The organism is Pseudomonas sp. NBRC 111143, from assembly GCF_001320965.1.
Taxonomy (GTDB): domain Bacteria; phylum Pseudomonadota; class Gammaproteobacteria; order Pseudomonadales; family Pseudomonadaceae; genus Aquipseudomonas; species Aquipseudomonas machongensis.
This window is the reverse complement of record NZ_BCBT01000008.1, coordinates 57,672-113,700: the sequence shown is the minus strand read 5'-3', so window position 1 is coordinate 113,700 and position 56,029 is coordinate 57,672. Positions and strand designations below refer to the sequence as shown.

Here is a 56,029-nt window from a genome sequence, read left to right as displayed (position 1 = left end):
TGGGCGATGCCGAGGCCGGCGAGGGCGCCGAACAGCAGGGTTTCGGCATTGTTGGCGGTCATGCGCAGGCGTGCCGGGCGGTACAGGCGCACCTGGCCGTCGACGGCGAAGCGCCAGGCGAACGGTGGTGCCAGGCCATCCCAGTCCAGGCCGTCGTGCTGCGGCAGTTCGCTGGGACAGGTGGGCACGCCTCTGGCGGCCAGGTACGCGGGGCTGGCGCAGGCGATGCGCACCATGTAGGCCAACGGAGTGGCGACCAGACGTGTGTCGGCCAGAGTGCCTGCGCGCAGCACCAGGTCGACCTCGCCCAGGTGGCTGCCGTGCATGTCGACGAAACTGTCGATCAGGCGCAGTTGCACATCGAGCCCGGGGTAAGCCACCAGGAAGTCGGCGATCGCTGGCGCCAGGTGGCGGCGGCCGAAGGCTGCAGGGGCATCCATGCGGATCAGGCCTTCCGGGGCATTGCTCAGGGATACCGCTTCGGCCCGTGCCAGGCGCAGTTCCTCGATGATGCGCCGGGCGCGCTCGGCGAAGGCATTGCCTGCCGGAGTCGGGCGCACGGCATGGGTGCTGCGCACGAACAGGCGGCTGCCCACGGCGTTTTCCAGGTTGTCGATGCGTCGGGCGACTGCCGAAGGCGTCAAGGGGTGACGGCGCGCGGCCGCCGAGAAGCTGCCGGTTTCGAGTACATCGAGAAACAGACTCAGTTGTTCGGTGAGGATATCTGGACTCATGACCCTTCCCATGCTTGTGCGTAAAACGCAAAGCCATTGTGCGCTGCTGTGCGTTTCCCTGCCAGCCTCCACTGGGTAGCATGCCTGGATTGAGAATGCAGTCGAATGAGGCACTGATGATCGAGTGGTTGATGTACATCGTTTTGGGCGCGGCGCTGGGCACCATGGGCGGCCTGTTCGGGATCGGCGGTGGGTTGATTGCGATTCCTGCACTGGGAGTGCTGTTCGGTCTCGACCAGCAGCTGGCCCAGGGTACGGCGTTGGTGATGGTGGTGCCCAACGTGCTGCTGGCGCTGTGGCGCTATCATCAGCGCAACCGCATCGAGCTGCGCCATGCCGTGCCGCTTTCGCTGTGCAGCTTTATCTTTGCCTGGCTGGGCTCGATCTGGGCGGTAGGGCTCGATGCACACTCCATGCGCCTGGGCTTCGTCGCGTTCCTGGTGGCGCTAGCGGTGTGGAACGTGGCGCGCATGTTCATGAAAGCCAGCCCGCCGAGCAGCCAGCTGCGTTATCCCTGGCCGTGGCTGGGTGTGCTGGGCTGCTTCGCCGGTAGCATGGGCGGGCTGTTCGGCGTTGGCGGCGCGGTAGTGGCCACGCCGATCCTGACCAGCGTATTCGGCACCACCCAGGTGGTGGCTCAGGGCCTGTCGCTGGCGCTTGCGGCGCCGAGCACCATGGTGACGCTGCTCACCTATGGCGTTCATGGCAGCGTTGACTGGCATGTCGGTATTCCGCTGGCGATAGGCGGTTTGCTCAGCATCAGCTGGGGCGTGAAGCTGGCTCATGCGCTGCCTGAGAAAGTGCTGCGTACGCTGTTCTGCGTGTTTCTGATCGTCTGTGCGGTGATGCTGGGCCTGGAGCTCTGACAACCTTTACCTGAAGCCGTCGATCACGTAGTCGGCCATGCAGTCGGTGATCGGCGAATGGCTTTGCGCATTGCGCACCAGCATCACATTGGCCATCGGCAACTGCGGCAGACCCTGGTCTTCGCCGAGAATGCACAGCGAGTCGCCGATCAGGCTCTGCAACTGGGCCGTAACCGCCAAACCCGCGCCGACGATGGCAAAGATCGCAGCCAGGCTCGGACTTGTGTAGGCGATGCGGTAATCGATCCCCTGATGTTCGAGGGCGTTGCAGGCCCAGGAGCGGCAGAAACAGTCGGTGTTGAACATCGCCAGGGGTATCGGGCGCTGTTCGTGGGGGCAGAAACCCTTGGCGGCGGCCCATACCAGGCGTTCCTGGCGCAGCAGTTGGCCCACCTCGGCACCTGGCTCGCGGGTGATGATCGTCAGGTCAAGGTCCTGGCGCAGCATCAATTGCTTCGATGGCTCGCAATGCACCTCCACCTGGATCAGTGGATAGCTGCTGGCGAAGCTGGTGAGTATCGCCGGCAGAAAGCGCATGGCGTAGTCGTCCGGTGTACCGATGCGCACTACGCCGACCATGTGTGGCATGCGCAAGGTGTTGAACACCTCGCCGTGCAGCTTGAGGATGCGCCGGGCATAACCGAGCAGCACCTGGCCCTCGGCGGTCAGGCGCACCTGGCGTCCGTCGCGCTCGAACAACTGGCGCTGGAGGATGTCTTCCTCCAGGCGTTTCATCTGCATGCTCACGGCCGACTGGGTTCGGTTGACGACCTCCCCGGCACGGGTGAAACCACCTTGTTCGGCGATGGCAACGAAGGTGCGCAAGACGTCGGCGTCGAGGCTCTGGTAGGTGGACATTGCATCAATCCTCCAGATGCAAGACATAAGAAACATTCGTTGGATTGATCCTAAGCTCGGCGCGAGACTGAAGCCACTCACACGGAGGGCTTCACGATGAAAGGTCATGTCGGTTTTACCCACACTTCCTTCTCCTTGGGCCAACTGCTTGCACAGGCGCTTGAGCGACTGTTGCGCTGGCAGCAGCTGTACCGCCAGCGTCGGCAATTGGCCAGCCTCAGCGACGATGCGCTGCACGATCTGGGGTTGAGTCGGGCAGATACCCTGCAGGAGGTGGAGCGTCCGTTCTGGGACGATCCATTGCGCAAGTGAAGGCGTCGCTGCGGGGCATCGCCGCCCCGCTGCGTTACAGGCTGTAGTAGTAGCCGCGGCTGCGCAGGGCGACGATGCGTGGACGGCCATCGGCGTGGGGGCCGATCTTCTTGCGCAGGTTGCTGACGTGCATGTCCAGGCTGCGGTCATAGAGCGTCAGTTTGCGGCCCAGGCCGATCTGCGCCAGTTCCTGCTTGTCCAATGGCTCGCCGGGTTGGCGCAGCAGGGCTTCGAGGATGCGGCTCTCGGAGAGTGTCAGGCTCATCTCGCGCTGATCGATGCTGACTACCCCGCGCACGGGGCTGAAGGCCAGGTCGCCGATCTCGATCTGGGTGCTGGGCGCCGCCGGATGACTGCGGCGCAGCACGGCACGCAAGCGAGCGGTCAGCTCACGCGGGTCGCAAGGTTTGGCCAGGTAATCGTCGGCACCCAGCTCCAGGCCCAGGATACGGTCCAGGGGTTCGCCACGGGCCGACAGCATCAATACCGGCAGTTCGGCGTGGTCGCTGCGCAGTTGCTTGAGCAGCTCCAGGCCGCTGCCATCGGGCAGCATCACATCCAGCACCACCGCCGCCGGGGCGTGGGCGGCCAAGGCCTGGCGCGCGCTCTCGCCGTCGTGGCAGGCGCGGACCGCAAAGCCCTCCTGAGTCAGCCAGCTACCGAGCAGCTCGCACAACTCCTGGTCATCATCAATCAGTAACAGCTCGCTCATGACTCACTCAATTCAACCATTGTCGGCGTCTTCTGTGTCCGCCGCTGGCTAAGATACCGCAGACTGCCGACAACAGTGCAACGACCGATCCGATCAGGAACCATTGCTGCTGGTCGGTGAGCAGGCGTAGTGGGCTGGTGGTCTGCAGTTTTTCCACCGTAGCCTGCAGGCGCTGATTGTCCTGGCGCAGGCGTTCGAGTTGGGTGCTTTCCCGGGCGCTGTCGGCATTTTGCAGCTGTTTGCTCAGTGCAGCGCGCTGTTTCTCGCTTTCCTCCAGACGTTGCTGCAGCTCGGTGATGCGCGCACCGGCTTCCAGCGACAGAGGCTGTTCGGCGAGGGCGAGGGGGGAGAGCAGCAACAGGCAGAAAAGCAGCAGGGACATCGGACCTTGGCGCATCGGTACTCCTGATTCTTGTTCGATTCAGAAGGTTGTCGGCAGTGGGTCGCAATAGATGAATCCGGGGATTGCCTGGGCCTGTTCGCGTGCAAGTCGTCGTGAAGGCTTGCCCGCGAACAGGCTCGATCAGGCTCAGGGCAGCACTTGCTTGAACGGTTTGACCACCACCTTCTCGTACACGCCTGCCGCGATGTACGGGTCGGCGTCGGCCCAGGCCTGTGCGGCGGCAAGGGAGTCGAATTCGGCGACGATCAGGCTACCGCTGAAGCCGGCAGCGCCGGGATCGTTACTGTCGATGGCCGGATGCGGGCCGGCCAGGACTACACGGCCTTCGGCCTTGAGCTGCTGCAGGCGCTCGATGTGCGCAGGGCGTGCAGCCAGGCGTTTTTCCAGGGAGTTTTCGACGTCGCTGGCGATGATGGCGTAGAGCATGTCAATCCTTGGGCTTAGGGGTGGAAGGGTCGGTGTCGTGCAGGTGGCGCGACAGGTACACGCCCTGGGCCACCAGGAAGATCACGGTGATGCCCAGGCTGCCGAAGACCTTGAAGTCGACCCAGAACTCCTGGAACGTGAAGGCGACGAACAGGTTGGCTGCGCCGCAGACCAGGAAGAACAGGATCCAGGCCAGGTTCAGGCGGGTCCAGATCGTTTCCGGGAGTGTCAGGGCATGGCCCATGATGCGTTTGATCAGTACCCGATCGCCGATGAAGTGGCTGCCGGCGAAGGCCAGCGCGAACAACCAGTTGACCACCGGCGCTTTCCACTTGAGGAAGGTTTCGCTGTGGAAGGCCAGGGTGAGGCCGCCGAACACAAGGCAGGCCACCAGCGTCAGCAACTGACCCTTTTCGAGCTTGCGATGGCGCAGGAACAGCGCGCCGTAGACCACCACGGAGCTGATGATGAGCATCGCCGTGGCACTGTAGATGCCGCCGAACTCGAAGCTTTGTCCGGCGAATTCGACCGGGCGCGGGTCCAGCTTGTAGACGATGAAGAACAGCAGCAGCGGGATGAAATCGATGAATTGTTTCACAATGGCAGCCAGAAGCGGGATGTGACGGCATAATAACAAACATCGATTCCGGCGAAAGCGCTCCTCCATGAATGTTGATCTGCACTGTCACAGCACGGCCTCCGACGGCGCCCTGTCGCCCACGGCACTGGTCGCACGCGCCCATGAGCACGGGGTGCGCACGCTGGCGCTGACCGATCACGATACCCTCGAAGGGCTCCCCGAGGCGCGCCAGGCCTGTCTTGACCTGGGCATGCAATGGGTCAGCGGGGTGGAGCTTTCCTGCACCTGGGGCGGTGCGACCATCCATGTGCTGGGTTACAACTTTCCCCTCGATGCGCCGCCACTGTTGGAGGCCATCGAGCAATTGCACCGTGGTCGCTGGCTGCGCGCCGAAGACATCGCCAGGCGCCTGGCGGGCAAGGGCATGCCCGATGCGCTCGAGGGCGCGCGCGCCGTGCAGCAGGAGCTGGGGGACAGCGGCAACGCGCCGGCGCGCCCGCACTTTGCCGAATTCCTGGTGCGTGCGGGGCATGTCAAGGACCGCGGCGAGGCGTTCCGCAAATGGCTGGGCGCCGGCAAGCTGGGGGACGTCAAGTTGCATTGGCCGACACTCGAGGAAACTGTCGCGACCCTTCGCCAGTCCAACGCTTGGGTGAGCCTGGCCCATCCCATGCACTATGAACTGACGCGTAGCAAGCGCAGACGCCTGATCGCCGACTATATTCAAGCGGGAGGGCAGGCGCTTGAAGTGGTCAATGGCATGATGCCGCCCGAGCAAGTGGGCACGATGTCCATCCTTACCCGTGAGTTCGGCCTGCTGGCAAGCGCTGGCAGTGACTTCCACGGCCCCGGCACCTGGGGCGAGATCGGTGCCTACCGGCCATTGCCCGAGGACCTGCCACCTCTGTGGCGCCGATTCAGCCATGAACAGCCTATGGCGGTATGAACAGGACGATTACGTGAGTCAATTCTTCCAGATTCATGCGGAGAACCCGCAAGCGCGCCTGATCAAGCAGGCCGTGGAGATCATCCGCAAGGGCGGGGTGGTGGTGTATCCGACCGACTCGGCATACGCCCTGGGTTGTCAGATCGGCGACAAGGCGGCGATCGAGCGGGTCCGGCGCCTGCGCGGCCTGAATAAAACGCACAATTTCACCTTGATGTGCTGCGACATGTCGCAGCTGGGGTTGTATGCCAAGGTCGATACCGGCACCTTCCGCCTGCTCAAGGCCCATATCCCCGGCCCGTACACCTTCATTCTCAACGGTACCCGCGAGGTGCCGCGCCTGTTGCTGCATGAAAAACGCCGTACCATCGGCCTGCGCGTGCCGGACCATGGCATCACCCTGGCACTGCTCGCGGAACTGGGCGAACCGTTGATGAGCGTCAGCCTGATCCTGCCCGGCGACGATGAGCCGATGACCGATCCCTACGAAATCCGCGAACGCCTGGAGCACCACGTCGATCTGGTCATCGACGGCGGCTTCGGCGATCTGAAGGCGTCCACCATCATCGACCTGTCCGGTGACGAGCCACAGCTGATCCGCGAAGGCTGCGGCGATCCCACACCCTTCCTGGTCAACGCGTGAACCAGGTGCAGGCCCCCGAGGCGCCGACGGTCGAAGCCGAGGCGCCGCAGCAACTGCAGTTGGCGCTGGTCTACGGTGAAGCCCTCACCGAAATGCCGGTTGATCTGTACATTCCCCCGGATGCCCTGGAAGTCTTCCTCGAAGCCTTCGAGGGCCCGCTGGACCTGCTGCTGTACCTGATCCGCAAGCAGAACATCGATATTCTCGACATCCCCGTGGCCGAGATCACCCGGCAATACATGGGCTACGTCGAGCTGATGAAGTCGGTGCGCCTGGAGCTGGCTGCCGAATACCTGGTGATGGCTGCCATGCTGGCCGAGATCAAGTCGCGCATGCTGCTGCCGCGCTCCAGTGAAATCGAGGAAGAAGAGGGCGATCCGCGCGCCGAGCTGATCCGCCGCCTGCAGGAGTACGAACGCTTCAAGGCGGCCGCCGAGGGTATCGACGAGCTGCCGCGGATCGGGCGCGAGGTGCTGGTGCCACAACTGGAGGCGCCGCAGGCCAAGGTGCGCAAGTTGCTACCCGACGTCGCGCTGGAAGAAATCCTACTGTCGATGGCCGAAGTCATGCGCCGCAACGACTTGTTCGAAAGCCACCAGATCACCCGCGAGACCTTGTCGACCCGCGAGCGCATGAGCGAGGTGCTCGAGCGTCTGAAGGGCGGAGGCTTCGTACCCTTCATCGAGCTGTTCAGCGTCGAGGAGGGCAAGCTTGGTGTGGTGGTCACCTTCATGGCGATTCTCGAGCTGGTGAAGGAATCGCTGATCGAACTGGTGCAGAATGAGCCTTTCACCCCGATCCATGTCCGTGCCCGGGCTGAGTGACAGTAAAGAGCGCCGATGAACCTGAACGAACCCCGCGACCTTGCGTCGTTGATCGAGGCCTTTTTGCTGGCCTCAGGCAAGCCACAGTCCCTGGAGCGTCTCTTCGAATTGTTCGAGGAGGCAGAGCGACCGGCGCCGGCCGTGTTCAAGAAGGCCCTGGAGGTGCTCGGCAAGTCGTGCAACGGTCGCGCCTTCGAGCTCAAGGAAGTGGCCAGCGGCTACCGTTTGCAGATTCGTGAGGACTTCGCACCCTGGGTCGGTCGCCTGTGGGAGGAGCGCCCGCAGCGCTATTCCCGGGCGCTGCTCGAGACCATGGCCTTGATTGCCTACCGTCAGCCGATCACCCGTGGCGAGATCGAAGATGTGCGTGGGGTGGCAGTCAACAGCAACATCATCAAGACCCTGATGGAACGCGAGTGGATCCGCATCGTCGGCTACCGCGAAGTGCCTGGCCGCCCGGCCATGTTCGCCACCACCAAGGCGTTTCTCGATCATTTCAATCTCAAGAGCCTCGATGAGTTGCCGCCCCTGGCCGAGTTGCGCGAGATGGAGCCAGAACCTGTGCTCGACGACCTGGACGATGCGCCGGTGCCCGCGCACCTGCAGGCGTTGGCCGATGCCAGCCTGGGCGAGGATGGGCCTGAAGACGAGAGTGAGCCGAAGGAGGAGACCAGCTTCCGCAGCTTGCTGGTGGAGCTGGATGCCATGGAAGAAGGGCTCAAGATCGACTTCGATGACTTACGCGAGGAAGAGGATGTGGTCGAGGACGAGGACAAGTCCTGATCTGCGCTGACCCTTTCACGAGCTAACCGCCGGGCAGAAAAACTTTCTCATCCCGATGCGCCAGCTCCCTGAACCGCGTACAATACGCGCCCCTTGGCGCATCCGCCGCCAAACCGCTTTCACTACACCGTACACCGGGAGGTGCCCAGATGAGTGACAAAGACCTGCAAGAAACCCAGATCACCCCACCGTCCGGCGAAAAGCTGCAGAAAGTGCTGGCACGTATCGGTGTCGGTTCGCGCCGTGACGTCGAAGCCTGGATCAGCCAAGGCCGCATCAAGGTCAATGGCGTCGAGGCTACCCTCGGCCAGCGCGTCGACCTGCACGATGCCATCGCTGTCGACGGCAAGCTGATCAAGCGCGAGGAAGCCGCCGAGGCGACCCGCCGCGTCATCATGTACAACAAGCCCGATGGCGAGATCTGCACCCGTGACGACCCTGAAGGCCGTCCGACCGTGTTCGACCGCCTGCCGCGCCCGAAAGAGGGCCGCTGGATCAACATCGGTCGTCTCGACATCAATACCACTGGCTTGCTGCTGTTCACCACCGACGGTGAACTGGCCAACCGCCTGATGCACCCCTCCTACGAGATGGACCGCGAGTACGCGGTGCGTGTCCGTGGCGAGGTCGACGACGAGATGATCGAACGCCTCAAGGCGGGCGTGATGCTCGAGGACGGCCCGGCCAAGTTCACCGATATCCAGAAGGCGCCGGGCGGTGAAGGCTTCAACCACTGGTACCACTGCGTGGTGATGGAAGGCCGCAACCGCGAAGTGCGTCGCCTGTGGGAGTCCCAGGGCATGGTGGTCAGCCGTCTGAAGCGTGTGCGCTTCGGCCCGGTGTTCCTCAACTCCGACCTGCCGATGGGGCGCTGGCGTGAAATGAGCCAGGGCGAGATCGACATCCTGGCCGCCGAAGTCGGGCTGCAGCCGGTGGCGCTGCCGACCCTCAACCTCAAGGCCAAGGACAAGCTCGAGCGCTTGCAGCGCAAGTCCACGCGCCCCATGGGTCGTGGCGAGCGCGTACGTGACTTGCGCCCAGCCAAGGATGCCGGCGAGCGTCAGCCGCGCGCGCCCAGCGAGCGTCCGGCGCGTCCGGCTCGTGAAGAAGCACCGCGCAAGGGTGGCCGTGGCAGCACCGTTGCCGAACGCCCTAGCGAGATGCGCAAGCGTCCTGCACGTGCCGAAGGCGACAAGCCGGTTGGCCGTGGTCGTGGCAAGCCGCGTGGGTGATCGCATCCTGCGGTGAAAAGGCCAGCCTTCGGGCTGGCTTTTTTGTGCCTGGTCGAAAACTGAGCGTCCTCAAGCCCCTGAGTGCGAAGCATTTTTCGTCACGCTGGAAAGTTTTTGAACCACCTTGTAACGAAATTTATACGAAGTCTGCCGGAATTGCCGTTCGGTTTCCTGCTTTGCAAGTTGGTGTAAACAGATCTTGCCGCATGCCGCGCTGTAGAGCCTTGCGCCGACCATTCGTGCTATTGCCCAAAGCCCCGCCTCGCGCTGATATGACGGGCATTGCCATGTGCACCAGCCCACCACTCCAGTCGGGCCTACACAACAACAAATGGAGGCGCCATGTACGCCGATCACTACGCCATTGATGGCCCTTGCCACAGGACCGCTGCGTTTTTTCCCGAGGAAACGACGCAACGCGTTGACGCCTGCGCGCTCGCAGGGGTATACAATGCGCCGCGTTTTACCTGTGACCCCCTCGCGTACCACGCATTCTCGCCGACTCCCGGCTGATCCGCCTCAGGCTCCGTGCCAGGCGCGACGCCAGGGTCCGGGAACCCAAGGTAACCACCTTGCCTCATTCCGCTGTGCCACGAGCGCGGCGGGTCCGATTCCGTCACAGATAAAAACAAGCAGGTGACTTCGTTCATGAGTGGACACAATTCGCAGTCGTCAGGCGAACTCAAGCGTGGCTTGAAGAACCGCCATATCCAGCTGATCGCCCTGGGCGGCGCCATTGGTACCGGCCTGTTCCTCGGTTCGGCCGGGGTGATGAAATCCGCCGGCCCCTCGATGATCCTTGGCTACGCCATCTGTGGCTTCATCGCCTTCATGATCATGCGCCAGCTCGGCGAGATGATCGTCGAAGAGCCTGTGGCCGGCTCCTTCAGCCATTTCGCTCACAAGTACTGGGGCGGCTTCGCGGGCTTCCTGTCGGGCTGGAACTGCTGGGTGCTGTACATCCTGGTGGGTATGTCGGAGCTCTCTGCGGTCGGCAAGTACGTCCACTACTGGTGGCCGGAGATCCCGACGTGGGTCACTGCAGCGGGCTTCTTCCTGCTGATCAACGCGATCAACCTGATGAACGTCAAGGTGTTCGGCGAGGCCGAGTTCTGGTTCGCGATCATCAAGGTGGCCGCCATCGTCGGCATGATCGCCTTGGGCGCGTATCTGCTCACCAGCGGCAGCGGCGGTCCGGACGCCTCGGTGACCAACCTGTGGAGCCATGGTGGCTTCTTCCCCAATGGCGTGAGCGGGTTGGTGATGGCGCTGGCGATCATCATGTTCTCCTTCGGTGGCCTGGAAATGCTCGGCTTCACTGCTGCCGAAGCCGACAAGCCCAAGACCGTGATTCCGAAGGCGATCAACCAGGTCATCTACCGCATCCTGATCTTCTATATCGGTGCCCTGGTGGTGCTGCTGTCGCTGACCCCGTGGGACAGCCTGGTGGCCAGCATCGATGCCTCCGGCGGCAGCTACGGCAGCAGCCCGTTCGTCCAGGTGTTCTCGCTGCTGGGCAGTGACGTGGCGGCGCATCTGCTGAACTTCGTGGTACTGACCGCGGCACTGTCGGTGTACAACAGCGGCACCTACTGCAATGCGCGCATGCTCTACGGCATGGCCGAGCAGGGCGATGCGCCGGCGGGCCTGGCGAAGATCGACCGTCGTGGCGTGCCGGTGCGGGCGATCCTGGCGTCGGCAGCGTTCACCCTGATTGCCGTACTGCTCAACTACTTCATGCCGCAGCATGCCCTGGAGTTGCTGATGTCGCTGGTGGTCGCGGCGCTGGTGATCAACTGGGCGATGATCAGCTACTCGCACCTGAAGTTCCGCCAGCACCTTGACCGTACCGGCCAGAAACCGCTGTTCAAGGCGCTGTGGTACCCGTACGGCAACTACCTGTGCCTGGCCTTCGTGGTGCTGATCCTGGGCATCATGCTGCAGATTCCGGGGATCCAGATTTCGGTCTATGCGATTCCGGTGTGGCTGGTGGTGATGTATGTGTTCTATGTGATCAAGAGCAAGCGCATGGCGCAGGCGGGTACTGCGGCGGGTAGCGTGGCCAAGTAAGCCGGTAGCTTGATTCGGGAAACCCGGTGCCAGGGGCTGGCGCCGGGTTTTTTGTTGTCTGATCGGGCCCTGTGGGAGCGGGCTTGCCCGCGAAAGCGCCCAACCAGGCAGCCGCTAAATCTGCTCCAACAACCACCCGCGAAACGCCCTGAGCGAGGGCAGCGCCTCGTTGCGCGGCGGATAGATCAGGTAGTAGCTGCGCTGGCTTGCAAACGCCTCGCCCGGGCTGAACAGCTCGCCCTTGGCCAGTTCTTCGGCCACCAGAATCCTTGGCACCAGGCCGATGCCGATCCCGGCGCGTACCGCCTGGATCAGATGCGATGTCAGCTCGAAGCTCGGCCCCAGGCGCATGGCGCGATGCGCCAGTTCATGATGGGAAAACCATTCGCCCCAGGCATGTGGATTGTTGGCGACATTGAGCAGCAGCTCTTCGCTTATCCGCGCTGGCGTCCATGTCTGCGCAGCACCCGCCGCCTGCGGCGGCAGGATCACCACCAGTTCCTCGGCATGCAACCGGTGGCAGATCAGGCCGGGCAGGTCGTGGCTGGCCACGCCGATGGCGGCATCGATCTCGCTGGTGTCGAAATTGATCGCCTCGATGCGTGAATGAATGTGCACCAGCATCCCGGGATGCGCGCTGTAGAACGCATTCAGGCGCGGCAGCAGCCATTTCGAACCGAAGGTGGGCAGTGTCGCCAGGCGCAGGGTACCGACCCCGGACTGGTAGGCGAGTGCCTGCAGCGTGGCACTGCGAATACGCCCAAGGGCTTCGCTCAACTCGCGCTGATACAGGCGCCCGACATCGGTCAATTGCACCTGGCGCCCTTCGCGGCGGAACAAGGTCAGGCCCAGTTGCTGCTCCAGCGCCTGGACCTGGCGGCTGACTGCGCTCTGGGTCAGCGACAGCTCGACGGCCGCGCGGGTATAGCTTTCATGCCGGGCGGCGGCCTCGAAGGCCAGCAGCAAGGACATCGATGGGGTCAGGTGGCGGTAATTCATTCATGAAACTCATCGATAGCGGCAGGATTATCCGTTTGCCCTCGGCTGGAAAGTACAGGAACATTGGCCTATTCGTCATCCGGCCCGGAGTTATTCATGCCGGATGAGCAACAGAGCGTCGCCTGCCGGTGATGCCAGACCGTGAACCTGCCCATACAAGAGGCCATCCTTCGATGATCGCCCAGTTGCCCGTCCGTGCGCCTGCCGCCGGTTACCCCGAATTCCTCGAAGCCCTAAGTGCCAGCGGCTTCCGCGGCCAGATCAGCGCCGACTACGGCACCCGTACGGTGCTGGCCACCGACAACTCGATCTATCAGCGCCTGCCCCAGGCGGCCGTCTTCCCGCTCGATGCCGACGACGTGGCGCGCGTCGCCACGCTGATGGCCGAGCCGCGTTTTCGGCAGATCAAGCTGACCCCGCGCGGCGGCGGTACGGGGACCAACGGCCAGTCGCTGACCGACGGCATCGTCGTCGACCTGTCGCGGCACATGAACACCATCCTCGAAATCAACACCCAGGAGCGTTGGGTGCGGGTGCAGGCTGGTGTGGTGAAGGATCAGCTCAACGCTGCGCTCAAGCCGCACGGGCTGTTCTTCGCCCCTGAGCTGTCGACCTCCAACCGCGCCACGGTCGGCGGCATGATCAACACCGATGCCAGTGGCCAGGGCAGTTGCACCTACGGCAAGACCCGTGACCACGTGCTCGAGCTGCACAGCGTGCTGCTCGGGGGCGAGCGACTGCACAGCCTCCCGATCGACGACGCTGCGCTGGAGCAGGCCTGCGCCGCACCTGGCCGGGTCGGCGAGGTCTATCGCATGGCGCGCGAGATCCAGCAGACCCAAGGCGAGCTGATCGAGACCACCTTCCCCAAGCTCAACCGTTGCCTGACCGGTTACGACCTGGCGCACCTGCGCGACGAGCAGGGCCTGTTCAACCTCAATAGCGTGCTGTGCGGCGCCGAAGGCTCGCTGGGCTATGTGGTCGAGGCCAAGCTCAACGTGCTGCCGATCCCGAAATACGCGGTGCTGGTCAACGTGCGCTACACCAGCTTCATGGACGCTCTGCGTGATGCCAATGCGTTGATGGCGCACAAGCCGCTGTCGATCGAGACCGTCGATTCCAAGGTGCTGATGCTGGCGATGAAGGATATCGTCTGGCACAGCGTCGCCGAATACTTCCCTGCCGACGCCGAGCGCCCGACCTTGGGTATCAACCTGGTCGAGTTCTGCGGCGACGAGCCGGACGAGGTCAATGCCCGCGTCGAGGCCTTCGTCGAACACCTGCGCAGCGATACCAGCGTCGAGCGGTTGGGCCACACCCTCGCCGAGGGCGCCGAGGCAGTGACGCGCGTCTACACCATGCGCAAGCGTTCGGTGGGGCTGCTCGGCAACGTCGAGGGCGAGGTGCGGCCGCAGCCGTTCGTGGAAGATACCGCGGTACCGCCGGAGCAGTTGGCCGACTACATCGCCGAATTCCGTGCGCTGCTCGATGGCCATGGCTTGGCCTATGGCATGTTCGGTCACGTCGATGCCGGGGTGCTGCACGTGCGTCCTGCGCTGGACATGAAAGACCCGGCCCAGGCCGCGTTGGTCAAGCCGATCTCCGATGCGGTGGCGGCGCTGACCAAGCGCTATGGCGGCTTGCTCTGGGGCGAGCATGGCAAGGGGCTGCGCTCGGAATACGTGCCGGAATACTTCGGTGAACTGTATCCGGCCCTGCAGCGGCTCAAGGGCGCATTCGACCCTTACAACCAGCTCAACCCGGGCAAGATCTGCACACCACCCGACAGCGCCGAGGGCCTGACGCCGGTCGATGGTGTCACCCTGCGTGGCGACCTGGACCGTAACATCGACGAGCGCGTGTGGCAGAGCTTTGGCAGCGCCGTGCACTGCAACGGCAACGGCGCCTGCTACAACTATGACCCCAACGACGCCATGTGCCCGTCGTGGAAGGCCACCCGCGAGCGTCGCCATTCACCCAAGGGGCGCGCCTCGCTGATCCGTGAATGGCTGCGCCTGCAGGGCGAGGCCAATATCGATGTGCTGGCCTCGGCCCAGCGCAAGGCGTCGTGGATCAAGGGCCTGCCCAAGCGCCTGGCCAACCTGCGGGCCCAGCGTCAGGGCCAGGAGGACTTTTCCCACGAGGTGTACGACGCCATGGCCGGCTGCCTGGCGTGCAAGTCGTGCGCGGGGCAGTGCCCGATCAAGGTCAACGTACCGGACTTCCGTTCACGTTTCCTCGAGCTCTACCACGGTCGCTACCAGCGCCCGCTGCGTGACTATCTGATCGGCTCGCTGGAGTTCACCATTCCGTACCTGGCCCATGCGCCGGGCTTGTATAACGCGGTGATGGGGTCGAAGTGGGTCAGCCGCCTGCTGGCCGACAAGGTCGGCATGGTCGACAGCCCATTGATCAGCCGCTTCAACTTCCAGTCCACCCTGACCCGCTGCCGTGTGGGTGTGGCCAGTGTGCCGGCGCTGCGCGAGCTGACCCCGGCCCAGCGCGAGCGCAGCATCGTGCTGGTGCAGGACGCTTTCACGCGGTACTTCGAGACGCCGCTGCTGGCTTCGTTCATCGAACTGGCCCACCGGCTGGGCTACAAGGTGTTCCTGGCGCCCTACAGCGCCAACGGCAAGCCGCTGCATGTGCAGGGCTTCCTCGGCGCCTTCGCCAAGGCAGCCATTCGCAATGGCCGGCAGCTCAAGGCCCTGGCTGATTGCGGTGTGCAGTTGGTGGGCCTGGATCCGGCGATGACCCTGGTCTATCGCCAGGAATACCAGAAGGTCGACGGCCTGGAGGGTTGTCCGGCAGTGCTGTTGCCGCAGGAGTGGCTGATGGATGCGTTGCCCGAACAGGCTGCAGGGAAGGGCGGCAGCTTCCGCCTGATGGCGCATTGCACGGAGAAGACCAACGTTCCGGCCAGCACCCGGCAGTGGGAGCAGGTGTTTGCGCGGATGGGGCTCAAGCTTGCCACCGAGGCCACCGGTTGCTGCGGGATGTCGGGCACCTACGGGCACGAGGCGCGTAATCAGCAGGCTTCGAAGACTATCTTCGAGCAGTCGTGGGCGACCAAGCTGGACAAGGAAGGCGAGGCGTTAGCGACGGGCTATTCGTGCCGTAGCCAGGTCAAGCGCATGGCCGAGAAACAGCTTCGCCATCCGTTGGAGGTGGTGTTGCAGTACCTGGTGCACTGATCTCACGGCCTCTTCGCGGGGGTGCCCGCGAAGAGGCCAGCGCAGCCTTCAGCCGTGCAGCTCTCGCCCCAGCCGTGCCTGGCGGTACAGATACAGGCTCAGCACCAGCCCGCAAACCGCCGCACCTGCGGCGAACAGAAAGATCGACCTGAAGCCGAAGCCTGAGGCCACCGCACCGACCAGCGGCCCGGTGATCCCCAGCGACAGATCGATGAACAGCGAATACGCACCGACCGCAGCCCCGCGGTTGGCTGCCGAAACCTGGTTCACGGCTTCCACTCCCAGTGCCGGGAAGACCAGCGAGAAGCCGAATCCGCTCAGCGCGGCGCCGACCAGGGCCAGCTCGGCGTTGGGTGCCAGCCATAGCATCAGCAGCCCCAGGGTTTCCACCGACAGGCAGGCGATGGCCACGCGAAAGCCGCCGATGCGGTTGATCAGATTGCCGAACAGCAGGCGTGCACAGATGAAGCTGGCGCCGAACAGGCTCAGGGTCAGCGCAGCGTTCGGCCAGTTGCGGCTGGCGTAGTAGAGGGTGATGAAGGTTGCGATGGTGCCGAAACCGATCGACCCCAGCGCCAGCCCCGAACCATGCGGGAATACCTTGCCCAGCACCTGCAGGAAGGGCAGGCGCTTGCCCGCCACCACCGGTGCTGCCTGCTTGGGCCAGGCCAGTGCAAGGCCCAGAACGCCCAGCAGGATGATGCTCACGCCCATGCTCCACAGCCCAAGGCCCTGGACCATCAGCACCCCTAGCGGCGCGCCGACGGCCAGCGCGCCATAACTGGCGATGCCGTTCCAGGAGATGACCTTGGCGGTGTGTTCGGCGCCGACGCGGCCGATGCCCCAGCCGATCGAGCCCGAGCCCACGAGGCTTTCCGCGCTGCCCAGCACCAGGCGCCCGATGAGCAGGCAAGTGAGGCTCAGCCAGGGCAAGTGGGTGAGGAAGCTGCAGGCCAGCATGAACACCCCGCTCAGGCCGCAGCCGAACAGGCCCCACATCACCGCCTTCTTGCTGCCGAGGTTGTCGATGATACGGCTGGCGGTCGGGCGGCTGAGCAGGGTTGCCAGGTACTGGACGCTGATCACCAGGCCCGCGAGTACGGCACTGAAACCCAGGTCGTTGTGCACATAGCCGGGCAGCACGGCGAGGGGGATGCCGATGTTCAGGTAGCCGATGAAGGTGAAGAGAACGATGGAGACGACTTGCAGGGTAACCGCAAGAGGACGCGGTGAGTCGGGCATGGGGGCCTTCAAGGTTCTGGACTGTGTGAAAACGTGATGACGGGGATGACCCGCAGGTCAGCCGTTTTCACACGGTCGGTGGGGATGCGCGGTTATTCCTGATCGGCGCTGGATTGATCGTCACTGTCCTGCGAAGCAGGTGCCGGCTCGGCGGCGTGGGCGGTGACGGTTTGCTCTTCGGGGTTCAGGCTTGGGAAGGGAAGATTCGGGATTTCATGCATCTCGTCGTTCCTCGCAAGTGTGAGTGAAAGGGCAGCGCTTGGCGCGTTGGAAGCTTTTGAAAAGCTGGGGCAGGATACAGCAGTCTGGATGACAGTTTGAGATTTTTCCCTCTCGCTTGTCGGTTTTGCGGGCGAATAGCGGACGGTGTGCGCCTCGGTTTTGCTGTGAATGCATTCGCGGCGGTCCAGCGCCCCGACAAGCTCGCACCTGCAGGTAGGTCACTATTCCTGTAGGTGCGGGCTTGTTGGAGCGTGGAGCCGCCGCGAAGAGAACGACGCGATCCAGCTGGCGTTACTTACGCCCTTCAGCCGTCTCAGCGACCTTGTCGGTGCGGGCACACATGATGAAGTCGTTGCGGTGCAGCCCTTTGATCGAGTGGCTCCACCAGGTCACGGTGACCTTGCCCCACTCGGTGAGCAGGCCGGGGTGATGCCCTTCGGCTTCGGCGATTTCGCCGACGGCGTTGGTGAAGGCCAGGGCGTGCTTGAAGTTCTTGAACAGGAACACGCGCTCCAGTTCCATGTGGCCGTCGCGCACTTCCACGCTCCAGTCCGGGATCTCGCGAATCAGTTCGGCCAGCTCTTGGTCGCTGACCTTCGGCGCGTCAGCACGGCAGGCTTCGCAGTGGGCTTGGTTCAAGGCATTCATGGAGGTTTTCCGCTTTCGAGTTGTTGTCGGCAAGACGGCTCAGGCCGCCTTGGGTGGGAATTTCGGCGCGTGCAGGCCCAACTGCATGGCGTGCTGGACCATGCCCATGATGTCCTCGTGGGCCAGATCGAACAGGCGCTTCATGTTCGGCAGGACGAAGTACACCGGCTGCAGGATATCGATACGGTAGGGCGTACGCATGGCTTCGATCGGATCGAAGGTTTGGTGTTCGGGTTCGCTGGACAGGCTGTAGACCGTCTCCTTGGGCGAGGAGAGGATGCCGCCGCCATAGATCTTGCGGCCCTGGGCGGTTTCCATCAGGCCGAACTCGATGGTCATCCAGTACAGGCGCGCCAGGTACACCCGTTGTTCCTTGGTCGCCGCCAGGCCGAGCTTGCCATAGGTATGGGTGAATTCGGCGAACCAAGGGTTGGTCAGCAGCGGGCAGTGGCCGAAGATCTCGTGGAAGATGTCCGGTTCCTGCAGGTAGTCCAGTTCTTCCGGGGTACGGATGAAAGTGGCGACCGGGAAGCGCTTGCTGGCCAGCAGTTCGAAGAAGGTCTGGAAGGGGATCAGCGCCGGTACGCGAGCGACCTGCCAGCCTGTGGTGGCGCCCAGCACCTTGTTGACTTCGCCCAGTTGCGGAATGCGGTCATGGGGCAGCTTGAGCTGGTCGATGCCGTCCAGGTATTCCTGGCATGCGCGGCCCTCGATCACTTTCAACTGGCGGGTGATCAGGGTGTTCCACACCGCATGCTCTTGCTGCGGGTAGTCGATAAAACCCTGCGCATCGGGCTCGCGGGCCACGTATTGCGTCTGTTTCATGGAGCTCTCCTGGTGAGGGCTTTCTTGTTATGTGGGACTTGCCCTAGGAATAGCCTTACGCAGGCGGTTTTGCACGGGTCGATCTGCGGGGTGACAAGGAAGGAATGGGTTGTTTCTGTAACGATAATTTTACAAATAGAGGGTTGCCCCGAAAAATCAAGGGTATCAGGCTGGCAGTTAAGGTATTTTTGTCAGCTTATCTTTACGAATTTTCTGCGCACCGATGAATAAAGTCGGTTGCCTCGGGGCCTTTCATGCGTATCAAAGTCCACTGCCAGAACCGCATCGGCATCCTGCGCGACATCCTCAACCTGTTGGTGGAGTACGGTATCAACGTGTTGCGTGGCGAGGTCGGCGGCGATCACGGCAACGCCATCTATTTGCATTGCCCGAACCTGATCAACCTGCAGTTCCAGGCCTTGCGTCCAAAATTCGAAGCCATCGCCGGGGTATTCGGGGTCAAGCGCGTCGGCTTGATGCCCAGCGAGCGGCGGCACATGGAGCTCAATGCGTTGCTAGGGGCGCTGGAGTTTCCGGTGCTGTCGGTCGACATGGGAGGCAGCATCGTTGCAGCCAACCGTGCCGCGGCGCAGTTGCTCGGGGTACGGGTCGACGAGGTGCCGGGGTTGCCGCTGGCGCGCTATGTCGAGGATTTCGAGCTTCCGGAACTGGTGCGGGCCAACCAGTCGCGGATCAACGGGTTGCGCATCAAGGTCAAGGGTGATGTGTTCCTGGCCGATATCGCGCCCTTGCAGTCCGAACATGACGACAGCGAAGCCCTGGCCGGCGCGGTGCTGACCCTGCATCGCGCCGATCGCATCGGCGAGCGTATCTACAACGTGCGCAAGCAGGAGCTGCGTGGTTTCGACAGCATCTTCCAAAGTTCACGGGTGATGGCCTCGGTCGTGCGCGAGGCGCGGCGCATGGCGCCGCTGGATGCGCCGTTGCTGATCGAGGGCGAAACCGGCACCGGCAAGGAATTGCTGGCCCGTGCCTGTCACCTGGCCAGCCCGCGTGGCCAGGCACCGCTGATGGCGCTCAACTGCGCGGGGTTGCCGGAGTCAATGGCCGAGACCGAGCTGTTCGGCTACGGCCCGGGTGCGTTCGAGGGCGCGCGGGCCGAGGGCAAGCTCGGGCTGCTGGAGTTGACCGCGGGCGGCACGCTGTTTCTGGATGGGGTAGGGGAGATGAGCCCGCGCCTGCAGGTCAAGCTGCTGCGCTTTCTGCAGGACGGCTGCTTTCGCCGGGTCGGCAGCGACGAGGAGGTCTATCTCGATGTGCGGGTGATCTGCGCCACCCAGGTCGACCTGTCGGAGTTGTGCGCGCGGGGCGAGTTCCGCCAGGACCTCTATCACCGGCTCAACGTGCTGTCGTTGCACATTCCGCCACTGCGTGAGTGCATGGATGGGCTGGAGGGGTTGGCGCAGCACTTCCTCGACCAGGCCAGTCGGCAGATCGGTTGTGCATTGCCTCGCCTGGCGCCGGCGGCGATGGACAAGTTGAGCCAATATCACTGGCCGGGCAATGTCCGGCAACTGGAAAACGTATTGTTCCAGGCCGTGTCGTTATGTGAGGGCGGTGTGGTCAAGGGCGAACATATTCGTTTGCCGGATTATGGTGCGCGACAACCCTTGGGTGAATTTTCGCTGGACGGGGAACTTGCGCAGATCGTCGGTCGCTTTGAAAAAGCGGTGTTGGAAAGTTTGATCGCGGAGTTTCCAAGTAGTCGGGCACTGGGGAAAAGGCTGGGTGTTTCCCATACCACGATTGCCAACAAGTTGCGTGAGTATGCGTTGGGCAAGTCGGTGGATTGAAGAAGTTTCAAGTAATGAAGATTTAATTGGCGGTGTTGTTTTCGCGGGCAAGCCCGCTCCCACAAAAGCCCGCTCCCACGGAGATGTCGAGAGCGGACGAAGGGAGCGGGCCGTGGCGTTAGCCGTTGGAGCAACCGTTGCCCATCACGCGGTATTCGAGAATGTGCTTCTGGCCCTTGGAGTCTTCGTAGGTCATGCGCGCCGGCACCACTTCGCAGACATTCGGGACTTCGCTCATGGACAGCACCTTGGCGATGTCCAGGTGTTGCGAATAACTGTACTGTTCAACCGGAATCTGCTCGGCGTTCGTTGCAACATCGTCGGCCATTGCCGCGCTGCAAACACTGCCAAGTACCAATACCAGTAAAGCTTTCATTTTCAATTTACCTGTCTAAGGTCGTGAGGGGGCACGCGGCACTTGTGGCGCCGCGAGTACATCCAGAGTTTTACTGTTGAATCAGAGCGGGATTAACGTGCCTTCGTGGGGGCTGTTACAAGAAGTTAATCGCCTTGCCGTTGCTGGCGAGATGAATTCTAGGAGTGTGCTTCGAATTGAAAAAGATCTGGTTTTGATAAAGTTTTTCGGGCTTTTGACAGAATCGGTAACAATCACGGGTACGAACGTACCGAATTCTTCAGTGATGGCCTGGGGCTCCGCGGGCTAGAGCGCCTTGATGAAATTTCGCCGCGGCGCATGCTGTTCGTTACTACCAACGTCGAATGGTCATGGTCGCTCTGGTACAGTTAAAACCGTCTCATACAAAAACAACTATTACACCGAGGTAACACAGATGAGTGCGGCTCCACTGTATCCCGTTCGTCCCGAGGTTGCGGCAAACACCCTGACCGACGAGGCCACCTACAAGGCCATGTACCAGCAATCGGTGATCAACCCGGACGGTTTCTGGCGCGAGCAGGCCCAGCGCCTGGACTGGATCAAGCCCTTCACCAAGGTCAAGCAGACCTCGTTCGACGACCACCATGTCGATATCAAATGGTTCGCCGACGGCACTCTGAACGTTTCCTACAACTGCCTGGATCGTCACCTCGAAGAGCGCGGCGACCAACTGGCGATCATCTGGGAAGGCGATGACCCTTCCGAACACCGCAACATCACCTATCGCGAGCTGCACGAGCAGGTCTGCAAGTTCGCCAACGCCCTGCGTGGCCAGGACGTGCACCGTGGCGATGTGGTCACCATCTACATGCCGATGATTCCTGAAGCCGTGGTGGCGATGCTGGCCTGTGCCCGCATCGGTGCCATCCACTCCGTGGTATTCGGCGGCTTCTCTCCTGAAGCGCTGGCCGGGCGCATCATCGACTGCAAGTCCAAGGTCGTCATCACCGCCGACGAAGGACTGCGTGGCGGCCGCCGCACGCCGCTCAAGGCCAACGTCGACCTGGCGCTGACCAACCCTGAAACCAACAGTGTGCAGAAGATCATCGTGTGCAAGCGCACCGGTGGTGACATCGCCTGGCACCAGCATCGCGACATCTGGTACGAAGACCTGATGAAGGTCGCCTCCAGCCATTGCGCCCCCAAAGAAATGGGCGCTGAAGAAGCGCTGTTCATCCTCTATACCTCCGGTTCTACCGGCAAGCCCAAGGGCGTGCTGCATACCACGGGTGGCTATCTGGTCTATGCCGCGCTCACTCACGAGCGCGTGTTCGACTACCGTCAGGGCGAGGTCTACTGGTGCACCGCCGACGTGGGCTGGGTCACCGGTCACAGCTATATCGTCTATGGCCCGCTGGCCAATGGCGCGACCACCCTGCTGTTCGAGGGTGTGCCGAACTACCCGGACATCACCCGCGTGTCCAAAATCGTCGACAAGCACAAGGTCAACATCCTCTACACCGCGCCAACCGCCATCCGCGCGATGATGGCCGAAGGTCAGGCGGCGGTCGCCGGTGCCGATGGCTCGAGCCTGCGCCTGCTCGGTTCGGTGGGTGAGCCGATCAACCCCGAGGCCTGGAACTGGTACTACAAGACCGTCGGCAAGGAGCGCTGCCCGATCGTCGACACCTGGTGGCAGACCGAGACCGGCGGCATCCTGATCAGCCCGCTGCCGGGCGCCACCGGCCTCAAGCCGGGCTCGGCAACCCGTCCGTTCTTCGGCGTGGTACCGGCACTGGTGGACAACCTGGGTAACCTGATCGAGGGCGCGGCCGAGGGCAACCTGGTGATCCTCGATTCGTGGCCGGGCCAGTCGCGCTCGCTGTATGGCGATCACGACCGCTTCGTCGACACCTACTTCAAGACCTTCCGTGGCATGTATTTCACCGGAGACGGTGCGCGCCGCGACGAAGATGGCTACTACTGGATCACCGGTCGGGTGGACGATGTGCTCAACGTTTCGGGGCACCGCATGGGGACTGCCGAGATCGAAAGCGCGATGGTCGCCCACTCCAAGGTCGCCGAGGCCGCGGTGGTAGGTGTGCCGCACGACATCAAGGGGCAGGGCATCTATGTCTACGTCACCCTCAATGCCGGCGAGGAGTCCAGTGAGCAACTGCGCCAGGAGCTGAAGAACTGGGTGCGCAAGGAGATCGGCCCGATCGCCTCGCCGGATGTCATCCAGTGGGCGCCAGGCCTGCCCAAGACTCGCTCGGGCAAGATCATGCGGCGTATCCTGCGCAAGATCGCCACGGGTGAGTACGATGCGCTGGGCGATATCTCCACGCTCGCCGACCCGGGTGTGGTGCAGCACCTGATCGACACGCACAAGGCCATGAACCTGGCGACCGCGTGATGATGCTTTGGGGGTAGGCCGCCTTGCCCCGCGTCTTGCAACCAGACCCCGCCGGTAATCGGCGGGGTTTTTGCATTCTGTTACCCGACATTCATCGGTAACCCGCTGCTGTCACCGTGATTGCACTCAAACGGGGCCAAGGGAAACATTTCTGTGCCTTCAGGGTGCGATCCTGTAGCCGTTTTTTGCAGCCTTGCACCCTGCACTTGCCGGATTACAAGGCTTTGCCAATAATAGGCCCGCTTATTGCTTCGTCTAAAGGTTGTTTTCCTTTTGCGCTTGCATGTTTCGCAAGAGCTGTCAATATCGCCGCCCGCAGCTTCAGGCGCTTCTGTACGTAGTTGTCGCTTTGAAGAAATATCGACTACCGGGCTGTCGTTAAAATGCCACTCACTCGCTCGTGGTCTGCGACCTTGGTCGAACCCTGCGCGGCTCGCGTTGTACTCATTCGCATATCCGGCAATCGTGTCCCTGCCTGGTATTGCCCCGTACCGATGGAGTTACCTGATGAAGAAGCTTGCACTGCTTGGCGCCCTGGCGCTGTCTGTGTTTTCCCTGGTCTCGCAGGCCGACGAGAAGCCGTTGAAGATCGGTATCGAAGCCGCCTACCCACCCTTCGCCTTCAAGCAGCCTGATGGCAGCATCGCCGGTTTCGACTACGACATCGGCAACGCCCTGTGCGAAGAGATGAAAGCCAAGTGCACCTGGGTCGAGCAGGAGTTCGATGGCCTGATCCCAGCGCTGAAAGTGCGCAAGATCGACGCCATCCTGTCGTCGATGTCGATCACCGATGATCGCAAGAAGTCTGTCGACTTCACCAAGCGCTACTACCTGACTCCAGCCCGTCTGGTGATGAAGGAAGGCTCCACCGTCAGCGACAGCCTCGACGAGCTCAAGGGCAAGAAGATCGGTGTTCAGCGCGGCTCTATCCACGACCGCTTCGCCAAGGAAGTGCTGGCACCTAAGGGCGCCACCGTCGTGCCTTACGGCACCCAGAACGAAATCTACCTGGATGTCGCCGCCGGTCGCCTCGATGGCACCGTGGCCGATGCCACTCTGCTCGAAGATGGCTTCCTGAAAACCGACGCCGGCAAGGGCTTCGCCTTCGTCGGTCCGTCGTTCACCGACGTGAAGTACTTCGGTGACGGCGTCGGCATTGCCGTGCGCAAGGGCGACAAGGCCAACGCCGATCGCATCAACGCTGCCATCGACGCCATCCGCGCCAACGGCAAGTACAAAGAGATCGAGAAGAAATACTTCAACTTCGACATCTACGGCCCAGAGTCGAACTAAATCGTCGAGTTTCACCTGTGCAATGGTGCAAACAGCAGAATCTCTGAGGTTTGCACCATTTTTTCATTCCCAAGTCCTGAGGAATCCCAATCATGTTGAAAGGCTACGGGGCAGTCATCCTCGAGGGGGCGTGGCTGACGTTGCAGCTCGCCCTGTCGTCGATGGCCCTGGCCATCGTTCTGGGCCTGATCGGCGTGGCCTTGCGGCTGTCGCCGGTGCGCTGGCTGGCCTGGCTGGGCGACCTGTACTCCACGGTGATCCGTGGCATTCCGGACCTGGTGCTCATCCTGCTGATCTTCTATGGCGGTCAGGACATCATCAATCGGGTCGCGCCACTGGTCGGCTACGATGACTACATCGACCTGAACCCGATGATCGCCGGTATCGGCACGCTGGGCTTCATCTTTGGTGCCTACCTGTCGGAAACCTTCCGCGGCGCCTTCCTCGGCATTCCCAAGGGGCAGGCCGAAGCGGGCGCGGCCTATGGCATGAGCAGCCGCCAGGTATTCTTCCGCATCATGGTGCCGCAGATGATCCGCCTGGCCATTCCCGGCTTCACCAACAACTGGCTGGTGCTGACCAAGGCCACTGCGCTGATTTCCGTGGTCGGCCTGCAGGACATGATGTTCAAGGCCAAGCAGGCGGCGGATGCCACCCGCGAACCCTTCACTTTCTTCCTGGCGGTGGCGGCGCTGTACCTGGTGCTGACCAGCGTTTCGCTGCTGGCGTTGAAGTATCTCGAGAAGCGCTACTCGGTGGGCGTAAAGGCGGCTGAACTATGATCTTCGACTACAACGTCATCTGGGAGGCCATGCCGCTGTACATCGGTGGTTTGCTGACCACCCTCAAGCTGCTGGCGCTGTCGCTGTTCTTCGGCCTGCTGGCGGCCATTCCGCTGGGGTTGATGCGGGTGTCGAAGCAGCCGCTGGTGAACCTGATCGCGTGGCTCTACACCTACGTGATCCGCGGCACGCCGATGCTGGTGCAACTGTTCCTGATCTACTACGGCCTGGCCCAGTTCGAGGCGGTGCGCGAGAGCATCTTCTGGCCGTGGCTGTCGAGTGCCACCTTCTGCGCCTGCCTGGCGTTCGCCATCAACACCAGCGCCTACACCGCCGAAATCATCGCCGGCAGCCTCAAGGCCACGCCTCATGGCGAGATCGAGGCAGCCAAGGCCATGGGCATGTCGCGCTTCAAGATGTACCGCCGCATCCTGCTGCCTTCGGCCATGCGCCGGGCGCTGCCGCAGTACAGCAACGAAGTGATCATGATGCTGCAGACCACCAGCCTGGCGTCGATCGTCACCCTGATCGACATCACCGGTGCTGCGCGCACGGTCAATGCCCAGTACTACCTGCCTTTCGAGGCCTACATCACGGCGGGCGTGTTCTACCTGTGCCTGACCTTCATCCTCGTGCGCCTGTTCAAGATGGCCGAACGTCGCTGGCTCAGCTACCTGGCGCCGCGCAAGCACTGACCGCTCTGTGAGAATCGACAGCATGTACAAACTCCAAGTCCAAGACCTGCACAAGCGCTACGGCAGCCACGAGGTGCTCAAGGGCGTCTCGCTCGAAGCCAAGGCAGGCGATGTGATCAGCATCATCGGCTCGAGCGGTTCGGGCAAATCCACCTTCCTGCGCTGCATCAACCTGCTTGAGCAGCCGCATGCCGGCAAGATCCTCCTCAACAACGAGGAGCTCAAGCTGGTCGCCGGCAAGGACGGCGCGCTCAAGGCTGCCGACCCCAAGCAGTTGCAGCGCATGCGTTCGCGCCTTTCGATGGTGTTCCAGCATTTCAACCTGTGGGCGCACATGACTGCACTCGAGAACATCATCGAGGCGCCGGTGCATGTGCTGGGCATGAACAAGAAGGAGGCGCTGGAAAAGGCCGAGCACTACCTGGCCAAGGTAGGTGTGGCGCATCGCAAGGATGCTTTCCCCGGGCACATGTCCGGCGGTGAGCAGCAGCGTGTGGCGATCGCTCGCGCCCTGGCCATGGAGCCTGAGGTGATGCTGTTCGACGAGCCGACTTCGGCGCTCGATCCTGAGCTGGTGGGCGATGTGCTGAAGGTCATGCAGTCGTTGGCCCAGGAAGGCCGCACCATGGTGGTGGTCACGCATGAAATGGGCTTTGCCCGCGAGGTGTCCAACCAACTGGTGTTCCTGCACAAGGGGTTGGTCGAGGAGCGGGGTAATCCGCGTGAGGTGCTGGTCAATCCGCAATCCGAGCGTCTCAAGCAGTTCCTCTCGGGCAGCCTGAAGTAAAAGCTGCACTCCTGCACCAGAATAGGGCATGCTGCGCAGCGAGCGCGGCATGACCCGTGCCTCACTCGACTTCAGGTTTCGGACCTAGCCTATGACCACCCAGCGAATCGGATTTCTTATCTGGCCCGGCACCAAGCCGCTGACCCTGGCCCTGGCCGAGGAAGTGCTGCAGGTGGCGCAGCGGGTGCATCCTGATGTGGTCTACGAGCTGGCGTACCTGCAGGCCGAGCCTGCCGAAGCGGGCGCCTGGCGCCTGCCGGGCGAGCCCTGGAACGGTCGGCTGGAGGGCTTCCAGAAGCTTCTGGTGCTCGCTGACGAGCCGCCGCTGGCGGTGGGTTCGGCGCTGTCGGCGGCGCTCAAGCACCTGGCCCGCAGTGGCTGCATGATTGGTGGGTTGTCGGCGGGCGTGTACCCGTTGGCCTTGCTGGGTCTGCTCGACGGTTACCGGGCGGCGGTGCACTGGCGCTGGCAGGACGACTTTGCAGAGCGTTTCCCCAAGGTTATCGCCACCAGTCATCTGTTCGACTGGGATCGCGACCGCCTGACGGCCTGTGGTGGCATGGCGGTGACCGACCTGCTGCTGGCGGTGCTGGCCCGTGATCACGGGGCAGAGTTGGCCGGCGCGGTGTCCGAGGAACTGGTGGTCGAGCGCATTCGTGAAGGCGGGGAGCGTCAGCGTATCCCGTTGCAGAATCGTCTGGGCTCCAGCCACCCCAAGCTGACCCAGGCCGTGCTGTTGATGGAGGCCAACATTGAGGAGCCGCTGACCACCGACGAGATCGCCCAGCATGTCTGTGTCTCGCGCCGGCAGTTGGAGCGGATCTTCAAGCAGTACCTCAATCGCGTGCCCAGCCAGTACTATCTGGAGCTGCGCCTGAACAAGGCGCGGCAGATGCTGATGCAGACCAGCAAGTCGATCATCCAGATCGGCTTGTCGTGCGGGTTCTCATCCGGGCCGCATTTCTCCAGCGCCTACCGCAATTTCTTTGGCGCCACGCCGCGGGAAGACCGCAACCAGCGGCGCAGCAGCAGCCCGTTCGAGTTGAGTTCGGCGCCGGCCGAGCGCGGTTGAGGTCGGGGCGAGTCCGCTTCCATAGCTGCCCCACTGATTCTGAGTTCGCCGGGGTAGCTGTGGGAGCGGGCTTGCCCCGCGATAGGGCCGCCGCGGGCATCTCCCTCTCCTGTGAACACCCGTTCTCCCAATTTGCCCAACCCTCTCCCCGCCACCCCGTCAGCCCGTTACACTGCGCGATTGCGACAGTGTTTGTCGCATTGCCGAAAACCCAGGTAAAACAGGGGTTGGCGCTGTAACAAGTTGTCGCCTGGCAGCAAGGACAGGCGCCGATCAGTCCTTACAATCCCCCCATCGCTCGCCACTTTCAGGCCAGCGTTCCTCTTCAGGAGACTCAGATGTCCGTTGAGCAAGCCCCGGTGCAGCGTGCCGATTTCGACCAGGTCATGGTTCCCAACTACTCCCCGGCGGCCTTCATTCCTGTTCGAGGCGAGGGTTCCCGCGTCTGGGACCAGTCGGGCCGCGAACTCATCGACTTCGCCGGCGGCATTGCGGTTAACTCCCTGGGTCATTGCCACCCAGCACTGGTCAAGGCGCTGACCGAACAGGCCAACACCCTGTGGCACGTGTCCAACGTCTTCACCAACGAGCCGGCCCTGCGCCTGGCGCACAAGCTGGTGGATGCCACCTTTGCCGACCGTGCTTTCTTCTGCAACTCCGGCGCCGAAGCCAACGAGGCCGCCTTCAAGTTGGCCCGACGTGTCGGGCATGACCGCTTCGGCCCGGAAAAGCACGAGATCATCGCCACCGTGAACAGCTTCCACGGTCGCACCCTGTTCACCGTCAGCGTCGGTGGCCAGCCCAAGTACTCCGACGGTTTCGGACCCAAGATCACCGGCATCAGCCATGTCCCGTACAACGACCTGGAAGCGCTGAAGGCACAGATCTCCGACAAGACCTGCGCCGTAGTGATCGAGCCGATCCAGGGCGAGAGCGGGGTGGTGCCGGCCGACAAGGCCTACCTGGAAGGTGCGCGCAAACTGTGTGACGAGCACAACGCCCTGCTGATCTTCGATGAAGTGCAGACTGGCGTCGGCCGTACCGGATCGCTGTACGCCTACCAGCACTACGGCGTGACCCCGGATATCCTGACCAGCGCCAAGAGCCTGGGCGGTGGCTTCCCGATCGGTGCCATGCTGACCACCACCGAGCTTGCCAAGCACCTGGCCGTTGGCACCCACGGCACCACCTATGGCGGTAACCCGCTGGGTTGCGCCGTCGCCTGTGCGGTGCTGGACGTGGTCAACACTCCCGAGACGCTGGCCGGCATCAAGACCAAGCACGCGCGTTTCAAGACCCGTCTGGAGAGGATCGGCCAGGACACTGGCCTGTTCACCCAGGTGCGTGGCGTTGGCCTGCTGATCGGCTGTGTGCTGAGCGAGGCCTGGAAAGGCAAGGCCAAGGACATCCTCAATGCCGCCGAGAAAGAAGGCGTGATGGTGCTGCAGGCCGGTCCTGACGTCGTGCGCTTCGCGCCGAGCCTGGTGGTCGAGGACGCTGACATCGACGAGGGTCTGGACCGCTTCGAGCGCGCTGTGGCCAAGCTGACCCAGGGCTGATCGCCCTGCGGTCCCATCGCCGGGGCGGATCGTACTGCGCCGGCGATACCTGAATTCCAGTGCGGGTGCCTGCTTGTGCAAGCAAGGGTGTGCCCGCCGTTCTTCCGTGCCGACCGGGTCGGCCCGTATTCCAAAGGAGTGACACCATGCTGGTGATGCGCCCCGCGCAAATGGCGGATCTGAATGAAGTGCAGCGCATGGCTGCCGACAGCCCCATTGGTGTCACCTCGCTGCCCGATGACGCGGGCCGCCTGGGCGACAAGATCGCCGCCTCGGAAACCTCCTTCGCTGCCGAGGTGAGCTTCAACGGAGAAGAGAGCTATTTCTTCGTGCTTGAAGACAGCACCTCCGGCAAGCTCGCCGGCTGTTCGGCCATCGTCGCCTCGGCCGGCTATTCCGAGCCGTTCTACAGCTTTCGCAACGAAACCTTCGTGCACGCTTCGCGCGAGCTGAAGATCCACAACAAGATCCACGTTCTGTCGCTGTGCCACGACCTGACCGGCAACAGCCTGCTGACCAGCTTCTACGTATTGCCCGAGCTGGTGAACAGCGGCTTCGCCGAACTCAATTCGCGCGGTCGCCTGCTGTTCATGGCTTCGCATCCCGAGCGTTTTGCCGACTCGGTGGTGACCGAGATCGTCGGCTACAGCGACGATCAGGGCGAGTCACCGTTCTGGGACGCCATCGGGCGCAACTTCTTCGACCTCAACTACGCCGACGCCGAGCGCCTGTGCGGACTGAAGAGCAGGACCTTCCTCGCCGAACTGATGCCGCACTACCCGATCTACGTGCCGTTACTGCACGACGAAGCCCAGGAAGCCATGGGCCAGGTGCACCCGCGCGCGCAGATCACCTTCGACATCCTGATGCGCGAGGGTTTCGAGACCGAGCACTACATCGACATCTTCGACGGTGGCCCGACCTTGCATGCACGCACCTCGGCGATCCGCTCGATTGCCCAGAGCCGCGTGGTGCCGGTCAGGATTGACGACACGCCAGTCAAGGGCGGGCGCCCGTACCTGGTGTGCAACGGCCAGTTGCAGGACTACCGCGCCGTGCTGCTGGAACTGGACTGGGTGCCGGGCAAGCCGGTGGCACTGAGCAATGAAGCTGCCGACGCCCTGGGCGTCGGTGAAGGCGGCAGCGTCCGTCTGGTTGCCGCCTGAGCCTGCGCGAAGCTGGCAAGCGCGATTCGCGGCAGGCAGAGGCCGCCGCACAAGGAGATAGCATGATCGTTCGTCCTGTACGCAGCAGCGATTTACCTGCGCTGATCGAATTGGCCCGCAGCACCGGCACCACCGGGCTGACCACGCTTCCTGCCAACGAGGAGCGACTGGCCCGCCGTGTCGGCTGGGCCGAGAAGAGCTTCAGTGGCGAAGCCGAGCGTGGCGACACCGACTACCTGTTCGTGCTGGAGAACGACGAAGGCCTGGTGGTCGGCATCAGCGCCATCGCCGGCGCCGTCGGTCTGCGCGAGCCTTGGTACAACTATCGGGTCGGCCTGACGGTCAGCGCCTCGCAGGAACTGAACATCTACCGCGAGATCCCGACCCTGTTCCTGGCCAACGACCTGACCGGCAACTCCGAGCTGTGCTCGCTGTTCCTGCGCAGTGACTACCGCAGCGGGCGCAATGGGCACCTATTGTCGAAGTCGCGCATGCTGTTCATCGCCGAATTCCCTGACCTGTTCGGCAAGAAGATCATCGCCGAGATGCGTGGCATGTCCGACGCTGCCGGTCGTTCGCCGTTCTGGGAAAGCCTGGGCCGCCACTTCTTCAAGATGGAATTCAGCCAGGCCGACTACCTCACCGGCGTGGGCAACAAGTCGTTCATCGCCGAGCTGATGCCCAAGTTCCCGCTGTACACCTGTTTCCTGTCGGAGGCTGCGCGCAGCGTCATCGGGCGCGTGCACACCGACACCGAGCCTGCGCTGGCGATGCTCAAGCGCGAAGGTTTCAACTATCAAGGCTACGTCGACATCTTCGATGCCGGTCCGGCAATCGAATGCGAGACCGCGAAGATCCGAGCCGTGCGCGAGAGTGAAACCCTGGTGCTGGCGGTCGGTACGCCGGGTGACGACGCCACGCCTTACATCATCCACAACCGCAAGCGCGAAGACTGCCGTATTACCGCAGCGCCCGCGCGTCTGGCGGCCGGGACATTGGTCGTCGATCCGCAGACCGCCAAGCGCCTGCGCCTGGGCGTTGGCGATAACGTTCGCGCCGTGCCGCTGACTGCACCCCGGGAGACCCAATAATGACCACGCATTACATCGCCGGAAACTGGCAGGCCGGCCAGGGTGACGCCCTGCAATCGCTCGACCCGGTCAGCCAGGCCGTGGTCTGGCAAGGGCAGGGCGCGGCGCCTGCTCAGGTCGAAGCTGCGGTGCAGGCGGCGCGCAATGCCTTTCCGGCCTGGGCGCAACTGAGCCTGGAGGCGCGCATCGCCGTGCTCGAAGGCTTCGCCGACCAGCTCAAGGCCAACGCGGACGAACTGGCCCGCTGCATCGGTGAGGAAACCGGCAAGCCCTTGTGGGAGTCGGCCACCGAAGTCACCAGCATGGTCAACAAGGTGGCGATTTCGGTGCAGAGCTACCGCGAGCGTACCGGCGAGAAGAGCGGCCCGCTGGCCGACGCGACCGCCGTGTTGCGCCACAAGCCGCATGGTGTGGTGGCGGTGTTCGGCCCCTATAACTTCCCTGGTCACTTGCCTAACGGCCATATCGTGCCGGCGCTGCTGGCTGGCAACTGTGTCGTGTTCAAGCCCAGCGAGCTGACCCCCAAGGTCGCCGAGCTGACGGTCAAGTGCTGGATCGCCGCCGGGCTGCCGAGCGGTGTGCTCAACCTGGTGCAGGGCGCCCGTGAAACCGGTGTCGCTCTGGCGGCCAACCCGGGCATAGATGGTCTGTTCTTCACCGGTTCCAGCCGCACCGGCAACCTGCTGCACCAGCAGTTCGCCGGTCGTCCGGACAAAATCCTGGCGCTGGAAATGGGCGGCAACAATCCGCTGGTGGTCGATGAGGTCAAGGATCTGGATGCTGCGGTCTACACCATCATCCAGTCGGCGTTCATTTCGGCCGGGCAGCGTTGTACCTGTGCCCGCCGTCTTCTGGTGCCGCACGGCGCCTGGGGGGACACGCTGCTTGCGCGCCTGGTCGAGGTCAGTCGCAGCATCAGCGTCGGTGCCTTCGATCAGCAACCGGCGCCGTTCATGGGCTCGGTGATTTCGCTGCAGGCTGCCGGTGCCTTGCTGGCGGCGCAGTCCGAACTGCTGGCCAAGGGCGCGCTGGCGCTGCTGGAAATGACCCAGCCAAAGGCCGGCGCGGCCTTGTTGACGCCAGGCATCCTCGATGTGTCGGCAGTTGCCGACCGGCCCGACGAAGAGTTCTTCGGCCCACTGCTGCAGGTGATTCGCTACAGCGACTTTGATGCGGCGATCGATGAGGCCAACAACACCCAGTACGGCCTGGCAGCCGGGTTGCTGTCCGACTCGCGCGCTCGTTACCAGTACTTCTGGCTGCGCAGTCGCGCCGGCATCGTCAACTGGAACAAGCAACTCACCGGCGCCGCCAGCAGCGCACCGTTCGGTGGCGTGGGGGCCAGTGGCAATCACCGGGCCAGTGCCTATTACGCGGCGGACTACTGCGCCTACCCCGTGGCCTCGCTGGAGACCGCCAGCCTTGCCCTGCCGGCGACCCTGACGCCGGGCGTCACCCTATAACAACAGGTCTCGGAGCTAGCCGATGAAATCCTATGAAGTGAATTTTGATGGCCTGGTGGGGCCAACCCACAACTACGGCGGCCTCTCGTACGGCAACGTGGCCTCGCAGAGCAACAGCCAGCAGTGCTCCAACCCGCGAGAAGCGGCACGCCAGGGCCTGGCAAAAATGAAAGCCCTGATGGAAATGGGCTTCAAGCAAGGTGTGCTGGCCCCGCAGGAGCGACCGGATGTGGCTGCCCTGCGCCGCCTGGGCTTCACCGGCAGCGACGCCGAGGTGATCCGCCGCGCCGCCAAGGAGGCCATGCCGCTGCTCGTCGCCAGTTGCTCGGCCTCGAGCATGTGGGTGGCCAACGCCGCCACCGTCAGCCCCAGCGCCGACACGGCGGATGGGCGGGTGCATTTCACTGCAGCCAACCTCAACTGCAAATACCACCGCAGCATCGAACACCCGACCACCAGTCGCGTGCTGGCGGCGATGTTCGCTGACGAGCAGCATTTCGCCCACCACGCGGCATTGCCGGCAGTGGCCCAGTTCGGCGACGAGGGTGCGGCCAATCACACGCGCTTCTGCCGTGCGTACGGCGAGTCGGGCGTGGAGTTCTTCGTCTATGGTCGCAGCGCCTTCGACGCGCGCTACCCGGCGCCACAGAAGTATCCGGCGCGCCAGACCCTCGAGGCCTCCCAGGCCGTGGCGCGGTTGCATGGCCTTGGCGAGGAAGGTGTGGTCTACGCTCAACAGAACCCGGCGGTGATCGACCAGGGGGTGTTCCATAACGACGTGATTTCGGTGGGTAACGGCGAGGTGCTGTTCTACCACGAGGACGCCTTCCTCGAGACCGACACGGTGCTTGGCCAACTGCAGGCTAAACTGGCTGCAAAGGGCGGCAACTTCCAGGCCATCCGCGTGCCGCGTTCGGCAGTGACGGTGGAGGACGCGGTGCGGTCCTACCTGTTCAACAGCCAGTTGCTGTCGCGCGACGACGGTTCCATGCTGCTGGTGGTACCTGAAGAGTGCCGCAACAACGAGCGCGTGTGGAGTTACCTGAGCCAGCTGACCGGCCAGCAGGGTGTGGTGAAGGAGGTCAAGGTGTTCGACCTCAAGCAGAGCATGCAGAACGGCGGAGGCCCCGCCTGCCTGCGCTTGCGCGTGGCCCTGAAGGAAACGGAACTGGCGGCGGTCAACCAAGGCGTTATCATGACCGCCCCGCTGTACGACACCCTGGTGCAGTGGGTCGACAAGCACTACCGCGACCGTCTGGGCGAAGCTGATCTTGCCGACCCGCAGTTGCTGGACGAATGCCGTACGGCACTGGATGAGTTGACCCAGATCCTGAAGTTGGGTTCGGTCTATCCGTTCCAACGCCAACCTTGATAGAGAGAATTTGCAATGTCCGACGCCCTGCGCCTGATCCTGGAAGATGAAGACGGCACCCAGCTGGAAACCTCCTGCACCCGCTTTGCGGTGGTCTGGCAAGGCAAGGAGGTGTGGATCCAGCAGGATGGCCGCGGTCAACTGCTGATCGGTGTCGATGTCGAGGAAGACGATACCGAGTACGCCAACCTGTTGCTGCGCCCGATGGCCACCAACCTGGTCAGCCTGCAACTGGAGATGGAACCTGCCGAGGTCGGTGAAGACGACGATCACGTGCACGGTCCGGATTGCGGTCACCACCACTAAGGAAATGCCCTATGCTCGCCCTCGGCAAACTGCTTGAGCTGACCCTGACCGATCACGAACCGGCCGAGAAGACCCAAGTGACCCCCAAGGGCGTGCGTTTGCGCTGGTTGGGGGAGGGCGCGCTGGAGGTGCGTCCGGCCGAGAGCGAAGATTGTCGGCTCGACCTGTTGTTGTCGGCCGGCATCCACGGCAACGAGACCGCGCCGATCGAGTTGTTGGAGCGGCTGCTGCATGGTGTGGCCAACGGCCAGATCAAGCCGCGTGCCAGGGTGTTGTTCCTGTTCGGCAACCCTGCGGCGATTCGCAAGGGCGAGCGCTTCATCGAGCAGGACATCAATCGCCTGTTCAACGGTCGTCACGAGCTTTCCAGTGGTTTCGAGGCGCTGCGCGCCGCGGAGCTCGAGCAGTTTGCCCGGGTGTTCTTCAGCAAGCCCGAGCGTACTCGCCTGCATTACGACCTGCACACGGCCATTCGTGGTTCGAAGATCGAGCAGTTCGCGCTGTACCCGTTCAAGGAAGGCCGCAAGCATTCACGCCGCGAACTGGCGCGCCTGGCGGCCGCCGGCATGGAGGCGGTGCTGCTGCAGAGCAAGTCGTCGATCACCTTCAGTGCTTTCACCTACGAACAACTCGACGCCGAAGCCTTCACCCTGGAGCTGGGCAAGGCCCGTCCTTTCGGGCAGAACGAGCAGGTCAATCTCGACAAGCTCGAGGCGCGGCTTGTTCAGATCATCGAGCATACCGAGCCTGAGACCGATGCCTCGCTCGATGGCCTGAAGCTGTTCAGCGTGGCGCGCGAGATCATCAAGCACAGCGACAGTTTCCACCTGCACTTGCCGACGGATATCGAGAATTTTTCCGAGCTGAGCAAGGGCTATCTGCTGGCCGAGGACCTGGCCGAAACGCGCTGGGTCGTGGAAGAGGAAGGGGCACGTATCATTTTCCCCAACCCCAAGGTCAGGAATGGCTTGCGGGCAGGGATTCTGATCGTGCCGGATTCCGGGCAGCGCCTGGAGTAGGGGTTCAGGGGTAAGTCAGCCTGGGTGGTAGGCCCAGTTCGTGTCGCAAGGCATTTTCGTTGAACGGCGCAGGATTGGTGTCGGTATCGGGCGTGCTTGGATCGTCGTCGAAATCGAACAGGGAGCCCGGGTTTTCTAGCCCGACAGCCAAGCGCTCGGAGTTGTCGTTCACGCTTCCGGTCGCGAAGTTCCAGACGTGACAGAGCTCGTGGTAGAGCATCACCAGTGATGGTGCGTCACGCCTGTGGGCCAGCGGGTTATAGCCGATTTTGCAGTTCAGGATGCGATCGCCTCGCATGCCGTTTCGGATTGTCGGATCGCCTTGGGCGGGATCAAATCCAGCATAAGCATTGTCCAGTTCCGGGATCGACTTGATGGCGACCTTCACCTTGTGCGCCACCAACTGCTCCAGAAGCCCCGAGGCACTCGGGCTGGCCCGCAGCATCACCAACTGGCGCCTGACCTTGTCGGTGTACGCGGGATCACCCTGGATATCGAAGGTGTCTAGGTATTGCGCTGGTAGCTCCGCATCGTGTGCCTCGTAGAGCAGTGGTGCGCTGAAACCGTCCTCGACGAGAATGCTGCTGGCGTTGCCGTAGAGTCGATCGTCCAGTGGCCCTGTGGACAGGCGATTGTGGCCGGCAAAGGCCTCGATGGTCGCATTGCCCGCATTGACCCTGACGACGTCGTCGCCAGCGCCGGCATACAACGTGCTGTGGGCAGCGGCGCTGTGCAGGGCGTCGTTGCCCTTGCCGCCATCGATTTCTGCTTGCCGAACCCCTTCTACCACGACGTGGTCATCGCCGGCCCCGGCGTCAATGATCACCGAGCCGGCATTCAGGGGCTGGCCATCAGGAGGCAATTGGCCCTCGATCCGGATTCTGTCGTTGCCCTCGCCGGTCTCGATCACGATGCGGCTGTCGAGGGTGGACTCGACGAATACGTTGTCATCGCCGGCGCCAGTACGAATATGCAGCATCTCTGTTTTTGCCAGGGCCAGCGTGTAGCGGGTAGCTTCGATGCGCAGCGCGATGCCTTCGGGGCTTGGATGAACCGACAGTTCGGTGTCTGGGGCCAGTGCTTCGATCAGCAGCGTGTGGTCATGGCGACTGATCGCCAGTGGGCCGCTTCTGTAGGGTAGTTGTTGTCTCAGCACAAGGCCGGAAGGGGTGTGGATCATGAGGTCTTCGGGCGCCATGGGCGTCTCCTTTCGTAGGGGAGGCTGCATTCTGGCGTTCGCTTGGTGGTTCCAGTGGTACTCCTATACCGCCTGAATCGTCAGTATGAGGCGGATGACAGGGATTTAATTTGCCGCCTATTCCCTTTTCCTTTCCCCTGGGCGGTAATTGGCTTGTCAGTGACGAAAGCTCCGATTTAGCATCCGCTCATGTCGTTTTTACCTGTTTGCAGCGGAAAAACTGTCCGTTTGCCGGTTTCCATCGCATAAACACACTGCACCTCGATTGCAGGACCGATATAATGCGGCCCTTTGCCGTCGTTTCGTCGATCCGACGCGTTAGCCAAAACGGCCGCCGTTTCCGTGGAAGAACCTATGAAAAGCGCAGAAATCCGTGAAGCCTTCCTTCGCTTCTTCGAAGAGCAGGGACATACCCGAGTCGCCTCCAGTTCGCTGATCCCGAACAACGACCCAACCCTGCTGTTCACCAACGCAGGCATGAACCAGTTCAAGGACTGCTTCCTGGGCGCCGAGAAGCGCGCCTACACGCGCGCTGTCAGCAGCCAGAAGTGCGTGCGCGCCGGTGGCAAGCACAACGACCTGGAAAACGTCGGCTACACCGCGCGTCACCACACTTTCTTCGAGATGCTGGGCAACTTCAGCTTCGGTGACTATTTCAAGCGCGACGCGATCACCTTTGCCTGGACCTTCCTGACCTCCGACAAGTGGCTGAACCTGCCCAAGGAGAAGCTCTGGGTCACTGTCTACGCCAGCGACGACGAAGCCTACGACATCTGGACCAAGGAAGTCGGCGTGCCGGCCGAGCGCATGGTGCGCATCGGTGACAACAAAGGCGCCCCGTACGCTTCCGACAACTTCTGGACCATGGGTGATACCGGCCCTTGCGGTCCGTGCACCGAGATCTTCTACGACCACGGCGCCGACATCTGGGGTGGCCCACCCGGCTCGCCGGAAGAAGACGGCGACCGCTACATCGAGATCTGGAACAACGTCTTCATGCAGTTCAACCGCACTGCCGACGGCGTCCTGCACCCGTTGCCCGCCCCGTCGGTGGACACCGGCATGGGCCTTGAGCGCATCAGTGCGGTGATGCAGCACGTGCACTCGAACTACGAGATCGACCTGTTCCAGAGTCTGCTCGATGCCGCAGCCCAGGCCATCGGTTGCCGTAACGAAGCGCAGTCGTCGCTGAAAGTGGTCGCCGACCACATCCGTTCCTGCGGCTTCCTGATCGCCGACGGCGTGCTGCCTTCCAACGAAGGCCGTGGCTATGTGCTGCGCCGCATCATTCGTCGCGCCTGCCGCCATGGCAACAAACTTGGCGCCAAGGGCAGCTTCTTCCACAAGGTCGTGGCCGCGCTGGTCAGCGAGATGGGTGAAGCCTTCCCCGAGCTCAAGAGCCAGCAGGCGCACATCGAGCGCGTGCTCAAAACCGAAGAAGAGCAGTTCGCCAAGACTCTCGAGCAGGGCCTGCGCATCCTCGAACAGGACCTGGCGCAGCTGCAGGGCACGGTCGTGCCGGGCGACGTGGTGTTCAAGCTGTACGACACCTATGGCTTCCCCATGGACCTGACCGCCGACATCGCCCGCGAGCGTGAGCTGACCATCGACGAAGCCGGCTTCGAGCGCGAGATGGACGCCCAGCGCGAGCGCGCCCGCTCGGCCAGCGCCTTCGGCATGGACTACAACAGCCTGGTCAAGGTCGATACCGCCACCGATTTCCTCGGATACAGCAGCACCGAAGGTCAGGGCAAGATCATCGCCCTGTACAAGGACGGCCAGTCGGTCGACCAGTTGGGCGAAGGCGAGGAGGGCGTGGTCGTCCTGGATCGCACGCCGTTCTACGCCGAATCCGGCGGCCAGGTCGGTGACAGTGGCTACCTGCAGGCTGGCGCTGCGCGCTTCGATGTGCGCGACACCACCAAGACCGGTGGTGCCTTCCTGCACCACGGCGTGGTCGCCAGCGGCGCGCTGCTGATTGGCGCCCCGGTCGAGGCCCGCGTGGATGCCGATGTGCAGCACGCCACCTCGCTGAACCACTCAGCGACTCACCTGCTGCACGCTGCTCTGCGTGAAGTGCTGGGCGAGCACGTCCAGCAGAAGGGCTCGCTGGTCGACAGCCAGCGCCTGCGCTTCGACTTCAGCCACTTCGAGGCTGTGACGCCTGCGCAGATCAAGGCACTCGAAGACATCGTAAACCGCGAAGTGCGCAAGAACTCCGCGGTCGAAACCGTCGAGACCGATATCGAGACCGCCAAGCGCAAAGGCGCCATGGCGCTGTTCGGTGAGAAATACGGCGACACCGTGCGCGTACTGAGCATGGGCGGTGATTTCTCGGTAGAGCTGTGCGGCGGTATTCACGCCAAGCGCACCGGCGATATCAGCCTGTTCAAGATTATCAGTGAAGGTGGCGTAGCCTCAGGTGTGCGTCGTATCGAGGCGATCACCGGTGCTGCGGCGCTAGCCTACCTGAACGCTGCCGAAGAGCAGGTCAAGGAAGCGGCGCAACTGGTCAAGGGTAACCGCGACAACCTGATCGACAAGCTGTCGGCTGTGCTCGAGCGCAACCGTCAGCTGGAGAAGCAGCTCGAGCAGCTGCAGGCCAAGGCCGCCAGCGCCGCAGGGGACGATCTCTCCAGTGCGGCCGTTGAGGTCAAGGGTGCCAAGGTGCTTGCCGCTCGCCTGGATGGGCAGGATGGCAAGGCGCTGCTGGCACTCGTCGATCAGCTGAAGAACAAGCTCGGCCATGCAGTGATCCTGCTGGGCAGCGAGCATGAGGGCAAGGTCGTGCTGGTGGCCGGCGTGACCAAAGACCTCTCCAGCCAACTCAAGGCTGGCGACCTGATGAAGCAGGCCGCTGCGGCGGTGGGCGGAAAGGGCGGTGGTCGTCCGGACATGGCCCAGGGTGGTGGCGTCGACGTCGCTGCGCTGGATCAGGCCCTGGCACTGGCCGTGCCGTTCGCCGAGCAGGGGCTTTGAGATGACGCGCCCCGCAGTCTGTTTGCGGGGCGCGTCAGGAAGGATTGTTTACTGGGTGCCCTTCGTGGGCTGAGGCACTTTGAAATGGCGTTGATCGTACAGAAATTTGGCGGCACCTCCGTTGGCTCTATCGAGCGGATCGAGCAGGTGGCCGACAAGGTCAAGAAACACCGCGAGGCAGGCGATGACCTGGTGGTTGTGCTGTCGGCCATGAGCGGGGAAACCAACCGCTTGATCGACCTGGCCAAGCAGGTGTCCGATCAGCTGGTTCCGCGTGAACTGGATGTGATCGTCTCGACCGGCGAGCAGGTGACCATTGCGCTGCTGGCCATGGCGCTGATCAAGCGTGGCGTGCCGGCGGTGTCCTACACCGGCAACCAGGTGCGCATCCTGACCGACAGCGCGCACAACAAGGCGCGCATCCTGCAGATCGATGACCAGAAGATCCGCGCCGACCTCAAGGCTGGCACCGTGGTCGTGGTCGCAGGTTTCCAGGGCGTCGACGAGCACGGCAACATCACCACCCTCGGGCGTGGTGGCTCCGACACGACCGGTGTTGCCCTGGCGGCAGCGCTGGGGGCCGACGAATGTCAGATCTACACCGATGTCGATGGCGTCTATACCACCGATCCACGTGTGGTACCGCAGGCCCGTCGCCTGGAGAAGATCACCTTTGAAGAGATGCTGGAAATGGCCAGCCTCGGTTCCAAGGTGCTGCAGATCCGTTCGGTGGAGTTCGCCGGCAAATACAACGTTCCGCTGCGCGTGCTGCACAGCTTCAAGGAGGGTCCGGGTACCCTCATTACCATCGATGAAGAGGAATCCATGGAACAGCCGATCATTTCCGGTATCGCCTTCAACCGTGATGAGGCCAAGCTGACCATTCGTGGCGTGCCGGACACCCCGGGCGTTGCTTTCAAGATCCTCGGCCCGATCAGCGCCGCGAACATCGAAGTCGACATGATCGTGCAGAACGTCTCGCACGATAACACCACCGACTTCACCTTCACCGTGCACCGCAACGAGTACGAAAAGGCTCTGAGCGTGCTGGAGAACACCGCCCGTGAAATCGGTGCGCGTGAAGTGATCGGCGATACCAAGATCGCCAAGGTGTCGATCGTTGGCGTCGGCATGCGCTCCCACGCGGGCGTGGCCAGCCGTATGTTCGAGGCCCTGGCCAAGGAGAGCATCAACATCCAGATGATCTCCACTTCCGAGATCAAGGTGTCGGTGGTGATCGAAGAGAAGTACCTGGAGCTGGCCGTACGCGCGCTGCACACCGCGTTCGAGCTCGATGCGCCTGCCCGACAGAGCGAGTGACGCATTGCCCCGGGGGGCGCGGCTTCGGCCGCGCCCTTCGCGTTTCTGGCTGTCATGCGGGTTACTGTCCTTTCCTGCCTGACAGCCGATAAGGAGGGCTGGGCCTTCGTCCCGACCAGCCTCCGTTTCCAACAGACTGTTGTCCCTGAATGAACTGCGTGAGGAGAAAGCTATGTTGATTCTGACTCGTCGGTGCGCCGAGAGCCTGATCATTGGTGATGGTGAGATCACCGTGACGGTCCTGGGTGTCAAAGGCAACCAGGTACGAATCGGTGTGAGTGCCCCTAAGGAAGTGGCTGTTCACCGCGAGGAAATCTACCTGCGGATCAAGAAAGAGAAGGACGAAGAACCAACCCTTTAATTTTTTTGAAGTTTTTTTCAAAAAAGGGTTTGCAAACGGGGAGGGGTCTGGTTAATATACGCCCCGTGTTGCGGTGAGGTGGCCGAGTGGCCGAAGGCGCTCCCCTGCTAAGGGAGTATACCTCATAAGGGTATCGGGGGTTCGAATCCCCCCTTCACCGCCATTCTTCGTGTAGGGCGCTGTAACTGGTCAAAATGCTTAAGTCGTTGAAATTAAACGAAAAAGTACTTGGCAAAACGGTTTAGCGAACTATAATGCGCGGCAAGACACGGACTCATAGCTCAGCTGGATAGAGTACTCGGCTACGAACCGAGCGGTCGGAGGTTCGAATCCTCCTGAGTCCGCCATACAATGAGGCGGTTTTCTTTGGAAGACGCATCATTTCACCAGTGGTAATCTGGTCTAAAACTACCATCGACGGACTCATAGCTCAGCTGGATAGAGTACTCGGCTACGAACCGAGCGGTCGGAGGTTCGAATCCTCCTGAGTCCGCCACTTTCTGAAGTGGCTTTGCTTGTCGAGAAATCTTCAAGAAGAGAAGCTTCAAAAACCAGTGGTAATCTGGTCTAAAACTACCACCACGGACTCATAGCTCAGCTGGATAGAGTACTCGGCTACGAACCGAGCGGTCGGAGGTTCGAATCCTCCTGAGTCCGCCACACCAAAAAGCCCGCTCCTGTAGCGGGCTTTTTCTTTTCTGCCGTTCACGAATCTGTCAGTGCAACGCGACTAGACTCCATATAAACCCCTGCTGCACATCGATGTGCTTTTTCGCTGTTGTCCGCCGTCGCACTGTTGGCTTCGAGCGTTGTCACAGCTTTATCGCGCAAACGATTGTTCCAGCCAAAAATTTAAGCGATCAGACAGCTTGAGCAGTGTATGATTGCGCCCGTCAGCCCCGCCGGGGCTTGTGGAATACCACCATGGACTTACCCAGTAGTTACCCCTTAATCCGCTTTATCAAGCCAGATCTGACCGATTGATTCTCCCGGCGTGCTCCGCTGCTGGGAGTGGAGTTCGCCTATGACCGAAGTCGAAGTAAAGAAAGTCCAAGAGAGCCTGCAGGATCGCCTCGCCCAGGTGATCGAGCTACTGCAGCGCCAGCGCGTCGTTGAGGACCTGACTCATCGTCAGGAGGGTCAGCACAACGACCTGGTGGAAAACCTCGTCCACCGCCAGAACCTGGTCGAGCTACAGCGCAAGCTCGATGATCTGCACCCCGCCGACATCGCCTATATCCTCGAAGCCTTGCCCCTGGAAGATCGTCTGACGGTCTGGCAGCTGGTGCGCTCGGATCGTGACGGCGACATCCTTCTAGAAGTTTCCGACGCCGTACGTCAGACGTTGATCGCCGACATGGACGATCACGAGCTGCTGGCTGCGGCCAAGGAAATGGACGCAGACGAACTGGCTGACCTGGCGCCTGAGCTGCCGCGTGACGTTGTCCATGAGCTGATGGAAAGCCTCGATGCCCAGCAGCGTGAGCGCGTGCGTTCGGCCCTGAGCTACGACGAGGAGCAGGTCGGTGCGCTGATGGACTTCGAGATGGTCACCATCCGCGAAGACGTCAGCCTGGAAGTGGTACTGCGTTACCTGCGTCGGCTCAAGGAGCTGCCGGGGCACACCGACAAGCTGTTCGTGGTCGATTACGACGGCATTCTGAAGGGTGTGCTGCCGATCAAGCGTCTGCTGGTCAACGACCCGGACAAGAAGGTGGCGGAGGTCATGGCGACCGACCCTGTCAGCTTCACGCCCGAGGAAGATGCCTACGATGCTGCGCAAGCATTCGAACGTTATGACCTGGTTTCTGCACCGGTGGTCGACAAGAGCAATCGCCTCATCGGCCGTCTGACCATCGACGAGATGGTTGACCTGATTCGTGAAGAGAGCGAAAGCGAAGTGCTCAACATGGCCGGCCTGCGCGAGGAAGAAGATATCTTCGCCTCGGTCTGGCGTTCGCTGCGCAACCGTTGGGCGTGGCTGGCGATCAACCTGATCACCGCCTTCGTCGCCTCGCGGGTGATCGGACTGTTCGAAGGGTCGATCGAAAAGCTGGTAGCGCTTGCGGCGCTGATGCCTATCGTCGCCGGTATCGGTGGTAACTCGGGTAACCAGACCATCACCATGATCGTGCGCGCAATGGCGCTGGACCAGGTATCGCCGGGCAACACCCGTCGTCTGATGCGCAAGGAGCTGGCGGTATCGCTGATCAACGGCCTGATCTGGGGCGGGGTGATCGGGGTAGTGGCGTTCCTGCTCTATGGCAGTTGGTCGCTGGGTGTGGTGATGACTGCGGCCATGACCCTGAACCTGCTGCTGGCGGCGTTGATGGGGGTATTGATCCCCATGACACTGGTGCGCCTGGGGCGTGACCCGGCGATGGGTTCGAGCGTGATGATCACTGCCGTAACCGACAGCGGCGGCTTCTTCATCTTCCTTGGCCTGGCGACACTGTTCCTGCTCTGACGGATTCCGCTCAAACGAAAAAAGCCAGCTTGCGCTGGCTTTTTTCGTGGGCGTTGGAAGCCTCAGGAGGCGTCGGCAGCCATTTCCACATCGTGAGCGATGAGGGCGACCAGCGCATTCTGCTGGCGATGGGTCAGTTGACGGAAGCGTTGCAGCAATTCGCGTTCGTGCAGGGACAGCTCAGGGCTGTCCAGGCGCATGCTCAGCTCGTCGCCCAGCGCACCTTCCTGGATGAGACTTTGCTCCAGGCGGGCGATGATCTCGGAGTTCATGCTGCGGTGATGGTTGCGCGCTACCTCGGCAATGCGCTCACGCATCCCGTCAGGCAGGCGGACGACGAACTTGTCAGCGGTGCGGCTGGAGTAGATAGCCTGTTTCATTGGGCGCATATAAATTGACCGGTTGTTCTGGTTCAGGGGAAGCGGTTCTCAAATTGGCCGCACGGTAGTGGGTTCGACCGTCGCGACGACAAAATGTTCAACCGTAATGTGATTTTGGATGCTCATCTTGCCTCATGGTCGCCGTTTCCTTGGCGTCAATTCTGTGACAAATAGTGATCCGGGTAAAGGCTTTATGCCAGTACCAATTATCAGAAATGAGTACTGGTTTGAAAAGTTTTACTCTTTACCGTCTCGTCCTGTTGTCAGGCCTTTGCTGTCAAAATCTTGTAAAGTTCGACAAGACCTGGGGAAAATCATCAAACCCGCAAGATTTCCCTATCCTTGAGCATAGTGGCTATGCAACATGACGCAAGCGTTCCCCATCAGGCCGAAGCGCCCGACGTTGACGTTTTGACCGTGCCTGCGCAAAAAATTCCCTGGCGATGCCATTAACATGCAATTGAATCGCCTCGCAGCTTGGAGACGGTGAGAAATCGCGGAAAGCGACTACATGGAAATGCCAGCATTGGGCATGACAAACGGTCGAGCGCTGGTTACCATGCTCGCCGCCGACAGCCTGCGCCGCGTCGGGTGGCTTCTCCAACCCACTGAATTTGCGTAGAATGCGCGCCGTGATGTCCCCTTAGTTCAACGGATAGAACAAGCCCCTCCTAAGGGCTAGATGCTGGTTCGATTCCAGCAGGGGACACATCCTTCCTTTCTCGCCTTTCCCTCCCTCCCTCTCGCTTGCCACTGCTATCCGGTGATTCGGCTACAGGCGTTTTTGCCTGCGCAGCAGCCTGCCGTGATGGCCAGCGTTGCACCGGCCATCGCGGTCATGCCATTCAGACGGACTGCGCCTTTTCCTTGTCTTCCTGCTGCTTGCTGGTCTCACTCCCCTGGGCCATGTCGGCCGTGTTGGCTGCTGCGCGTTCAGCCTGTTGTTGCAGCTTGGCCTGGGTCTTGAGTTCGACGTCTTCCTTCATGCGTTGGGCGATCTGCTCGTCGATCTTCTGTTTCTTCTCGGGAGGCAGGGCGTTGTAGTCCTCCTCGGTCATGCCGAGCTCCTGCAGGATCTTCTCCTTGATCTTTTCCGCTGGCGACTTGGACATGTAGTCGCGGAACTCCTGCAGCGCATTGCTGGCTGCAGGTTTCGACGAACTGGCCTGCTGGCGTGCGCCAATGTCAGGGTTCTGCAGGGCCACCTTGAGCTTGGCGAAAGCTTCCTGACGAGCGTCTTCGGCATTCTGCTGCGAGGTACTGCCTTGATTGTTCTGCTGCGCTGCTGTGTTGCTGGTGGTCATTGCCTGACGCTGCGGCATGAAATCGGCCTGCACAGCGTCATGGTTGACCCGGCTTGGCTGCTGCAATGCAGTCTGCCAGCCCAGCCCGTTGAGGCTGATCATCATGTGTTTCCTCCTTGGATGGTAATCGCGTTGTGCAAGGGGCAAAACCTGTGCCATTTGGCTCAAGCCAAGCCTGGCGGGGGTTGTAGCCGAGCAACAGGTATCACCTGGGCAGCGGATTGCCCATCGGAGGAAGCGCATTGCCGGTATCGGCAACAGCCGCTGTTGCAAAAAAAGACCCGCAGCACCCCAAGGCGCTGCGGGTCAAAACGGCCAACGCCGCTTCAGTGCTGATCAGATATGCAAGGCATGCCCCAAAGCTCGCAATGCCGCTTCCTGCACGGCCTCGCCCAAGGTCGGGTGGGCATGGATGGTGCCGGCCACGTCTTCCAGCCGCGCGCCCATTTCCAACGATTGGGAGAAGGCTGTGGACAGTTCGGAAACCGCCACCCCGACGGCTTGCCAACCGAGGATCAGATGGTTGTCGCGACGCGCAACCACGCGCACGAACCCGCTTTTCGATTCAAGGCTCATGGCTCGTCCGTTGGCCGCGAAGGGGAACTGCGCAACGATGCAGTCCAGGCCTTCGGCGCTGGCCTGCTCAGGCGTCTTGCCAGCCACCACCACTTCCGGGTCGGTGAAGCACACCGCAGCAATCGCGGTGGGTTCGAAGCGGCGGGTCTTGCCGGCGATAAGTTCGGCGACCATCTCGCCCTGGGCCATCGCTCGGTGTGCGAGCATCGGTTCGCCGGCCACGTCGCCGATCGCCCAGACGTTGCGCATGCTGGTCTGGCAGCGCTCGTCGATGGCGATCGCCGCACCGTTCATCTTCAGCGCCAGGCTCTCCAGGCCAAAGCCCTGAGTGCGTGGTCGACGGCCAGCGGCGACCAGTACCTGATCGGCTTCCAGGCGCAGCTGTTGGCCTGCACCGTCGCGTGCCGACAGGCAGCCATGTTCATAGCCTTCGACGCTGTGTCCCAAGTGCAGTGCGATACCGAGTTTTTTCAGCGACTCGGCTACCGGTGCGGTCAGCTCGGCGTCGTAGGTGGGCAGGATGCGATCACGTGCTTCTACCACGCTCACTCGAGCACCGAGCTTGCGGTAGGCGATGCCCAGCTCCAGGCCGATATAGCCGCCGCCGACCACCACCAGGTGCTGCGGCAGGCTTTTCGGTGCCAGGGCCTCGGTAGAGGAAATCACCGGCCCGCCCAGCGGCAGCATCGGCAGCTCGACGCTGCTCGATCCTGTCGCCAGCAACAGGTGTTCGCACTGGATGCGCTGGCCGTCGACCTCGACGTTCTTGCCGTCGAGGATCTTCGCCCAGCCATGAAGCACCTTCACCCCATGTTTCTTCAGCAAGGCCGCCACACCGCTGGTGAGGCGGTCGACGATGCCGTCCTTCCATTCGACGCTGCGCGCAATGTCCAGCTGCGGTGCCGAGACGCTGATACCCAGCGTCGAGTCGTCAGCATACCGGCTGGTCTGGTGGAACTGCTCGGCCACGTGGATCAGCGCCTTGGACGGAATGCAGCCAATGTTCAGGCAAGTGCCGCCCAATGCCTGCCCTTCGACCAGCACGGTGGGAATGCCCAGTTGCCCGGCGCGGATGGCGGCCACGTAGCCGCCGGGTCCCCCGCCGATAATCAGCAGGGTGGTATCGAGGATCTGTTGCATGCTCACTCCACGAACAGGCAGGCGGGCTGTTCCAGCAGGCCGCGCACGGCCTGGATGAACAGGGCGGCGTCCATCCCGTCGACCACGCGATGGTCGAACGAGCTGGACAGGTTCATCATCTTGCGCACCACGATCTGGCCATCGATCACCACGGGGCGCTCGACCATGCGGTTGACGCCGACGATCGCCACTTCGGGAGTGTTGACCACCGGCGTGCTGACGATACCGCCCAGGGCGCCGAGGCTGGTCAGGGTGATGGTCGAGCCGGACAGCTCTTCCCGACTGGCCTTGTTGTTGCGCGCGGCATTGGCGACGCGGGCGATCTCGCTGGCGTTGCTCCACAGGCTGCCGGCTTCGGCGTGACGCAGTACTGGCACCATGAGGCCGTTGTCACCTTGGGTGGCGATACCCACGTGTACGGCGCCGTGGCGGGTGATGATCTGGGCCTCGTCGTCGTAGGTGGCGTTGATCTGCGGGAAATCGCGCAGGGCGACGACCATGGCGCGCACCAGGAAGGGCAGCAGCGTGAGCTTGCCACGGCTTTCGCCATGCTTGGCGTTGAGCTGCTGGCGCAGGGCTTCGAGCTGGGTGACGTCGATTTCCTCGACATAGCTGAAGTGCGCGACGCGGCGCTTGGCATCCTGCATGCGCTGGGCGATCTTGCGGCGCAGGCCGATCACCGGCACCTGCTCGCTGTCGGTGCGCTTGCCGTAGCCGGCTGGCGCCTGGCCGAGGGCGGTCTGCGGCTTGCTGATGAAGGCGTCGAGGTCTTCGTGCAGGATGCGCCCGGCCGGGCCGCTGCCGTGCACGTAACGCAGCTCGATGCCGGCATCCAGGGCGCGCTTGCGCACGGCAGGTGAAGCCAACGGTTTCTCATGCGCCTCGCGCGGGACGATGGGCGCGGCGGCGTGGCTCGTCGCTGGTTGCGGACGGTTTTCGGGCTGCGGCTCGATCTTCGTCTGGGCTGGCGCTGGCGCGGCGTGCGCCTCGGCCGGCTTGGCCTGCGGTGCGTCGATGTGGTTGCCGCTGCCTTCGACTTCGATACGGATCAGCTCGCTGCCGACCGCCATGACCTCACCGGGCTGGCCACCCAAGGCCAAGACCTTGCCGCTGACCGGCGAGGGAATTTCTACCGTGGCCTTGTCGGTCATGACATCGGCCACTACCTGGTCTTCTGCGATCACATCGCCGACCTTGACGAACCATTCCACCAGCTCGACCTGCGCGATGCCTTCACCGATATCCGGCATCTTGATGACGTGCGTGCCCATTCAGACCTCCATGACCCGTTTCAATGCCGCACCTACCCGCGAAGGACCAGGGAAGTAGGCCCATTCCTGTGCGTGGGGGTAGGGGGTGTCCCAGCCGGTGACGCGCTCGATCGGCGCTTCGAGGTGATGGAAGCAATGCTCCTGGACCAGCGAAACCAGCTCGGCGCCAAAGCCGCAGGTACGGGTGGCTTCGTGGACCACCACGCAACGCCCGGTCTTCTTCACCGAGGCGACGATGGTTTCCAGGTCCAGCGGCCAGAGGCTGCGCAGGTCGATGACTTCAGCGTCGACGCCGCTCTCCTCGGCGGCCACTTGGGCCACGTAGACCGTGGTGCCGTAGGTCAGCACGGTGACATCGTTGCCGGGGCGGGTGATCGCCGCCTTGTCCAGCGGCACCTTGTAGTAGCCGTCCGGCACGGCACTGTGCGGGTGCTTCGACCAGGGGGTTACCGGGCGGTCGTGGTGCCCGTCGAACGGGCCGTTGTACAAGCGCTTGGGCTCGAGGAAGATCACCGGGTCGTCGCACTCGATCGAGGCGATCAGCAGGCCCTTGGCGTCATAGGGGTTGGATGGCATCACCGTACGCAGGCCGCAGACCTGGGTGAACATCGCTTCGGGGCTCTGGCTGTGGGTCTGGCCGCCGTAGATGCCGCCGCCGCAGGGCATGCGCAGGGTCAGCGGCGAGATGAATTCGCCGGCCGAACGATAGCGCAGGCGAGCCATCTCCGAGACGATCTGGTCGGAGGCGGGGTAGAAGTAGTCGGCGAACTGGATTTCCACCACCGGGCGCAGGCCATAGGCGCCCATGCCCACGGCGGTGCCGACGATGCCGCTCTCGGAGATCGGTGCATCGAATACCCGCGACTTGCCGTACTTGGTCTGCAGGCCTTCGGTGCAGCGGAACACGCCGCCGAAATAGCCGACGTCCTGGCCGTAGACCACCACGTCGTCGTCGCGCTCGAGCATGACATCCATGGCTGAGCGCAGGGCCTGGATCATGGTCATGGTAGTGGTGGCCATGGCGGTTTCCGGGTTGATGCTGTTGTTGTGATCGTTCATTTCAAACCCCCAGTTCCTGGCGTTGCCGGCGCAGGTGATCGGGCATTTCCTTGTACACATCCTCGAACATCGAGGCGGCGCTGGGGATGTGGCCATTGGCGAGGGTGCCGAACTGTTCGGCGTCCTTCTGTGCCTTGATCACCTCGGCTTCGAGCTCGGCACTGACGGCCTGGTGCTCTTCTTCGGACCAGTGGCCGGCCTTGATCAGGTGCTGCTTGAGGCGCAGGATCGGATCGCCAAGCGGGAAGTGGCTCCAGTCGTCGGCAGGGCGATATTTGGATGGATCGTCCGAGGTGGAGTGCGGGCCGGCGCGGTAGGTGACCCATTCGATCAGCGTCGGGCCCAGGCCACGGCGGGCACGTTCGGCGGCCCAGCGCGAGGCGGCGTACACGGCGATGAAGTCGTTGCCGTCGACCCGCAGTGAGGCGATGCCGCAGCCCACGCCGCGGCCGGCGAAGGTGGTCGACTCGCCACCGGCGATGGCCTGGAAGGTGGAGATCGCCCACTGGTTGTTGACCACGTTGAGGATCACCGGGGCGCGGTAGACGTGGGCGAAGGTCAGGGCGGTGTGGAAGTCGGATTCGGCTGTGGCGCCGTCACCGATCCAGGCCGAGGCGATCTTGGTGTCACCCTTGATCGCCGACGCCATGGCCCAGCCGACCGCCTGCACGAACTGGGTCGCCAGGTTGCCACTGATGGTGAAGAAGCCCGCCTCGCGCACCGAGTACATGATCGGCAATTGGCGGCCCTTGAGCGGGTCGCGGGTGTTGGACAGCAGCTGGCAGATCATTTCCACCAGCGACACGTCGCGGGCCATCAGGATGCTCTGCTGGCGATAGGTGGGGAAGCACATGTCGCTGCGGTTCAGGGCCAATGCCTGACCGCTGCCGATGGCTTCCTCGCCCAGGCTCTGCATGTAGAAGGACATCTTCTTCTGGCGCTGGGCGACCACCATGCGGCTGTCGAAGATGCGCGTCTTGAGCATGGCACGCATGCCCTGGCGCAGCACCTGCGGGTCAATGCCCTCGGCCCAGGGGCCGACAGCATTGCCGTGCTCGTCGAGCACACGCACGAGGCTGTAGGAGAGGTCCGCAGTGTCGGCGGGCTCTACGTCGATAGGTGGTTTACGGACTTGACCGGCATCGTTCAGACGCAGGTAGGAGAAATCGGTCTGGCAGCCTGGCCGGCCTGTGGGCTCGGGCACATGCAAACGCAGGGGGGCGTACTCGTTCATGCTTTTTACGCTCGCTCGAATGTTGTTTTTGTGAGCTCTGAAGCGGCCGCCGCTGCCTACTGGCTTGTGACTGGTAGGTCAGCGTCATTTACATCTTAGAGGCTGGGCCGAAGAATTTTTCTCTCAAGTTCATTGCCTTTATCGCGTGGCGCAGATAAACATTCTGAATAAACACAAGAATCAGGTGAATTTTCCTCATGCGTAAACTCGATCGCACAGATATCGGCATTCTCAACAGCCTCCAGGAGAACGCCCGAATCACCAACGCAGAGCTTGCGCGCTCGGTGAACCTCTCGCCGACTCCCTGTTTCAACCGGGTCAAGGCGATGGAGGAACTGGGGGTCATCCGCCAGCAAGTGACCTTGCTGTCGCCCGAAGTGCTGGGCCTGGATGTCAACGTGTTCATTCATGTCAGCCTGGAGAAGCAGGTGGAGCAGTCATTGCATCGCTTCGAGGAGGAGATTGCCGAGCGACCCGAGGTGATGGAGTGCTACCTGATGACAGGCGATCCGGATTACCTGCTGCGCGTGCTGTTGCCGAGCATCCAGGCGTTGGAGCGGTTTCTCGATTACCTGACGCGGCTGCCGGGGGTGGCCAATATCCGCTCCAGCTTTGCGCTCAAGCAGGTGCGCTACAAGACGGCGTTGCCGTTGCCGGCCAATGGCATGACCTTGCGCGAGTAGTTGTCAGTGCAGGCCCTGTCGCGGGGCAAGTCGCAGCGATAGGCGTCGCCACCGCTCTACAGGGTGCTTGATATTTTAAACACCCCCGGCCTATGTTGTGGCTGTCGCCGTTCGCGGCATGCCTAAAACAACAAGGACCAGCGTCATGACGACCGAGCGCCTGACCGGCATCGACGAAATCGAATGCGTCACCCCCGACCTCAATGGCGTCCCGCGCGGCAAGGTGATGACCGCCGAGGGCTTTCTCGAAGGCCGGCGCCTGCAGATGGCGCGTGGCGTGCTGCTGCAATGCATCATGGGCGGCTACCCGCCGGCGAAGTTCTACGGCAGCGATGATGGCGACCTGGCGCTGGTCGCCGACCCTGGGCAAACCCATGTCCTGCCTTGGAGCGACAGCCCTCGGGCACTGGCCATCTGCGATGCGGTCGAGCTCGATGGTACGCCCTCGGGGCTTTCGACCCGTGGCCTGCTCAAGGCGGTGATCGCCCGTTATGCGGCGCTGGGGCTTGCGCCGGTGGTGGCCACCGAACTGGAATTCTTCGTGTTCGCCCCGAACAGTGATCCGGGCCAGCCGTTCCAGCCACCGCTGGGCAGGGACGGGCGTCGCGAGCTGGGCCATTCGGCCTTCAGCGTCAGCTCCAATAATGGCTTGCGCCCCTTCTTCAGCGAGGTCTACCGGTGCATGGCAGCACTGGGCCTGCCACGCGACACCTTCATGCACGAGATGGGCGTCAGTCAGTTCGAGATCAACCTGTTGCACGGTGATCCGCTGTTGCTGGCCGACCAGACCTTCCTGTTCAAGCACCTGCTCAAGGAGGTTGCGCTCAAGCACGGTTTGACCGTGGTCTGCATGGCCAAGCCGCTGGCGCATACCCCTGGCAGTTCGATGCACATCCACCAGAGCCTGGTGGAGATCGGCACCGGCCGTAACGTGTTCAGTGACGAACAGGGCAGGGCAACCGACACCTTCCATCACTTCATCGGCGGCTTGCAGGCGTGCATGGCCGACTTCACCGCCCTGTTCGCGCCCAACGTCAACTCCTACCAGCGTCTGTGCCACCCGTACGCATCGCCGAACAATGCTTGCTGGTCCGAGGATAATCGCGCTGCCGGCCTGCGCATCCCGGCCAGTTCGCCGGTGGCGCGACGTGTGGAAAACCGCCTGCCTGGGGCCGACACCAACCCTTACCTGGCGATCGCCGCAAGTCTGGCGGCCGGGCTGCAGGGTATCGAGCGCAAGCTGCAACCCACGCCCGCGATCCAGGGCGAGTTCGCGGTGCCCGAGCACCTGAGTCTGCCCTGCACGCTGCACGCGGGGATCGAGCGCCTGCGTCGCAGCACGTTGGCGCGGGAACTGTTTGGCGAGGAGTTCATCGAAGGCTACGTCGCCACCAAGACCCTGGAATTGACGGATTTCTTCGATGAGATCACGCCGTGGGAGCGTAGGGTGCTGGCCGCGCAGGCCTGATCGCGACAGAAGCTTTGCCCGGCGCGCCGCTCCTGGCTTTTTTTCATTGCCAGGGGCCCGCGTCCGGGAAATTGCCCTTATGCTTGCCAGCAGCACCACACCTGCCCAAGGAGCCCGCGGGGACGCATGCGCCAGATCTGGAAGTCATTTCGCTCGTTGTACTTCGCCGCCCTGATGATGCTGATCGGCTCAGGCCTGTTGAGTACCTACCTGGCGTTGCGCCTGGCTGCCGACCATGTCGACAGTCTTTGGGTCGGTGCGCTGATGGCGGCCAACTATTTCGGCCTGGCAGTGGGCGGCAAGGTCGGTCACCGATTGATCGCCCGGGTCGGGCACATTCGTGCGTATGCCACCTGTGCCGGCATCGTCGGCGCGGCGGTGCTCGGGCATGGGATGACCAACTTCGTGCCCGCCTGGATCGGCCTGCGAATGATCGTGGGCCTGGGCATGATGTGCCAGTACATGGTCATCGAGAGCTGGCTCAACGAACAGGCCGACGCCAAGCAGCGCGGTGCGGTATTCAGCGGCTACATGATCGCGTCCTACCTCGGGTTGGTGCTGGGTCAGTTGATCCTGGTGGTGCATCCGGCACTGGGGCCTGAGCTGCTGATGCTGGTCGCCATGTGCTTCGCCCTGTGCCTGGTGCCGGTGGCGATGACCCGGCGCATTCACCCGGCGCCGCTGCGGCCGGCGCCGATGGAGCCGAAGTTCTTCATCAAGCGGGTACCGCAGTCGTTGAGTACTGTGCTTGGCGCGGGCCTGATCGTCGGTTCCTTCTATGGTCTGGCCCCTCTGTATGCGGCGCGCCAGGGGCTGAGCACCGAGCAGGTCGGTCTGTTCATGGGTTGCTGTATTTTTGCCGGGCTTCTCGTGCAATGGCCTCTGGGCTGGCTGTCGGATCGTTACGATCGGGCAGTGCTGATCCGCAGTGTATCGATCGGCCTGGCGGTGGTTTCGCTGCCGCTGGCGCTGTTGCCCAGTGTGCCGCTGGAGTTGCTGTTCGCGGCAGGCTTCATCGTTTCGTTGCTGCAGTTCTGCCTCTATCCATTGGCCGTGGCGTTCTCCAATGACCACGTGGAAAGCGAGCGACGGGTATCGCTGACGGCGATGCTGCTGGTCACCTATGGCGTGGGTGCGAGCATCGGTCCGCTGGTGGCGGGCGTTCTGATGAAGGCGTTGGGCGCACAGATGCTCTATGCCTTCTTCACCTTCTTTGCCCTGGTGCTGGTGTGGCGTATTCGGCCGAAGGCGGTCACCGGGCTGCACCAGGTGCAGGATGCACCGCTGGGCCACGTGGCTATGCCGGCGGCAGGTTCGCCTCTGTCGGCTGCGCTCGACCCGCGGGTCGACGAGCAGACCGTGCAGGACGTGATGCAGGCGCCGGTGGCGGCGGAGGATACCGAGGCCGAGGAAGAGAAGGGCACAGCTGCCAAGGCGCCGCAGGCCGAGGCAGACAAGTCGGTTTGACGCAGGCTGTGCCGGCCCTGTCGCGGGGCCCCACGGACCAGAACGAAAACGCCACCGATCGGTGGCGTTTTTCATTTGAGCCAGACGATCAGTAGTCGTCCTTGTCGAACCGCCGTGCTTCGCGCTGCAACTGATACACGAAGCTCTCGATCTTGCGCTGGCTTTGCCCATTCAGGTTGTGGAAGCGCACACCGGCGAAGGTGGTGTTGATCCGCTCTTCGAAGTGCAGGTGGCGCAATTCCACCATGACGTCGGTCAGGCCCAAGGGGTTGGCTGCCTTGAAGCGCTCGTACACCTGGCCCAGTTGCAGGCGGTCTTCGACATTGCCGTCGAAGCGCAGCTTGCAGCCGGTGGCGGACACGTCGAGCAGCTTGCCGCGCAGCGCGCCGTTGCCCTTGAGGTGGGTGCCGTCGAGGATGATGTCGACCAGTTGCGACAGTTTCAGCGCTGCGCGGAAAGCATTGCGGCGCTGGTGGTAGGTCATTTCGGTGGGGAGCGGGCCGCGGTAGCAGCGGTGGCCATCGACTTCGCCGATGGTCAGCGGAGTATCGCACTCCCAGGCAATGCGTACGCCATCGTGGAAACCTTCGACACGGAAGGGTTCGCCGTTCTCGATGAATTTCTCGCCATCACGCGGGATCATTTCGTCCAGTGCCAGAACGTTGGCGTCCCGGTCCACCTGTACCACGTAACTCTGGAAGCGCTGGCTGCGCTCATGGAAGCTGATGATCAGCGGATCGTGGCTGTCCATCAGCTGGCGCAGGTTCGCCGAAATCTCCAGAGGAGTGGTCAGCACTTTTGGTGGCTGAGGAGCATCGGACTCATTGAACACGGGTAATCAATCTCCAGGCAAAAACGACACACGCAAGTAACGGCATTTTGCCAGTATGTTCCGTGCCTTGAATAGGAATAATCACACCTGGCTGATCGCCCGGGGCTTGTCCATGGGGGAGGTGGTGCCACGGCTGTCGTACAGCGACGGAGAGTCGCCGCCGTTGAGGATTCTGATCTGGTTGGCCGTGGCGTGCTGTTGCACCTGGATGACCCGGCCGTTGGTCTCGTTGACCTTCTGGCAGGTGTCCATCAACTGGGTCAGCACATCGAGTTGCTGCAGGATGATCTCGCCGTTGGGCGATTGTGCAGCGACGGCCTGCACACCTGCCCGGTCGGCGCTGAGGCCGAGTCCGTTGAGCAGGTGATTGCGCCGCATGCCCTGCTGCTCGAGCAAGACGATCAGCGATTGCTTGCGGGCGAGGATGGTCTCCAGCACCTGCATGTCCCGACCGTGCAGGGCGACCGTTTCCTTCTGGAGCAGGTCGAGCAGTTCCTGGGTCGGCGCGATGTCGTCTTCGATCAGTTGCAGCAGTGTGGTGTCGTGCATGGCTGGCTCTTGGCTCTGGCGTCCTGGAAGTCAGCGCACCGTAAGGTTAG

The 56,029-nt window shown here is 62.5% G+C and carries 52 protein-coding genes and 5 tRNA genes (2 of these 57 only partly in view); 35 read left to right on the top strand and 22 right to left on the bottom strand.

What is annotated here, in order from left to right; all coding sequences use genetic code 11:
• Positions 1-734, bottom strand: partial view of a LysR family transcriptional regulator gene (locus APH44_RS06895; protein ID WP_054891955.1) — the 5' portion only. Its footprint begins 220 nt before the window's first position; only the first 734 of its 954 coding nucleotides appear in the window; its start codon is at positions 732-734; the stop codon falls past the left edge of the window.
• A 116-nt stretch (positions 735-850) separates the two neighbouring features.
• Between APH44_RS06895 and APH44_RS06890 the strand changes: the two genes are divergently transcribed.
• Positions 851-1,600, top strand: a complete 750-nt coding sequence (locus APH44_RS06890) for a sulfite exporter TauE/SafE family protein (RefSeq protein WP_054891998.1) — start codon at positions 851-853, stop codon at positions 1,598-1,600.
• A gap of 6 nt (positions 1,601-1,606) precedes the next feature.
• Here APH44_RS06890 and APH44_RS06885 read toward each other — a convergent pair whose 3' ends face one another.
• Positions 1,607-2,458, bottom strand: a complete 852-nt coding sequence (locus tag APH44_RS06885; RefSeq protein WP_054891954.1) for a LysR substrate-binding domain-containing protein — start codon at positions 2,456-2,458, stop codon at positions 1,607-1,609.
• A gap of 96 nt (positions 2,459-2,554) precedes the next feature.
• Here APH44_RS06885 and APH44_RS06880 point away from each other — a divergent pair, with 96 nt between their 5' ends.
• Entirely contained in the window at positions 2,555-2,770 is a 216-nt protein-coding gene (locus APH44_RS06880; protein WP_054891953.1) for a DUF1127 domain-containing protein, read from the top strand.
• A 34-nt stretch (positions 2,771-2,804) separates the two neighbouring features.
• Here the strand turns inward: APH44_RS06880 and APH44_RS06875 are convergent, their stop codons facing one another.
• The 4 genes from APH44_RS06875 to APH44_RS06860 all read right to left on the bottom strand — a co-directional run bounded on the left by APH44_RS06875 (position 2,805) and on the right by APH44_RS06860 (position 4,909).
• Positions 2,805-3,482 (bottom strand): response regulator transcription factor, encoded by a 678-nt coding sequence (locus APH44_RS06875; RefSeq protein ID WP_054891952.1) that lies wholly within the window; start codon positions 3,480-3,482, stop codon positions 2,805-2,807.
• Between the two features lie 7 nt (positions 3,483-3,489).
• Positions 3,490-3,879 carry a hypothetical protein gene (locus tag APH44_RS06870; protein WP_054891951.1) on the bottom strand — a complete coding sequence of 130 codons (390 nt, stop codon included), beginning with the start codon at positions 3,877-3,879 and terminating at the stop codon, positions 3,490-3,492.
• A gap of 132 nt (positions 3,880-4,011) precedes the next feature.
• On the bottom strand, positions 4,012-4,311 hold the full coding sequence (locus APH44_RS06865) for a YciI family protein (RefSeq protein ID WP_050706755.1): 300 nt from the start codon (positions 4,309-4,311) through the stop codon (positions 4,012-4,014).
• Between the two features lies 1 nt (position 4,312).
• Positions 4,313-4,909 carry a septation protein A gene (locus APH44_RS06860; protein WP_054891950.1) on the bottom strand — a complete coding sequence of 199 codons (597 nt, stop codon included), beginning with the start codon at positions 4,907-4,909 and terminating at the stop codon, positions 4,313-4,315.
• Between the two features lie 67 nt (positions 4,910-4,976).
• On the opposite strand from APH44_RS06860, the gene APH44_RS06855 reads away from it, so the two are divergent.
• From APH44_RS06855 to APH44_RS06830, 6 genes are all read left to right on the top strand, one after another.
• The gene (locus tag APH44_RS06855) at positions 4,977-5,837 is read left to right on the top strand and encodes a PHP domain-containing protein (protein ID WP_054891949.1); all 861 of its coding nucleotides are present in this window, start codon (positions 4,977-4,979) and stop codon (positions 5,835-5,837) included.
• Between the two features lie 13 nt (positions 5,838-5,850).
• The gene (locus APH44_RS06850; RefSeq protein ID WP_081255296.1) at positions 5,851-6,480 is read left to right on the top strand and encodes an L-threonylcarbamoyladenylate synthase; all 630 of its coding nucleotides are present in this window, start codon (positions 5,851-5,853) and stop codon (positions 6,478-6,480) included.
• Between the two features lie 125 nt (positions 6,481-6,605).
• Positions 6,606-7,304 carry a ScpA family protein gene (locus APH44_RS06845; RefSeq protein ID WP_162714451.1) on the top strand — a complete coding sequence of 233 codons (699 nt, stop codon included), beginning with the start codon at positions 6,606-6,608 and terminating at the stop codon, positions 7,302-7,304.
• Between the two features lie 15 nt (positions 7,305-7,319).
• Positions 7,320-8,087 carry an SMC-Scp complex subunit ScpB gene (gene scpB / locus APH44_RS06840; RefSeq protein WP_054891946.1) on the top strand — a complete coding sequence of 256 codons (768 nt, stop codon included), beginning with the start codon at positions 7,320-7,322 and terminating at the stop codon, positions 8,085-8,087.
• A 149-nt stretch (positions 8,088-8,236) separates the two neighbouring features.
• On the top strand, positions 8,237-9,319 hold the full coding sequence (rluB, locus tag APH44_RS06835; protein ID WP_054891945.1) for a 23S rRNA pseudouridine(2605) synthase RluB: 1,083 nt from the start codon (positions 8,237-8,239) through the stop codon (positions 9,317-9,319).
• Between the two features lie 648 nt (positions 9,320-9,967).
• Positions 9,968-11,389 (top strand): amino acid permease, encoded by a 1,422-nt coding sequence (locus APH44_RS06830; RefSeq protein WP_054891944.1) that lies wholly within the window; start codon positions 9,968-9,970, stop codon positions 11,387-11,389.
• 114 nt (positions 11,390-11,503) lie between these two features.
• Here APH44_RS06830 and APH44_RS06825 read toward each other — a convergent pair whose 3' ends face one another.
• A complete protein-coding gene (locus APH44_RS06825) occupies positions 11,504-12,388 on the bottom strand; it encodes a LysR substrate-binding domain-containing protein (protein WP_054891943.1) in 885 nt (294 codons plus the stop codon).
• Between the two features lie 173 nt (positions 12,389-12,561).
• Between APH44_RS06825 and APH44_RS06820 the strand changes: the two genes are divergently transcribed.
• Positions 12,562-15,582 (top strand): FAD-binding and (Fe-S)-binding domain-containing protein, encoded by a 3,021-nt coding sequence (locus APH44_RS06820; protein ID WP_054891942.1) that lies wholly within the window; start codon positions 12,562-12,564, stop codon positions 15,580-15,582.
• Between the two features lie 48 nt (positions 15,583-15,630).
• On the opposite strand, the gene APH44_RS06815 is transcribed toward APH44_RS06820, so the two are convergent.
• The 4 genes from APH44_RS06815 to phhA all read right to left on the bottom strand — a co-directional run bounded on the left by APH44_RS06815 (position 15,631) and on the right by phhA (position 18,519).
• Positions 15,631-16,824 (bottom strand): MFS transporter, encoded by a 1,194-nt coding sequence (locus APH44_RS06815; protein WP_054891941.1) that lies wholly within the window; start codon positions 16,822-16,824, stop codon positions 15,631-15,633.
• 92 nt (positions 16,825-16,916) lie between these two features.
• Positions 16,917-17,045 carry a hypothetical protein gene (locus APH44_RS30330; RefSeq protein ID WP_256216352.1) on the bottom strand — a complete coding sequence of 43 codons (129 nt, stop codon included), beginning with the start codon at positions 17,043-17,045 and terminating at the stop codon, positions 16,917-16,919.
• 292 nt (positions 17,046-17,337) lie between these two features.
• A complete protein-coding gene (locus APH44_RS06810; RefSeq protein WP_054891940.1) occupies positions 17,338-17,694 on the bottom strand; it encodes a 4a-hydroxytetrahydrobiopterin dehydratase in 357 nt (118 codons plus the stop codon).
• 39 nt (positions 17,695-17,733) lie between these two features.
• Positions 17,734-18,519 (bottom strand): phenylalanine 4-monooxygenase, encoded by a 786-nt coding sequence (gene phhA, locus APH44_RS06805; protein WP_054891939.1) that lies wholly within the window; start codon positions 18,517-18,519, stop codon positions 17,734-17,736.
• Positions 18,520-18,773: 254 nt separating this feature from the next.
• Here phhA and APH44_RS06800 point away from each other — a divergent pair, with 254 nt between their 5' ends.
• The gene (locus tag APH44_RS06800; protein WP_054891938.1) at positions 18,774-20,333 is read left to right on the top strand and encodes a sigma-54-dependent transcriptional regulator; all 1,560 of its coding nucleotides are present in this window, start codon (positions 18,774-18,776) and stop codon (positions 20,331-20,333) included.
• Positions 20,334-20,451: 118 nt separating this feature from the next.
• On the opposite strand, the gene APH44_RS06795 is transcribed toward APH44_RS06800, so the two are convergent.
• Positions 20,452-20,709 carry a DUF2790 domain-containing protein gene (locus APH44_RS06795; RefSeq protein ID WP_054891937.1) on the bottom strand — a complete coding sequence of 86 codons (258 nt, stop codon included), beginning with the start codon at positions 20,707-20,709 and terminating at the stop codon, positions 20,452-20,454.
• Between the two features lie 415 nt (positions 20,710-21,124).
• On the opposite strand from APH44_RS06795, the gene acs reads away from it, so the two are divergent.
• The 13 genes from acs to astE all read left to right on the top strand — a co-directional run bounded on the left by acs (position 21,125) and on the right by astE (position 35,691).
• On the top strand, positions 21,125-23,086 hold the full coding sequence (gene acs, locus APH44_RS06790; protein WP_054891936.1) for an acetate--CoA ligase: 1,962 nt from the start codon (positions 21,125-21,127) through the stop codon (positions 23,084-23,086).
• A gap of 507 nt (positions 23,087-23,593) precedes the next feature.
• Positions 23,594-24,379 carry an ABC transporter substrate-binding protein gene (locus APH44_RS06785; protein ID WP_054891935.1) on the top strand — a complete coding sequence of 262 codons (786 nt, stop codon included), beginning with the start codon at positions 23,594-23,596 and terminating at the stop codon, positions 24,377-24,379.
• A 92-nt stretch (positions 24,380-24,471) separates the two neighbouring features.
• Complete coding sequence (locus APH44_RS06780; RefSeq protein WP_054891934.1) at positions 24,472-25,161, top strand: ABC transporter permease; 690 nt, start codon at positions 24,472-24,474, stop codon at positions 25,159-25,161.
• Entirely contained in the window at positions 25,158-25,856 is a 699-nt protein-coding gene (locus APH44_RS06775) for an ABC transporter permease (RefSeq protein WP_054891933.1), read from the top strand. The genes APH44_RS06780 and APH44_RS06775 overlap by 4 nt, the downstream gene beginning before the upstream one ends.
• A gap of 22 nt (positions 25,857-25,878) precedes the next feature.
• Entirely contained in the window at positions 25,879-26,643 is a 765-nt protein-coding gene (locus tag APH44_RS06770; protein ID WP_054891932.1) for an ABC transporter ATP-binding protein, read from the top strand.
• A gap of 91 nt (positions 26,644-26,734) precedes the next feature.
• Positions 26,735-27,715 (top strand): transcriptional regulator ArgR, encoded by a 981-nt coding sequence (gene argR / locus APH44_RS06765; RefSeq protein ID WP_054891931.1) that lies wholly within the window; start codon positions 26,735-26,737, stop codon positions 27,713-27,715.
• Between the two features lie 338 nt (positions 27,716-28,053).
• Positions 28,054-29,274: an aspartate aminotransferase family protein gene (locus tag APH44_RS06760; RefSeq protein ID WP_054891930.1), complete on the top strand. Its 1,221-nt coding sequence runs from the start codon at positions 28,054-28,056 to the stop codon at positions 29,272-29,274.
• A gap of 146 nt (positions 29,275-29,420) precedes the next feature.
• Positions 29,421-30,440, top strand: coding sequence for an arginine/ornithine succinyltransferase subunit alpha (gene aruF / locus APH44_RS06755; protein ID WP_054891929.1), 1,020 nt, complete (start codon positions 29,421-29,423; stop codon positions 30,438-30,440).
• A 62-nt stretch (positions 30,441-30,502) separates the two neighbouring features.
• Positions 30,503-31,531 carry an arginine N-succinyltransferase gene (astA, locus tag APH44_RS06750; protein ID WP_054891928.1) on the top strand — a complete coding sequence of 343 codons (1,029 nt, stop codon included), beginning with the start codon at positions 30,503-30,505 and terminating at the stop codon, positions 31,529-31,531.
• The gene (gene astD, locus APH44_RS06745) at positions 31,528-32,994 is read left to right on the top strand and encodes a succinylglutamate-semialdehyde dehydrogenase (RefSeq protein WP_177339332.1); all 1,467 of its coding nucleotides are present in this window, start codon (positions 31,528-31,530) and stop codon (positions 32,992-32,994) included. The genes astA and astD overlap by 4 nt, the downstream gene beginning before the upstream one ends.
• Positions 32,995-33,016: 22 nt before the next feature.
• On the top strand, positions 33,017-34,366 hold the full coding sequence (astB, locus tag APH44_RS06740; RefSeq protein WP_054891926.1) for an N-succinylarginine dihydrolase: 1,350 nt from the start codon (positions 33,017-33,019) through the stop codon (positions 34,364-34,366).
• A 15-nt stretch (positions 34,367-34,381) separates the two neighbouring features.
• Positions 34,382-34,672, top strand: a complete 291-nt coding sequence (locus APH44_RS06735; RefSeq protein ID WP_054891925.1) for a hypothetical protein — start codon at positions 34,382-34,384, stop codon at positions 34,670-34,672.
• Between the two features lie 11 nt (positions 34,673-34,683).
• Positions 34,684-35,691: a succinylglutamate desuccinylase gene (astE, locus tag APH44_RS06730; RefSeq protein ID WP_054891924.1), complete on the top strand. Its 1,008-nt coding sequence runs from the start codon at positions 34,684-34,686 to the stop codon at positions 35,689-35,691.
• 4 nt (positions 35,692-35,695) lie between these two features.
• Here astE and APH44_RS06725 read toward each other — a convergent pair whose 3' ends face one another.
• Positions 35,696-36,889: a M91 family zinc metallopeptidase gene (locus APH44_RS06725; RefSeq protein ID WP_054891923.1), complete on the bottom strand. Its 1,194-nt coding sequence runs from the start codon at positions 36,887-36,889 to the stop codon at positions 35,696-35,698.
• Positions 36,890-37,243: 354 nt separating this feature from the next.
• Between APH44_RS06725 and alaS the strand changes: the two genes are divergently transcribed.
• The 8 genes from alaS (at position 37,244) to mgtE (ending at position 44,016) form a co-directional block, all read left to right on the top strand.
• Entirely contained in the window at positions 37,244-39,868 is a 2,625-nt protein-coding gene (gene alaS / locus APH44_RS06720; RefSeq protein WP_054891922.1) for an alanine--tRNA ligase, read from the top strand.
• An 84-nt stretch (positions 39,869-39,952) separates the two neighbouring features.
• Positions 39,953-41,188 carry an aspartate kinase gene (locus tag APH44_RS06715; protein WP_054891921.1) on the top strand — a complete coding sequence of 412 codons (1,236 nt, stop codon included), beginning with the start codon at positions 39,953-39,955 and terminating at the stop codon, positions 41,186-41,188.
• 172 nt (positions 41,189-41,360) lie between these two features.
• Positions 41,361-41,549, top strand: a complete 189-nt coding sequence (gene csrA, locus APH44_RS06710; RefSeq protein WP_043209419.1) for a carbon storage regulator CsrA — start codon at positions 41,361-41,363, stop codon at positions 41,547-41,549.
• 72 nt (positions 41,550-41,621) lie between these two features.
• Positions 41,622-41,712, top strand: a tRNA-Ser gene (locus APH44_RS06705).
• Positions 41,713-41,819: 107 nt separating this feature from the next.
• Positions 41,820-41,896 (top strand) — tRNA-Arg (locus tag APH44_RS06700).
• A gap of 72 nt (positions 41,897-41,968) precedes the next feature.
• Positions 41,969-42,045, top strand: a tRNA-Arg gene (locus APH44_RS06695).
• Between the two features lie 87 nt (positions 42,046-42,132).
• A tRNA-Arg gene (locus tag APH44_RS06690) sits at positions 42,133-42,209 on the top strand.
• A 364-nt stretch (positions 42,210-42,573) separates the two neighbouring features.
• Positions 42,574-44,016: a magnesium transporter gene (gene mgtE / locus APH44_RS06685; RefSeq protein WP_054891920.1), complete on the top strand. Its 1,443-nt coding sequence runs from the start codon at positions 42,574-42,576 to the stop codon at positions 44,014-44,016.
• Positions 44,017-44,078: 62 nt separating this feature from the next.
• On the opposite strand, the gene APH44_RS06680 is transcribed toward mgtE, so the two are convergent.
• Entirely contained in the window at positions 44,079-44,405 is a 327-nt protein-coding gene (locus tag APH44_RS06680) for an Arc family DNA-binding protein (protein ID WP_029613963.1), read from the bottom strand.
• A gap of 628 nt (positions 44,406-45,033) precedes the next feature.
• Between APH44_RS06680 and APH44_RS06675 the strand changes: the two genes are divergently transcribed.
• Positions 45,034-45,105 (top strand) — tRNA-Arg (locus APH44_RS06675).
• 136 nt (positions 45,106-45,241) lie between these two features.
• Here APH44_RS06675 and APH44_RS06670 read toward each other — a convergent pair.
• From APH44_RS06670 to APH44_RS06650, 5 genes are all read right to left on the bottom strand, one after another.
• Complete coding sequence (locus APH44_RS06670; protein ID WP_226938338.1) at positions 45,242-45,805, bottom strand: hypothetical protein; 564 nt, start codon at positions 45,803-45,805, stop codon at positions 45,242-45,244.
• Positions 45,806-46,036: 231 nt separating this feature from the next.
• Complete coding sequence (gene lpdA / locus APH44_RS06665) at positions 46,037-47,416, bottom strand: dihydrolipoyl dehydrogenase (protein WP_054891919.1); 1,380 nt, start codon at positions 47,414-47,416, stop codon at positions 46,037-46,039.
• A 2-nt stretch (positions 47,417-47,418) separates the two neighbouring features.
• A complete protein-coding gene (locus APH44_RS06660) occupies positions 47,419-48,687 on the bottom strand; it encodes a dihydrolipoamide acetyltransferase family protein (protein ID WP_054891918.1) in 1,269 nt (422 codons plus the stop codon).
• Positions 48,688-49,746, bottom strand: a complete 1,059-nt coding sequence (locus APH44_RS06655; RefSeq protein ID WP_054891917.1) for an alpha-ketoacid dehydrogenase subunit beta — start codon at positions 49,744-49,746, stop codon at positions 48,688-48,690. It lies immediately after the preceding gene.
• A 1-nt stretch (position 49,747) separates the two neighbouring features.
• Positions 49,748-50,980, bottom strand: coding sequence for a 3-methyl-2-oxobutanoate dehydrogenase (2-methylpropanoyl-transferring) subunit alpha (locus APH44_RS06650; protein ID WP_054891916.1), 1,233 nt, complete (start codon positions 50,978-50,980; stop codon positions 49,748-49,750).
• Positions 50,981-51,177: 197 nt separating this feature from the next.
• Here APH44_RS06650 and bkdR point away from each other — a divergent pair, with 197 nt between their 5' ends.
• The 3 genes from bkdR (at position 51,178) to APH44_RS06635 (ending at position 54,598) form a co-directional block, all read left to right on the top strand.
• Complete coding sequence (gene bkdR / locus APH44_RS06645; protein ID WP_054891915.1) at positions 51,178-51,663, top strand: Bkd operon transcriptional regulator BkdR; 486 nt, start codon at positions 51,178-51,180, stop codon at positions 51,661-51,663.
• Between the two features lie 226 nt (positions 51,664-51,889).
• Positions 51,890-53,131, top strand: a complete 1,242-nt coding sequence (locus tag APH44_RS06640; RefSeq protein WP_172964819.1) for a glutamine synthetase family protein — start codon at positions 51,890-51,892, stop codon at positions 53,129-53,131.
• A gap of 126 nt (positions 53,132-53,257) precedes the next feature.
• The gene (locus APH44_RS06635) at positions 53,258-54,598 is read left to right on the top strand and encodes an MFS transporter (protein WP_054891913.1); all 1,341 of its coding nucleotides are present in this window, start codon (positions 53,258-53,260) and stop codon (positions 54,596-54,598) included.
• Positions 54,599-54,686: 88 nt separating this feature from the next.
• On the opposite strand, the gene APH44_RS06630 is transcribed toward APH44_RS06635, so the two are convergent.
• The 3 genes from APH44_RS06630 to flgM form a co-directional block, all read right to left on the bottom strand.
• Positions 54,687-55,430 carry a flagellar brake protein gene (locus tag APH44_RS06630; RefSeq protein ID WP_054891912.1) on the bottom strand — a complete coding sequence of 248 codons (744 nt, stop codon included), beginning with the start codon at positions 55,428-55,430 and terminating at the stop codon, positions 54,687-54,689.
• 81 nt (positions 55,431-55,511) lie between these two features.
• Complete coding sequence (locus APH44_RS06625; protein ID WP_054891911.1) at positions 55,512-55,979, bottom strand: flagella synthesis protein FlgN; 468 nt, start codon at positions 55,977-55,979, stop codon at positions 55,512-55,514.
• Between the two features lie 46 nt (positions 55,980-56,025).
• Positions 56,026-56,029 carry the 3' portion of a flagellar biosynthesis anti-sigma factor FlgM gene (flgM, locus tag APH44_RS06620; protein WP_054891910.1) on the bottom strand. The gene runs 311 nt beyond the window's last position, so 4 of the gene's 315 nt are visible here — the last part of the coding sequence; its start codon lies beyond the right edge, outside the window; the stop codon is at positions 56,026-56,028.

Bases quoted from the DNA above. Each gene is read 5' to 3' on its own strand.
- astB (WP_054891926.1), top strand. From the start codon at position 33,017: ATGAAATCCTATGAAGTGAATTTTGATGGCCTGGTGGGGCCAACCCAC.
- acs (WP_054891936.1), top strand. From the start codon at position 21,125: ATGAGTGCGGCTCCACTGTATCCCGTTCGTCCCGAGGTTGCGGCAAAC.
- APH44_RS06735 (WP_054891925.1), top strand. From the start codon at position 34,382: ATGTCCGACGCCCTGCGCCTGATCCTGGAAGATGAAGACGGCACCCAG.
- APH44_RS06770 (WP_054891932.1), top strand. From the start codon at position 25,879: ATGTACAAACTCCAAGTCCAAGACCTGCACAAGCGCTACGGCAGCCAC.
- rluB (WP_054891945.1), top strand. From the start codon at position 8,237: ATGAGTGACAAAGACCTGCAAGAAACCCAGATCACCCCACCGTCCGGC.
- APH44_RS06880 (WP_054891953.1), top strand. From the start codon at position 2,555: ATGAAAGGTCATGTCGGTTTTACCCACACTTCCTTCTCCTTGGGCCAA.
- APH44_RS06785 (WP_054891935.1), top strand. From the start codon at position 23,594: ATGAAGAAGCTTGCACTGCTTGGCGCCCTGGCGCTGTCTGTGTTTTCC.
- APH44_RS06715 (WP_054891921.1), top strand. From the start codon at position 39,953: ATGGCGTTGATCGTACAGAAATTTGGCGGCACCTCCGTTGGCTCTATC.
- APH44_RS06660 (WP_054891918.1), bottom strand. From the start codon at position 48,687: ATGGGCACGCACGTCATCAAGATGCCGGATATCGGTGAAGGCATCGCG.
- APH44_RS06635 (WP_054891913.1), top strand. From the start codon at position 53,258: ATGCGCCAGATCTGGAAGTCATTTCGCTCGTTGTACTTCGCCGCCCTG.
- APH44_RS06680 (WP_029613963.1), bottom strand. From the start codon at position 44,405: ATGCGCCCAATGAAACAGGCTATCTACTCCAGCCGCACCGCTGACAAG.
- aruF (WP_054891929.1), top strand. From the start codon at position 29,421: ATGCTGGTGATGCGCCCCGCGCAAATGGCGGATCTGAATGAAGTGCAG.
- APH44_RS06820 (WP_054891942.1), top strand. From the start codon at position 12,562: ATGATCGCCCAGTTGCCCGTCCGTGCGCCTGCCGCCGGTTACCCCGAA.
- argR (WP_054891931.1), top strand. From the start codon at position 26,735: ATGACCACCCAGCGAATCGGATTTCTTATCTGGCCCGGCACCAAGCCG.
- APH44_RS30330 (WP_256216352.1), bottom strand. From the start codon at position 17,045: ATGCATGAAATCCCGAATCTTCCCTTCCCAAGCCTGAACCCCGAAGAG.
- APH44_RS06800 (WP_054891938.1), top strand. From the start codon at position 18,774: ATGCGTATCAAAGTCCACTGCCAGAACCGCATCGGCATCCTGCGCGAC.
- astA (WP_054891928.1), top strand. From the start codon at position 30,503: ATGATCGTTCGTCCTGTACGCAGCAGCGATTTACCTGCGCTGATCGAA.
- APH44_RS06870 (WP_054891951.1), bottom strand. From the start codon at position 3,879: ATGCGCCAAGGTCCGATGTCCCTGCTGCTTTTCTGCCTGTTGCTGCTC.
- astE (WP_054891924.1), top strand. From the start codon at position 34,684: ATGCTCGCCCTCGGCAAACTGCTTGAGCTGACCCTGACCGATCACGAA.
- APH44_RS06795 (WP_054891937.1), bottom strand. From the start codon at position 20,709: ATGAAAGCTTTACTGGTATTGGTACTTGGCAGTGTTTGCAGCGCGGCA.
- APH44_RS06865 (WP_050706755.1), bottom strand. From the start codon at position 4,311: ATGCTCTACGCCATCATCGCCAGCGACGTCGAAAACTCCCTGGAAAAA.
- APH44_RS06890 (WP_054891998.1), top strand. From the start codon at position 851: ATGATCGAGTGGTTGATGTACATCGTTTTGGGCGCGGCGCTGGGCACC.
- APH44_RS06625 (WP_054891911.1), bottom strand. From the start codon at position 55,979: ATGCACGACACCACACTGCTGCAACTGATCGAAGACGACATCGCGCCG.
- APH44_RS06815 (WP_054891941.1), bottom strand. From the start codon at position 16,824: ATGCCCGACTCACCGCGTCCTCTTGCGGTTACCCTGCAAGTCGTCTCC.
- APH44_RS06875 (WP_054891952.1), bottom strand. From the start codon at position 3,482: ATGAGCGAGCTGTTACTGATTGATGATGACCAGGAGTTGTGCGAGCTG.
- APH44_RS06655 (WP_054891917.1), bottom strand. From the start codon at position 49,746: ATGAACGATCACAACAACAGCATCAACCCGGAAACCGCCATGGCCACC.
- APH44_RS06760 (WP_054891930.1), top strand. From the start codon at position 28,054: ATGTCCGTTGAGCAAGCCCCGGTGCAGCGTGCCGATTTCGACCAGGTC.
- alaS (WP_054891922.1), top strand. From the start codon at position 37,244: ATGAAAAGCGCAGAAATCCGTGAAGCCTTCCTTCGCTTCTTCGAAGAG.
- APH44_RS06650 (WP_054891916.1), bottom strand. From the start codon at position 50,980: ATGAACGAGTACGCCCCCCTGCGTTTGCATGTGCCCGAGCCCACAGGC.
- phhA (WP_054891939.1), bottom strand. From the start codon at position 18,519: ATGAAACAGACGCAATACGTGGCCCGCGAGCCCGATGCGCAGGGTTTT.
- mgtE (WP_054891920.1), top strand. From the start codon at position 42,574: ATGACCGAAGTCGAAGTAAAGAAAGTCCAAGAGAGCCTGCAGGATCGC.
- APH44_RS06855 (WP_054891949.1), top strand. From the start codon at position 4,977: ATGAATGTTGATCTGCACTGTCACAGCACGGCCTCCGACGGCGCCCTG.
- APH44_RS06885 (WP_054891954.1), bottom strand. From the start codon at position 2,458: ATGTCCACCTACCAGAGCCTCGACGCCGACGTCTTGCGCACCTTCGTT.
- APH44_RS06725 (WP_054891923.1), bottom strand. From the start codon at position 36,889: ATGGCGCCCGAAGACCTCATGATCCACACCCCTTCCGGCCTTGTGCTG.
- lpdA (WP_054891919.1), bottom strand. From the start codon at position 47,416: ATGCAACAGATCCTCGATACCACCCTGCTGATTATCGGCGGGGGACCC.
- bkdR (WP_054891915.1), top strand. From the start codon at position 51,178: ATGCGTAAACTCGATCGCACAGATATCGGCATTCTCAACAGCCTCCAG.
- APH44_RS06830 (WP_054891944.1), top strand. From the start codon at position 9,968: ATGAGTGGACACAATTCGCAGTCGTCAGGCGAACTCAAGCGTGGCTTG.
- APH44_RS06640 (WP_172964819.1), top strand. From the start codon at position 51,890: ATGACCGCCGAGGGCTTTCTCGAAGGCCGGCGCCTGCAGATGGCGCGT.
- APH44_RS06670 (WP_226938338.1), bottom strand. From the start codon at position 45,805: ATGATGATCAGCCTCAACGGGCTGGGCTGGCAGACTGCATTGCAGCAG.
- APH44_RS06780 (WP_054891934.1), top strand. From the start codon at position 24,472: ATGTTGAAAGGCTACGGGGCAGTCATCCTCGAGGGGGCGTGGCTGACG.
- APH44_RS06810 (WP_054891940.1), bottom strand. From the start codon at position 17,694: ATGAATGCCTTGAACCAAGCCCACTGCGAAGCCTGCCGTGCTGACGCG.
- csrA (WP_043209419.1), top strand. From the start codon at position 41,361: ATGTTGATTCTGACTCGTCGGTGCGCCGAGAGCCTGATCATTGGTGAT.
- scpB (WP_054891946.1), top strand. From the start codon at position 7,320: ATGAACCTGAACGAACCCCGCGACCTTGCGTCGTTGATCGAGGCCTTT.
- APH44_RS06825 (WP_054891943.1), bottom strand. From the start codon at position 12,388: ATGAATTACCGCCACCTGACCCCATCGATGTCCTTGCTGCTGGCCTTC.
- APH44_RS06775 (WP_054891933.1), top strand. From the start codon at position 25,158: ATGATCTTCGACTACAACGTCATCTGGGAGGCCATGCCGCTGTACATC.